Source organism: Streptomyces aidingensis (genome assembly GCF_900112355.1).
In the GTDB taxonomy this organism is placed as follows: Bacteria; Actinomycetota; Actinomycetes; order Streptomycetales; family Streptomycetaceae; genus Streptomyces; species Streptomyces aidingensis.
Map to the genome: position 1 here is coordinate 57,407 of NZ_FOLM01000018.1, position 46,964 is coordinate 104,370.

The 46,964-nt window shown below is 74.3% G+C and carries 30 protein-coding genes; 11 read left to right on the top strand and 19 right to left on the bottom strand.

Translation table 11 applies throughout. From position 1 onward, the window contains the following. Both BM242_RS24370 and BM242_RS24375 read right to left on the bottom strand, forming a co-directional pair. Nucleotides 1-4,868: non-ribosomal peptide synthetase (locus tag BM242_RS24370; protein ID WP_139238430.1), on the bottom strand; the 4,868-nt coding region annotated here is incomplete at its 3' end. Nucleotides 4,869-4,873: 5 nt separating this feature from the next. After that, on the bottom strand, nucleotides 4,874-11,497 hold the full coding sequence (locus BM242_RS24375) for a non-ribosomal peptide synthetase (RefSeq protein WP_093841083.1): 6,624 nt from the start codon (nucleotides 11,495-11,497) through the stop codon (nucleotides 4,874-4,876). 440 nt (nucleotides 11,498-11,937) lie between these two features. On the opposite strand from BM242_RS24375, the gene BM242_RS24380 reads away from it, so the two are divergent. Then, nucleotides 11,938-13,299, top strand: a complete 1,362-nt coding sequence (locus tag BM242_RS24380; protein ID WP_093841084.1) for a Zn-dependent hydrolase — start codon at nucleotides 11,938-11,940, stop codon at nucleotides 13,297-13,299. Here BM242_RS24380 and BM242_RS24385 read toward each other — a convergent pair. Next, complete coding sequence (locus tag BM242_RS24385) at nucleotides 13,266-15,362, bottom strand: AfsR/SARP family transcriptional regulator (RefSeq protein WP_093841085.1); 2,097 nt, start codon at nucleotides 15,360-15,362, stop codon at nucleotides 13,266-13,268. The genes BM242_RS24380 and BM242_RS24385 overlap by 34 nt on opposite strands. A 310-nt stretch (nucleotides 15,363-15,672) precedes the next feature. Here BM242_RS24385 and BM242_RS24390 point away from each other — a divergent pair, with 310 nt between their 5' ends. Further along, nucleotides 15,673-17,682 (top strand): AfsR/SARP family transcriptional regulator, encoded by a 2,010-nt coding sequence (locus tag BM242_RS24390; protein WP_093841086.1) that lies wholly within the window; start codon nucleotides 15,673-15,675, stop codon nucleotides 17,680-17,682. Nucleotides 17,683-17,740: 58 nt separating this feature from the next. Here the strand turns inward: BM242_RS24390 and BM242_RS24395 are convergent, their stop codons facing one another. The 4 genes from BM242_RS24395 to rpmG all read right to left on the bottom strand — a co-directional run bounded on the left by BM242_RS24395 (nucleotide 17,741) and on the right by rpmG (nucleotide 20,188). After that, the gene (locus BM242_RS24395; RefSeq protein ID WP_093841087.1) at nucleotides 17,741-18,577 is read right to left on the bottom strand and encodes a class I SAM-dependent methyltransferase; all 837 of its coding nucleotides are present in this window, start codon (nucleotides 18,575-18,577) and stop codon (nucleotides 17,741-17,743) included. 3 nt (nucleotides 18,578-18,580) lie between these two features. Beyond that, nucleotides 18,581-18,751: a 50S ribosomal protein L32 gene (gene rpmF / locus BM242_RS24400; protein ID WP_093841088.1), complete on the bottom strand. Its 171-nt coding sequence runs from the start codon at nucleotides 18,749-18,751 to the stop codon at nucleotides 18,581-18,583. A gap of 84 nt (nucleotides 18,752-18,835) precedes the next feature. Then, nucleotides 18,836-19,963 carry a GTP-binding protein gene (locus tag BM242_RS24405; protein ID WP_093841109.1) on the bottom strand — a complete coding sequence of 376 codons (1,128 nt, stop codon included), beginning with the start codon at nucleotides 19,961-19,963 and terminating at the stop codon, nucleotides 18,836-18,838. 60 nt (nucleotides 19,964-20,023) lie between these two features. Next, nucleotides 20,024-20,188 carry a 50S ribosomal protein L33 gene (gene rpmG / locus BM242_RS24410; RefSeq protein WP_093841089.1) on the bottom strand — a complete coding sequence of 55 codons (165 nt, stop codon included), beginning with the start codon at nucleotides 20,186-20,188 and terminating at the stop codon, nucleotides 20,024-20,026. 93 nt (nucleotides 20,189-20,281) lie between these two features. Between rpmG and rpmB the strand changes: the two genes are divergently transcribed. The 4 genes from rpmB to BM242_RS24430 all read left to right on the top strand — a co-directional run bounded on the left by rpmB (nucleotide 20,282) and on the right by BM242_RS24430 (nucleotide 23,238). Beyond that, nucleotides 20,282-20,518 carry a 50S ribosomal protein L28 gene (rpmB, locus tag BM242_RS24415; RefSeq protein WP_093841090.1) on the top strand — a complete coding sequence of 79 codons (237 nt, stop codon included), beginning with the start codon at nucleotides 20,282-20,284 and terminating at the stop codon, nucleotides 20,516-20,518. Next, nucleotides 20,518-20,823: a 30S ribosomal protein S14 gene (gene rpsN, locus BM242_RS24420; protein WP_093841091.1), complete on the top strand. Its 306-nt coding sequence runs from the start codon at nucleotides 20,518-20,520 to the stop codon at nucleotides 20,821-20,823. Before rpmB ends, rpsN begins: the two co-directional genes overlap by 1 nt. A gap of 189 nt (nucleotides 20,824-21,012) precedes the next feature. Next, nucleotides 21,013-21,384 (top strand): sensory rhodopsin transducer, encoded by a 372-nt coding sequence (locus BM242_RS24425; RefSeq protein WP_093841092.1) that lies wholly within the window; start codon nucleotides 21,013-21,015, stop codon nucleotides 21,382-21,384. Nucleotides 21,385-21,444: 60 nt separating this feature from the next. Continuing rightward, entirely contained in the window at nucleotides 21,445-23,238 is a 1,794-nt protein-coding gene (locus tag BM242_RS24430; RefSeq protein ID WP_093841093.1) for a glycoside hydrolase family 15 protein, read from the top strand. A 22-nt stretch (nucleotides 23,239-23,260) separates the two neighbouring features. Here BM242_RS24430 and BM242_RS28690 read toward each other — a convergent pair whose 3' ends face one another. Next, on the bottom strand, nucleotides 23,261-24,409 hold the full coding sequence (locus BM242_RS28690) for an RICIN domain-containing protein (RefSeq protein ID WP_139238431.1): 1,149 nt from the start codon (nucleotides 24,407-24,409) through the stop codon (nucleotides 23,261-23,263). Between the two features lie 940 nt (nucleotides 24,410-25,349). On the opposite strand from BM242_RS28690, the gene BM242_RS24440 reads away from it, so the two are divergent. After that, on the top strand, nucleotides 25,350-28,889 hold the full coding sequence (locus BM242_RS24440) for a ThuA domain-containing protein (protein WP_217652583.1): 3,540 nt from the start codon (nucleotides 25,350-25,352) through the stop codon (nucleotides 28,887-28,889). 79 nt (nucleotides 28,890-28,968) lie between these two features. On the opposite strand, the gene BM242_RS24445 is transcribed toward BM242_RS24440, so the two are convergent. The 4 genes from BM242_RS24445 to BM242_RS24460 form a co-directional block, all read right to left on the bottom strand. Further along, entirely contained in the window at nucleotides 28,969-29,814 is an 846-nt protein-coding gene (locus BM242_RS24445; RefSeq protein ID WP_093841094.1) for an enoyl-CoA hydratase-related protein, read from the bottom strand. Between the two features lie 37 nt (nucleotides 29,815-29,851). After that, on the bottom strand, nucleotides 29,852-31,165 hold the full coding sequence (locus BM242_RS24450; protein WP_093841095.1) for a ferric reductase-like transmembrane domain-containing protein: 1,314 nt from the start codon (nucleotides 31,163-31,165) through the stop codon (nucleotides 29,852-29,854). Then, on the bottom strand, nucleotides 31,162-32,787 hold the full coding sequence (locus BM242_RS24455) for an amino acid adenylation domain-containing protein (protein ID WP_093841096.1): 1,626 nt from the start codon (nucleotides 32,785-32,787) through the stop codon (nucleotides 31,162-31,164). Before BM242_RS24455 ends, BM242_RS24450 begins: the two co-directional genes overlap by 4 nt. A 311-nt stretch (nucleotides 32,788-33,098) precedes the next feature. Next, nucleotides 33,099-33,740 carry a GNAT family N-acetyltransferase gene (locus tag BM242_RS24460; protein ID WP_093841097.1) on the bottom strand — a complete coding sequence of 214 codons (642 nt, stop codon included), beginning with the start codon at nucleotides 33,738-33,740 and terminating at the stop codon, nucleotides 33,099-33,101. A gap of 452 nt (nucleotides 33,741-34,192) precedes the next feature. Between BM242_RS24460 and BM242_RS24465 the strand changes: the two genes are divergently transcribed. Continuing rightward, nucleotides 34,193-35,062, top strand: a complete 870-nt coding sequence (locus BM242_RS24465; RefSeq protein ID WP_093841098.1) for a thioesterase II family protein — start codon at nucleotides 34,193-34,195, stop codon at nucleotides 35,060-35,062. Between the two features lie 11 nt (nucleotides 35,063-35,073). On the opposite strand, the gene BM242_RS24470 is transcribed toward BM242_RS24465, so the two are convergent. The 4 genes from BM242_RS24470 to BM242_RS24485 all read right to left on the bottom strand — a co-directional run bounded on the left by BM242_RS24470 (nucleotide 35,074) and on the right by BM242_RS24485 (nucleotide 38,182). Beyond that, a complete protein-coding gene (locus tag BM242_RS24470; protein WP_093841099.1) occupies nucleotides 35,074-35,949 on the bottom strand; it encodes an NAD(P)-dependent oxidoreductase in 876 nt (291 codons plus the stop codon). After that, nucleotides 35,946-36,674, bottom strand: coding sequence for an SDR family NAD(P)-dependent oxidoreductase (locus BM242_RS24475; protein WP_093841100.1), 729 nt, complete (start codon nucleotides 36,672-36,674; stop codon nucleotides 35,946-35,948). The genes BM242_RS24470 and BM242_RS24475 overlap by 4 nt, the downstream gene beginning before the upstream one ends. A gap of 25 nt (nucleotides 36,675-36,699) precedes the next feature. Further along, complete coding sequence (locus BM242_RS24480; protein WP_093841101.1) at nucleotides 36,700-37,662, bottom strand: LysR family transcriptional regulator; 963 nt, start codon at nucleotides 37,660-37,662, stop codon at nucleotides 36,700-36,702. Nucleotides 37,663-37,753: 91 nt separating this feature from the next. After that, on the bottom strand, nucleotides 37,754-38,182 hold the full coding sequence (locus BM242_RS24485; RefSeq protein WP_093841102.1) for a helix-turn-helix transcriptional regulator: 429 nt from the start codon (nucleotides 38,180-38,182) through the stop codon (nucleotides 37,754-37,756). Nucleotides 38,183-38,408: 226 nt separating this feature from the next. On the opposite strand from BM242_RS24485, the gene BM242_RS24490 reads away from it, so the two are divergent. Further along, nucleotides 38,409-40,808, top strand: coding sequence for an ATP-binding cassette domain-containing protein (locus BM242_RS24490; protein ID WP_093841103.1), 2,400 nt, complete (start codon nucleotides 38,409-38,411; stop codon nucleotides 40,806-40,808). 239 nt (nucleotides 40,809-41,047) lie between these two features. Continuing rightward, the gene (locus BM242_RS24495; protein WP_093841104.1) at nucleotides 41,048-41,773 is read left to right on the top strand and encodes a lytic polysaccharide monooxygenase; all 726 of its coding nucleotides are present in this window, start codon (nucleotides 41,048-41,050) and stop codon (nucleotides 41,771-41,773) included. 86 nt (nucleotides 41,774-41,859) lie between these two features. On the opposite strand, the gene BM242_RS24500 is transcribed toward BM242_RS24495, so the two are convergent. After that, a complete protein-coding gene (locus BM242_RS24500; RefSeq protein ID WP_093841105.1) occupies nucleotides 41,860-42,996 on the bottom strand; it encodes an endo-1,4-beta-xylanase in 1,137 nt (378 codons plus the stop codon). Between the two features lie 248 nt (nucleotides 42,997-43,244). On the opposite strand from BM242_RS24500, the gene BM242_RS24505 reads away from it, so the two are divergent. Beyond that, nucleotides 43,245-45,890, top strand: coding sequence for a SpoIIE family protein phosphatase (locus BM242_RS24505; RefSeq protein ID WP_093841106.1), 2,646 nt, complete (start codon nucleotides 43,245-43,247; stop codon nucleotides 45,888-45,890). A gap of 36 nt (nucleotides 45,891-45,926) precedes the next feature. On the opposite strand, the gene BM242_RS24510 is transcribed toward BM242_RS24505, so the two are convergent. After that, nucleotides 45,927-46,550 carry a hypothetical protein gene (locus BM242_RS24510; protein ID WP_139238432.1) on the bottom strand — a complete coding sequence of 208 codons (624 nt, stop codon included), beginning with the start codon at nucleotides 46,548-46,550 and terminating at the stop codon, nucleotides 45,927-45,929. A gap of 108 nt (nucleotides 46,551-46,658) precedes the next feature. Further along, nucleotides 46,659-46,964: cellulose binding domain-containing protein (locus tag BM242_RS24515; protein WP_175541560.1), on the bottom strand; the 306-nt coding region annotated here is incomplete at its 5' end.

Consider the following 46,964-nt stretch of genomic DNA (forward strand, 5'->3'; position numbering starts at 1 on the left):
TCCAGCTCCGCAAAACTCAGCCGCCCCGCACCCGACTCCACCGCCACCGCATCCGGCCACCGCGCCGCCGCCCGCCGGAACAGCTCATGCACCGGCATCTCGCGGGCGGGCGACGAGGTGCCCTGCCACGAGTTCAGCTGCCGCCGCTCCGCGGTGCCGAGCAGGGAGACCGCCCGGTGGTGGGCGGTGCCGTCGCCGGCCATGGCGTGCAGGGCGCGCAGATGCCAGTCGCGCAGGCGGGTCACCTGGTCGGCGGTGAGCCCGTCGAGGGCGTAGTCGATCTCCAGCAGCAGCCCGCCACCCGCCCGGTGGCTGATGGTCACGTCCAGCGGGAAGTTGGTGCGGGCCACACCGGGGGTCTCGGGCCCGGCCGGTGGCGGGCCGAGGGTGCCCGACTCGGCGAGCCGCAGCACCCGGTGGAAGTTGTTGTAGGTGAAGTTGGTCTCGAACAGCGGTGCGCCACGGCCGTGGGCACGCTGGAGAGCGGAGAGGGGGTAGCGGCGGTGCGGCAGCAGATCGAGCTCGGCGCGGTGGACGGCGCGCGCGAGGTCCTGCCAGCTTCCTTCCGGCAGCCGCAGCCGCAGCGGCACGGTGTTGAGGAACAGGCCGCGGGCCTCCGCGCCGTCGGGTTCCTCCAGCCGCCCGTTGGCCGTGATGCCGATCAGCACGTCGGGCGAGCCGGTGAGCAGGCTGATGGCCTTGAGGTGGGCGGTCAGCACGGCGGCCTTGAGCGGGACCGCCGCGCCGCCGGCGAACTTCTCCAGCCGGTGCCGGAGTTCCGGGGGCAGCGGGGTGGTCAGTATCCCGTGGCCGGCCGCCTCATGCCGGAGATGGCGTTCGCCCGCCACGGTGTCCCCGGCGGGGGAGGCGTCCGGGGCCGGGGGCCATGGCCCGGGAAGGCGGGCGTCGGGGGCCCCGGCCAGCCGGTCCCGCCAGAACTCCCGGCTCTCCGGCGACTCCAGGGCGGCGCGCTCGGCGGCGATGTAGTCCCGGTAGTGGGAGCGGAGCGGTTCCGTCGCCGGGTCCTCGCCGGCCAGCAGCCGGTGGTAGAGGCCGGTGATCTCGGAGACGGTGGAGACCATGCTCCAGCCGTCGAGGATGGCGTGGTGCTCGGTGACGGTCCACTGGAAGGCGTCGTCGGAGAGCACATGCACGCCCATCCGGCACAGCGGCGCCACGCCCAGGTCGAAGCGGGCGGCCTGCTGGTCCGCAAGGTGGGCCCGCAGGGTGTCCTGCTGCTGCTCCGCGGAGAGCCCGCGCAGGTCGGCGACGGTGCACGGCAGCTCGGCGGTGCGGGCGACAAGCTGCATCGGCTCGCTGTACCGGGCCAGGTCGAAGGAGGTGCGCAGCACCGGGTGCCGGGCCACCACCCGGGCGACGGCCTCCCGGAAGCAGGCTTCGTCGAAACGGCCGGACAGGCGCAGTGACTCCACATTGTGGTACGGGTTGCGCGCCCGGTCCCGTTCCATCTCGTAGACCATGCCGATCTGGAGCTCCGCCATCGGGTAGGCGTCCTCCAGTCCGTCCGGCAGCAGCGGCCGGTCGGCCTCGGCAACCAGGGAGAACGGGCCGGTCCGGCCCTCCTCGGCGGCGGGCGCGCCGCCCGGTGTGCCCGGTGCCGCCGCCGAGGCGAGCCCGGCCAGGGTGGGCGCGCCCAGCAGGTCCTGGACGCCGAGGGACAGTCCGGCCTCCCGGGTCAGGCCGATCACCTGGATGGAGCGCATGGAGTCGCCGCCCAGGTCGAAGAAGTTGTCGTGCCGGCCCACCCGGTCCACGCCCAGTACCCGGCACCAGACGGAGGCCAGGAATTCCTCGGTCCGGCCCTGCGGCGGCACATATTCCTGCGCCAGTTCCGGGCGGATGTCGCCGGGTTCGGGCAGAGCGCGCCGGTCCACCTTGCCGTTCCTGGTCAGCGGCAGGGCGTCGTGGAAGACCCAGCGGCGCGGGACCATGTAGTCCGGGAGCCGGGTGCCGAGCCAGGTGCGCAGTTCGCCGGTGGCGGGTGCCTGGGGGCCGGGCACCAGGTGGGCGACCAGCTCGGGGCCGGAGCGCGGGTCCTGCCGGAAGACGACCACGGCCTCGCGCAGCCCGGGGTGGTCGTGCAGCACGGATTCGACCTCGCCGAGTTCCACCCGGTAGCCGCGGATCTTCACCATGTGGTCCATCCGGCCCAGGAATTCCACCCGGCCGTCCACCGACCACCGGCCCCGGTCGCCGGTGCGGTACAGCCGCTCCCCCGGACGGTGGGGATGGGGCAGGAAGCGCTCCGCGGTCAGCGCCGGCCGGCCCAGATAGCCGCGGGCCAGACACGGCCCGGAGACGCACAGCTCGCCCGGGGAGCCGACCGGCACCGGCAGACCGGCCTCGTCCAGCACCCACACCTCGGTGTTGGCCAGCGGCAGCCCCAGCGGCAGCGGCCCCTCCGGCAGCTCACCGTTCCGGAACACCCCGCACACCGAGAAGGTGGTGGTCTCGGTCGGCCCCCAGCAGTTGACCACCTCAAGGTCCGGGCAGCGCCGCAGTATCCGCGCCGTGTGCCCGGGCGAGACGGTCTCGCTGCCGGTCAGGACGCGGCGCAGGCCGTCGAAGGTCTGCGGTTCCTGGTCGACCAGCAGGGCGAACAGCGAGGCGGTGGCGTGCAGCACGGTGGTGCCCGACCCGGCCACCCAGGCGGCGACCTCGGCGGGGCCGTAGCGCACCGCGGGGGCCAGCACCAGCCGCGCGCCGCCCGTCAGCGGCGCCCACACCTCGAAGGTGGACACGTCGAAGGAGGCGGGGGCGATCTGGAGGACCGTGTCCCCGGGCAGCACCGTCATGCTGTCCCCGCCGTGCAGCAGCTCGGTGACATTGCGGTGCCGGGTCACCACGCCCTTGGGGCGGCCGGTGGAGCCCGAGGTGAAGATCACATAGCAGCCGTTGTCCGGGCCCGCGCCGCCCGGCAGATTCTCCGCGCCCGCGGGATCCCCGGCGTCCCCGGCGTCCCCGGCCCACAGGTTCTCCTCCAGGGCCAGCACCTGCCAGGGGCCGGCGGGGACGCCGCCGGCGGCGTCCGGGCCGGCGAGGACCAGGGCGGCCCCGGTCTGCCGGAGCATGTACTCCAGCCGGGAGGACGGAAAGCCCGGGTCGAGGGGGACATACATGCCGCCGGCCTTGAGCACCGCCAGCCAGGCCAGCACCATCTCCACCGAGCGCCCGGCGCAGACGCCGACGGGGGTGTCGGGGCCGACGCCGAGGCCGCGCAGCCGCCGGGCCAGCCGGTTGGCCCGGGCGTTCAGCTCCCCGTAGCTGAGCCGGACGCCCTCGGAGACCACCGCCTCCGCGTCCGGCGCGGCGGCCGCCCGCCGCTCCACCATCCGGTGCACCGGCAGCGACGGCACCTCGGCCGCGGTGTCGTTCCACTCCTCCAGCAGCCCCCGCTGCTGCGCGCCCAGCAGCTCCGCCCACCGGTGGCCCGCGTCCGGATCGGCGGTCATCGCCTCCAGCACCCGCAGGTAGTGGTCGCGGAGAACGGCGAGCTGGACGGCGGGGAAGGCCCGGGCGTCGTACTCCATCTCCAGGCACACGGCCCCGGTGCCGGGCTCCCGGCCGAAGGCCACGACCAGCGGGAAGTGGGTGCGGGAGACCTCCCCGGCGTCGTCGGCGGCGTCTTCGGCGGAGTCGCCGCCGGTGCCGCCGGCCTCGGCGAGCTGCCGGAAGTCGGTGTAGACGAAGTTGGTCTCGAACAGGGGGGAGCCACCGAGTTCCCGCTGGAGGGCGGCCATGGGGTAGCGGCGGTGCGGCAGCAGCGCGTTCTCGGCTCCGACGACCGCGTGGATCAGGTCCCGCCAGGTCCCGTCCGGCAGTTTCATGCGGAACGGCACGGTGTTGACGAACAGTCCGCAGACCTCGGCGCCGTCGGCCTCCTCCAGCCGGCCGTTGACGGTGAGTCCGGCCACCACGTCGCGCTCGCCGGTGACCAGGCTCATCACCTTCATGTGCGCGGCCAGCAGCACCGCCTTCACCGGCACCCGGCACTGCCGGGCCAGCTCCCGGATCCGGGACAGCAGCGGCCCCGGCAGGGGCGAGACCAGGGAGCCGTGGCCCTCGCTCCCGTCATGGCGGTGCCGCTCTCCCGGGGCCGGCGCCGCGGCGGCGGGCAGCACCGGCCGGTCGCCGGGCCAGCGGGGCAGCCGGCTGTCGGGGAGTTCGGCCAGCGTGCGGTGCCAGTACTCCCGGCTCTCGGGCGACTCCAGTGCCTCCCGCTCGGCGGCGATGAAGTCCCGGTAGGCGGAGACGGGCGGGGCGGGCACCGGGTCCTCGCCCGCCAGCAGCCGCCGGTACAGGCCGGTGATCTCGGAGACCAGTGAGGCCAGGCTCCAGCCGTCGAGGATGGCGTGGTGCTCGGTGACGGTCCACTGGAAGGCGTCGTCGGAGAGCACATGCACGCCCATCCGGCACAGCGGCGGCACGCTCAGGTCGAAGGCGGTCCGGCGTTCGGCGCGGAGATATCCGGCCAGCGTCTCCCGGGCCGCGCTCTCCGGCACGGCCCGCAGATCGGTGACGGCCACCGGGATCTCGGCGGTCTCGTACACCAGTTGCATCGGCTCGCTGAAGCCGGCCAGGGCGAAGGAGGTGCGCAGCACATCGTGCCGGGCCGCCGTACGGGCCACCGCCGTGCGGAAGCACCTCTCGTCGAAGGAGCCGGGGATCCGCAGGCTGTGCACATTGTGGTAGGGCAGCCGGCCGGGGTCCCGTTCCATCTCGTAGACCATGCCGACCTGGAGCTCCGACATCGGGTAGGCGTCCACCAGCCCGTCCGGCAGGAGGGGTCCGGGGCCGCTCTGCCCGCCGTCGCGGGGCACGGCGGTCTCTTCCGTTCGGCTCTGCACGTCCGTCACCGCCCGTCCGGGGTGGAGGTGCCGGTGTCGCCGCGGCCGGGGGCCGTACGGGCCGCGAGGAGTTCCCGGTCCCGTGCGGAGAGCAGCGAGAACGGCCGCTGCCCGGTGCGGGGCGGCGCCGGTGCCTCGCGGCCGGCGGCGGCCTCGGCCAGGGCCCGCAGTGTCGGGTGCTGGTGGAGGTCCTGGAGGGCCAGCCCGAGTCCGGCGGAACGCGCCTGGCCGACCACCTGGATGGAGCGGATGGAGTCGCCGCCCAGATCGAAGAAGTTGTCGTCCCGGCCGGCCCGGTCCACGCCCAGCACCCGGCACCAGATCCCGGACAGCAGTTCCTCGGTCCCGCCCTGCGGCGGCACATACTCCCGGCCGGCGTCCGGCCGGGCCTCCTCGGGTGCCGGCAGGGCGCGCCGGTCCACCTTGGCGCGGGGGGTCAGCGGCAGCGCGTCGAGGAACACGAACAGCCGGGGCACCATATAGGCGGGCAGCCGTTCCAGCAGCCAGGCGCGCAGCTCACCGACGGCGGGCGGGTCGCCCTCCGGCACCGCGTACGCCACCAGATCGACGCCGGCCGCGTTGTTCTCCCTGGTCACCACGGTGACTTCGCGCAGCCCCGGGTGCTCGCGCAGCACGGATTCGACCTCGCCGAGTTCCACCCGGTAGCCGCGGACCTTGACCATGTGGTCCATCCGGCCCAGGAATTCCACCCGGCCGTCCACCGACCACCGGCCCCGGTCGCCGGTGCGGTACAGCCGCTCCCCCGGCCGGTAGGGGTGGGGGACGAAGCGCTCCGCGGTCTGGCCCGGCCGGCCCAGATAGCCGCGGGCCAGACACGGCCCGGAGACGCACAGCTCGCCCGGCGTGCCGACCGGCACCGGCAGGCCCGCCCGGTCCAGCACCCACACCTCGGTGTTGGCCAGCGGCACCCCCAGCGGCAGCGGCCCCTCCGGCAGGGAGTCGCGGCGGTACACCCCGCACACCGAGAAGGTGGTGGTCTCGGTCGGTCCCCAGCAGTTGACCAGCTCAAGATCGGGACAGCGCCGCAGTATCCGCGCCGCGTGCCCCGGCGAGACGGTCTCGCTGCCGGTCAGGAACCGGCGCAGGCCGTCGAAGGTCTGCGGCTCGTGGTCGACCAGCAGGGCGAACAGCGAGGCGGTGGCGTGCAGCACGGTCGTGCCCGACTCGGCCACCCAGCCCGCGATCTCGCCGGGGCCGTAGCGCACCGCGGGAGCCAGCACCAGCCGCGCCCCGCCCACCAGCGGCGCCCACACCTCGAAGGTGGAGTTGTCGAAGGACAGCGGCGCCAGCTGGAGCAGGGTGTCCTCGGGGGTGAGGGTGAGGAACTCGCCGCCGTGCAGCAGCTCGGTGACATTGCGGTGCCGGGTCACCACGCCCTTGGGGCGGCCGGTGGAGCCCGAGGTGAAGATCACATAGCAGCCGTTGTCCGGGCCCGCGCCGCCCGGCAGATTCTCCGCGCCCGCGGGATCCCCGGCGTCCCCGGCGTCCCCGGCCCACAGGTTCCGGTCCACGGTCAGCACCCGCCAGGAGCCCGTGGGCAGCCGGCCGGCCGACCGCTCGTCGGTCAGCACCAGGCCGGCGCCGGCCTCCCGCAGCATGTACGCCATGCGCTCGGCGGGGAAGTCCGGCTCCAGCGGCACATAGACGCCCCCGGCCTTCAGGATGGCGAGCAGGGAGATCATCATGCCGGGCGAGCGCCCCATGCACAGCGCCACCGGCACATCGGGGCCGACGCCGAGACCGCGCAGCCGCCGGGCCAGCCGGTTGGCCCGGGCGTTCAGCTCCCCGTAGCTGAGCCGGACGCCCTCGGAGACCACCGCCTCCGCGTCCGGCGCGGCGGCGGCCCGCCGCTCCACCATCCGGTGCACCGGCAGCGACGGCACCTCGGCCGCGGTGTCGTTCCACTCCTCCAGCAGCCCGCGCTCCTCCGCGCCCAGCAGCTCCGCCCACCGGTGGCCCGCGTCCGGATCGGCGGTCATCGCCTCCATCACGCGCACGTAGTAGTCGCGGAACAGCAGCACCTGGTCGGGGTGGAGGACATCGGTGTGATAGTCCAGCCCGAACAGCAGCTGGTTGGAGTACGGGTTGCGGATCACGCCCACATTGAGCGGGAAGTTGGTGGGCTCGGCCCGGTCCGTGGTGAAGCTGTCGATCTTGTTGTCCGCGATGCGCATCAGGCCGGGCCCGAACGCCCGGTCCAGCACATGGAAGTGATTGTGGACGAAGTTCACCTCGAACAGCGGTTCGCCGCCGGTCTCCCGCTGCAGGGCGCCCAGCGGGTAGCGCCGGTGCGGCAGCAGTTCGCGTTCGGTGTCGAAGACCGCCCGGACCAGATCCCGCCAGGTGCCGTCCGGCAGTTCCATGCGGAACGGCACGGTGTTGAGGAACATGCCGCGCACGTCCGCGCCCGCCGCCTCCTCCAGCCGGCCGTTGGCGGTGAGCCCGACCAGCAGATCCGGCGACCCGGTGACCAGGCTCATCACCTTCATGTGCGCCGCCAGCAGCACCGCCTTCAGGGGCACGCCGCACTGCCGGGCCAGGTCGCGCAGCCCGTCGCACAGCTCCTCGGGCAGCAGGGTCTCCACCGATCCGTAGCCCTGGTCGGGGTGGTGCTCGCGCCACTCGTGCGGCCGGGTGCGCCCGGACAGCCGGGCGGGACGGCCGGCGGGACGGCGGGGCAGCCGGCAGTCCGGGCGGTCGGCGACCCGCTCCAGCCAGAACTTCCTGCTCTCCTCGGACCGCAGGTTCTCCCGCTCGGCGGCGATGAAGTCGCGGTAGGCGGAGACCGGCGGGGTGAGCACCGGGTCCTCGCCGGCCAGCAGCCGCTGGTAGACCTCGGCGATCTCGGAGATGGTGGAGTGCAGACTCCACCCGTCGAAGATGGCGTGATGTTCGGTGATGGTCCACTGGAAGGACTCGTCGGTCAGCCGGTGCAGGGCGAACCGCAGCAGCAGCGGCCGGGAGTGGTCGAACGGCCGCCGGCGCTCGGCGAGGACGTACTCGTCCAGGACCCGGTCCTGTTCCGCCTCGTCCAGATGGCGCAGATCGGCCACGGTGAAGGGCATCTCCGCGGTCTCGTACACCAGTTGCATCGGCTCGCTGAAACCGCTGAGGTCGAAGGCGGTCCGCAGGATGGGGTGCCGGGCCACCACCCGAGCGGTCGCCTCCCGGAACCGCGCCTCGTCGAAGGGGCCGACGATCCGCAGCCCGTCCAGATTGTGATAGGCCCGGCGTTCGGGATTGAGCTCCATCTCGTAGACCATGCCGACCTGGAGCTCCGCCATCGGATAGGCGTCCACCAGCCCTTCGGGCAGCAGCTCCCGGTCCTGCGGTGAGACCAGGGCGAACGGCTCGGGGCCGGCCGCCGCGGCCGGGGAGTCCGCCCGGTCACCGGGGGTCTGCGTCCGCACCAGGGCGGCCAGCCCGGCGACGGTCGGGCTGCGGAACAGGTCCTGGAGTTCGAAGGCGAGTCCGGCCTCCCGGGCCTGGCCGAGGACCTGGATGGAGCGGATGGAGTCGCCGCCCAGATCGAAGAAGTTGTCGTGCCGGCCCACCCGGTCCACGCCCAGCACCCGGCACCAGACGGCGGCCAGCGTCTCCTCCGCCGGGCCGGCCGGTGCCACATACTCCTGCGCCAGCTCCGGGCGGACGGCCTCCGGTTCCGGCAGCGCGCGGCGGTCCACCTTGCCCTGCGGGGTCAGCGGCAGCGAGCCGAGCACCACGAACTGGCGGGGCACCATGTAGTCCGGCAGCCGCCGGCGCAGCCAGGTGCGCAGCTCCTCGGGGGCGGGCGCCTCGCCGTCGGGGACCAGATAGCCGACCAGGCCGGCCTGGCCGTCGGCGCCGCCGCGGGCGGCCACGGCCGCCTCCAGCAGATCCGGGTGGCCGCCCAGCACGGTCTCGATCTCCCCGGTCTCGATGCGGTAGCCGCGGATCTTGACCTGGGAGTCGGCGCGGCCGGCGTACTCCAGCCCGCCGTCGGCGGTCCAGCGGCCGAGGTCGCCGCTGCGGTAGAGCCGCCCGCCGGGCCGTCCGGTGAGATGGTCGGGGACGAAGCGCTCGGCGGTCAGTGCGGGACGGCCGGTGTAGCCGCGGGTGAGTCCGGCGCCGCCGACATGGATCTCGCCGGTCACCCCGACCGGGCAGGGATCGCCGTGCTCGTCCAGCACATGCACGCTCAGATCGGGCAGCGGGCGGCCGATCCGGGTGAGTTCGCTGTCCAGGTCCTCCTCGGTCACCTCCCGGGAGGTGACATGCACGGTGGTCTCGGTGATCCCGTACATGTTGACCAGCAGCGGGGCGGCGCAGCCGTGCCGGGCCGTCCAGCGGCGCACCGAGGGCCGGTGCAGCGCCTCGCCGCCGAACACCACGGCCCGCAGGGACAGTTCGCCGCCCAGGCGCTCGTCGGCGGTCTCGAACTGGCGGAACGCGGACGGGGTCTGGCTGAGCATCGTGACCCGCTCCGCGCGCACCAGCCGGTGGAAGGCCTCCACGTCCCGGCTGACCGCGTAGTCCACCACGACCAGGCGTCCGCCGGTGGTCAGCGCGCCCCACATCTCCCAGACGGAGAAGTCGAAGGCGAAGCTGTGGAAGAGGGTCCACACATCGTCCGGGCCGAAGGACAGCCGCCGGCGGACGCCGTGGATGAGCCGGACCACATTGCGATGGGTGACCGTGGAGCCCTTCGGGCGGCCGGTGGAGCCGGAGGTGAAGATGACATAGCAGCCGTTGTCCGGCTGCACCCGGGGCAGCGGGCCGCTCTCCGCGGCGCTTCCTTCGGCGCGGTCCGGCTCCTCGGCCGCCAGTTCCTCGATGCCGGCCACCCGCCACGGGCCGCCGGGGACCGCCTCCGCGGTCGGCCGGTGGACCAGGACCAGCCGCGCGTCCACCTCCCGGAGCATGAACGCCATGCGCTCCGCGGGGAACGCCGTGTCCAGCGGCACATACACCCCGCCCGCCTTGAGGACGGCCAGGCAGGCCACGACGGTGTCCGCCGAACGTTCCATGCAGACCCCGACACAGCTCTCCGGGCCCACCCCGGCGGCGCGCAGCCGGCGGGCCAGGGCCGTGGCCCGCTCCTGGAGTGCGGCGTAGGTCAGCGTGGTGCCGGCGCAGGACACCGCCACCGCGTCCGGCCGCTCGGCGGCGGCCCGGGCCACGAGGTCGTGCACCGTCCCGGCGGGCAGCTCCGTCTCCTGGCCCGACCACTGCCGCAGTTGCTCCCGCTCGGCGGCGGAGGCCAGTCCGGTCCGGCTCAGCGGCAGGCCGGGGTCGGCGGCGACCTGGTGCAGCAGCGTCTCCCAGTGGCCGGCGAAGGCCCGGATCGTGGCGGCGTCGAACAGGTCGGTGGCGTACTCCACCTCCAGCCGCAGCCCGTCCCGTCCGCGGAAGACCGACCAGGTGAGGTCGAACTTGGCGGTGCCGGTGGGCACACTGGTCCGCTCCACCCGCAGGCCGCCGGGCAGGACCTGGGCGCTGTCGTCCTCGTGCAGGGCGAAGACCACCTGGACCACGGGGCTGTGGCTGAGGCTGCGCTCCGGATGCAGATGGTTCACGGCCATGTCGAACGGCACCCTGCTGCGGGAGAGCGCGTCCAGGACGGACGCCCGGGTGCGGGCGACCAGCGTCCGGAAGCTCGGGTCGCCCCCCAGAGCAGTGCGGATGACCAGCGTGTCGGAGAAGAAGCCGATCATGTCCTGGACGGCCGCGGCGGTCCGGCCGGCCGTCGGCGAGCCGATCACGATGTCGTCGCGGCCGGCGTGCCGGGCGGCCAGCGCCTGGAAGGCGGCGGCCAGGACGACATACAGGGTGACGCCTTCCTCGGCGGCGAACTTCTCCAGCTGCCGCAGCGGTATGCCGGTCAGGTCCAGGTGCAGGGTGCTGCCGCGGTGGCTGAGCTCGGCCGGGCGGGGGCGGTCGGCCCCCAGGTCCAGTACGGCCGGCGCCCCTTCGAGGGCGCGGCTCCACGCCTCCAGGGCCCGGGCGGCGGCGGGACCCGCCGTCTCCTCGCGCTCCCGGAGCGCGTAGTCGGCGTACTGGGGGGCGTCCGGCGGCGGCTCCGCGGGGGCGCCGCCGTCCCGGTAGGCCGCCAGCAGCCCGCGCTGGAAGATCTCCAGCGACCAGCCGTCGCAGGCGATGTGATGGAAGGTGAGCTGCAGCCAGTGGAGGTCCCCGGCCAGCTTGAGAAGCCGGGCGCGCAGCATCGGGCCGGCCGCCAGGTCGAAGGGCCGCCGGGCGTCCTCCTCGATCAGCCGCTCCGCCTGCTCCCGGGCCCGGTCCGCGCCCAGCCCGCTCAGGTCGGTGAGGGGGCAGGGCAGCTCCCGGCGGGGCGACACCCGTTGGCGGGGGCCGTCGGGGCCGTCCTCGAAGAAGGTGAACAACACCTCGTGCCGGCCGGCCACCTCGGCGACCGCAGCGGCCAGCCGCCCCGCGTCCAGCGGTCCGGTGAAGCGGAGGGTGACCGGCATGTTGTACACCGGCCGGCCGGCCAGCCAGCGGTCCAGGAACCACAGCCGCTGCTGGCCGCAGGAGAGCGGACCCCGCTCCGCCTCACGGGAACGCAGTACCGCGGACGCGGCTGCCCGCCCTTCCCTGTCGATGCTTCCCATGAGTACGCCCTTCCCTCCGATTCACAATGCCCGGATGAGTTTCGCCGCACTAATCGATGATCCTAGAAACGAACTTGAGAATTGACAGTACGGAGCTCGAATCGGGAAAGTCAACGGACCGCGGAGCGCTGAAGAAAAACAAAAGAAAAGCGATAGCGAAAAATAAGTCCGGCGGCCGTCCGGGCGGCGAAAAGCCGGGGGCGATAGGCGGGCGATAGATTCCGCGGCCTTATCACACCCCGCCCGGGCCGGCCCCGGGCACCGCTCGGGCCCCGCACGAGCACCGCGCGGCGCCCCGGCCGCGGCGCCGATAGCCCTCCCATCGCCGGGCGATAGCGGCCGGTTAGCGGGGCGGCGCACAGTCGTGCCGTCCGGGCGGACCCGGGGCACCCCTCCGCGGTGTTCCGTCGGCGGCCGGCCCGGCGGACGGGAGGAGGGCCATGCCCCAGCCGAAACTGCAGGCACCCGATGCGCTCCGCGGTGCCGCGGGGCGCCGCCCGGCGCTCCGGGTCGACGGCGCGCGCCTGCTCGGATGCCTGGCGGAACTGGGAAAGATCGGCGCCGACCCGGCGGGCGGGGTGACCCGCCTCGGGCTCGGCCCGCAGGAGCGGGCCGCCCGCGCCTTCCTGGCGGAGCTGTGCACCTCGGCGGGCCTGGCGGCCGAGACCGACGCCGCGGGGAATCTGCTGGTCCGCCGGCCCGGCGCGGCGTCAGGGGCCGCGCCGGTGCTGCTGGTCGGCTCCCATCTGGACACCGTGGTGCAGGGCGGCCGGCTGGACGGCGCCTACGGGGTGGCCGCCGCGGTGGAGGTGCTGCGGGTGCTCCACGAGCACACCGTCGAGCTCCCGGTCGAGATGGTCGCGGTCGCCTTCGCCAACGAGGAGGGCGCGCTGGTCCAGGCTCCGTTCTGGGGATCGCGCGCGCTGTGCGGCGCCCTGGAGGACGGCCTGGCCGCGGAGGACCGGGCCGGCCGGACGGCCGCCTCCTATCTGGCCGAGGCGGGCGGCTCGCCGGAGCGGCTGCCGGAGGCGGTCTGGCCGCCCGGCAGCGTCGCCGCCTATCTGGAACTGCATATCGAGCAGGGGCCCCGGCTGGAGAGCGAGGGCGTGCCGGTCGGGGTCGTGGAGGGGATCGTGGGCCGCACCATCCTCGACATCGACATCACCGGCCAGGCCCAGCACGCCGGGACCACCCCCATGCCGGCGCGCCGGGACGCCCTGGTCGCCGCCGCCGGCATCACCCTGGCCGTGCGGGAGCTGGCCGCCGGGCGGGCCCTGTGCACCACCGCCACCACGGGCTTTCTCCAGGTGTCGCCCAATGTGACCAACACCGTCCCGGGACATGTGCGGATGACGGCCGAGGTGCGGGACACCGATGCCGGCCGGCTCGCCGTGGGCGAGGCCGCGCTGCGCCGGGAGTGCGCCCGGGTGGCGGCGGACTCCGGCTGCTCCGTGGAGGTGCGGGTCTCCTCGCGGTCCCGCCCGGTGGCCACCGCCCCGGCGCTGCGGCAGGTGATCAGGGAGGCCGCCGGGGCCCTGGGCCTGGCGCAGCTCTCCCTGCCCAGCGGTGCGGGGCACGACGCCCAGATCATGGCCCGGATCGCGCCGGTCGGCATGATCTTCGTCCCCAGTGCCGGGGGCATCAGCCACGCGCCGGCCGAGGACACCGCTCCGGCCGATCTGGTGCACGGGGCGGATGTGCTGCTGCACTCCGTCCTGGGGGCCCAGGCGGTGCTGCCGGCGCCGGGGGAGCCGCGGCGCCGGCCGGCTCACCGGGGCGGGCAGAACACCGCGGGTTCCTGACGGGCCGGCAGTTCCAGCAGGGTCACGGTGCACATCGCCAGCCCCCAGGCGTGCTCGGGGAAACCGCCGGCGGTGGCCTGCCGCACCGCCGCCAGCACCCAGGAGCGCTCCTGCCGGTACCAGCCCGCCGGGTCCCCGATCAGCCGCTCCACCAGCGGGACCGGCAGCTCCCACCGGCTGGCCCCGTTGCCCGCCAGATGCAGATGGTGGCCGCCCAGGCGGCGGTGCGCCTCCGCCGACAGGAACAGCAGCGCGCCCAGCAGGCGTTCCAGCGCCTTGCGCCGGGACACCTCCGGCTCCTCCGCCGCCAGCAGGCCGCGGGCGAAGCCGCGGATCCAGCCCGGCAGCCAGTAGCGCGTCCCTGTGGGGTGCGGGCGGATGTCCAGCAGATGGGCCTCGGCCAGCTCGTCGAGCAGTGCCTCGGACTGCGCGACGCCCGTGTCCAGCAGCGGGGCGCCGGCCCAGGGGGCGAAGTCCGCCGCCTCGATCAGCGGCAGCAGCCGGAACAGGCGGCGCGCCTCGGCGCTCAGCCCGGCGTAGGTGTGCCGCGCCCCGGTGCGGTCCAGGAGCTCCTCGGTCCAGCGGGCGTCGCCGTGCAGCCGGGCCGCCAGATCCCCGGCCGTCCGGTGCGGGTGCGTGGACAGCCGGGCGGCGGCCAGCCTCAGGGCCAGCGGCAGATGTCCGCACGCCTCGCACAGCGCCAGCGCGGCCTGCCGGTCGGTGCCGATCCTGGCGCCTCCCGCGATGCGGGCCATCAGCTCCAGCGCGCTGCTCTCGGTGAGCGGCGCCAGGCCCACCCGCACCGCGGCCGGGAGTCCGGTGAGCGGCCGGCGGGAGGTGACGATCACCCGGCACCGGGAGCTGCCCGGCAGCAGCGGGAACACCTGGCTCTCGGAGACCGCGTCATCCAGGACGATCAGCACCCGGCGGTCCGCCAGACAGTCCCGGTAGGTCTCGGCCCGCTCCTCCAGGCCATCCGGAATGTCCTGGTCGGAGACGCCATACGCGCGTAGAAAACGGCCCAGGACCGCCTCCGGCCGGGCGGGCGCGCCGGGGCCGGAGAGCCGGGCGAAGAGCTGTCCGTCCGGGAACTCCGGGGCCAGCCGGTGGGCGGCGTGCACGGCCAGCGCGGTCTTGCCGACCCCGGCCCGGCCGCTGATCACCGCCGTGGGCACGGCGGTTCCGTCCTGCGGTTCCGGGGCGTCCAGCAGCCGGGCCAGGCTGCTCCGGCGTCCGGTGAAGTCCTCGATATCCGCCGGGAGGCGGCGCGGGCCCCGGCTGCGGACCAGGGCGGGCCGCAGCCCGGCGGGCCGGGACAGGGCGGGGTCGTGGGTGAGGACGCGCTGATGCAGATCCCGGAGCTCCTCGCCGGGCTCGATGCCGAGTTCCCCGGTGAACCGCTCCCGTGCCCTGCGGTACTCCTCCAGTGCCTCGGCCTGCCGGCCGGCCCGGTGCAGCGCCGTCATCAGCAGGGCGACCGGGCGCTCCCGCAGGGGGTGCGCGGCGACCAGGGCGGCCAGTTCGCCGGCCAGGTCCTGCGGGGCGCCGGAGCCGTGCTCCAGTTCCAGCGCCAGGCACTCCTCGTGGGCGGCCAGCCGCTTCTCGTCCAGCGCGGCGGCGGCCCGGCGCACCAGGCGGCTGCCGATGCCGGCGAGTGCGGGGCCGCTCCACAGGGCCAGCGCCGAGCGCAGCTCGCCGGCGGCGCGCAGGGGCGCGCCGTCCTTGACCGCGGCCCGGGCGGCGGCGAGGTGCGCCTCGAAGGAATGCAGGTCCAGTTCTCCCCCGGCGACCCGCAGCCGGTAGCCGGGGGCGCGGGTGTCGATGAACTTCCCGCGGTCCCCGGAGAGCCGGCGCCGCAGGGCGGAGATGCAGATGTGGATCTGGCTGCGGCTGGTGGCCGGCGGCTCCTCGTCCCACAGTCCGTCCACCAGACGGTCGGTCGGCACGATCCGGCCGGCCTCCAGCAGCAGCAGGGCGAGAACCGTCCGCTGCCGCGTTCCGCCGATCTCCACGGCTGCCTGGTCGTCCCGTACTTCGAGGGGTCCGAGAATGCGGTACTCCATGGTTCCCTCCGGAAGTTCGCCTTTCCCGGGGCAGGTCCGGTCTTCCGGAGACGCCGTCCGGGAAATCCGCGTCAGCAGTGATATCGGTGGGCCGGTGTCCGGCGGCTGCGCAACAATGCCCGGTTCGTCTGTGCCCGGGCGGCGCCGGTGATATCAGCACGATAACGCCGGGTACGTACAAGGACCGTACAAGTGGCATACAAGGGGCCGGTGGTCGACTGTTCCCGCGCCGCCGGAATCATCCGCGGCCCATGGCCTCGGGGCCGGGCCGGCGGCGGACCGGCACGACGATCCCCGGGAGCGGAGGCCGATGACACCGGTGCGGTTCGAACTGCTCGGCCCCCTGCGGGCGTTCCGCGCGGACCGGCCGGTCGGCCTGGGCCCGGCCAAGCAGCGGCTGCTGCTGGCCGCACTGCTGCTGCGCCGGAACGAGCTGGTCACCTCGGCCGAACTGGCCGGGGTGCTGTGGGGCGAGGACCCGCCCGCCTCGGCGGCGGCGAATCTGCGGACCTACGCGCACGGGCTGCGCCGGGCCCTGGGCGGCGGCGGTGCCTGGGACGGCATGCCGGTCACCCGCGGCGGCTATCTGCTGCGGGTGCCGCCCGGCGGGCTGGACCTGGACCTGTTCAGGGAGGCCGCCGCCCGGGCCCGGCAGGCCATGGCCGCGGGCGATCTCGCCCGGGCCCGGTCCGAGTGCGACCGGGCGCTGGGCCTGTGGCGGGGACGGCCGCTGGCCGGACTGCCCGCGCACCCGCCGCTGCCCGGGTGGGTCGCCAGGGTGGAGGAACTGCGCCTCGCCGCGGAGGAGCTGTACGGCGAGATCCTGCTCGCCACCGGGTCGCCGGCCACCGCCGTGCAGCGGATGCGGGTGCTGCTCGACCGGGCCCCGCTGCGCGAACGCGCCTGGGCCCATCTGATGCTCGGGCTGCACCGGACGGGCGACAGCGCCGGCGCCCTGGAGGAGTACCGGCGCGCCTGGCGGGTGTTTGTGACGGACACCGGGCTGGAACCGGGACCGCAGCTCGTGGCGCTGCGCGACGACATCCTGCACCGCCGTCCGCAGCCGGCCCCGAGGGGGGCGCCCGGCACGGCCGCGCCGCCCAGACAGCTTCCGCCCGCCGCCCGCGCCTTCACCGGACGCACGGCGGAACTCGCCCTGCTGCACTCCGTTCTCGGCCCGCCGGCGGACGGGGCGGAAGTGGTCACCATCCTGGCCGTGACCGGGATGGCCGGGGTCGGCAAGACCGCGCTGGCCCTGCACTGGGCACACCAGGTGTCGGCTCAGTTCCCCGACGGCCAGCTCTATCTGGATCTGCACGGATACGGCCCGGGCGGCCCGCTGCCGCCGTCCGCCGCCCTGGCCGCTCTCCTCGGCTCGCTGGGCGTGCGGCCGGCCGCGGTCCCGCCCGGCGCCGAGGAGCGCACCGCCCTGCTGCGCTCCGTGCTGACCTCCCGCAAGGCCCTGGTGGTCCTGGACAATGCCCGCGATGCGGACCAGGTGCGTCCGCTGCTGCCCGGCGCCGGCCGCAGCACGGTGCTGGTGACCAGCAGGGACCGGCTGAGCGGGCTGGTCACCAGGGAGGGCGCCCGGCCGCTGCCGCTGGAGGTCCCCGCCGGGGAGGAGGCCCGGGCACTGCTGCTCGGCCGGCTCGGCGCGGACCGGCCCGCCCCGCCCCCGGAGGCCGTCACGGAGATCATCGCGGCGACCGGACGGCTGCCGCTGGCCCTGTCCGTCGTGGCCGCCCGGATGGCGACCCGCCCCGCCCTGCGGCCGGCCGCGCTCGCCGAGGAACTGCGCGCCGAGGACACCCGGCTCGACGCCCTGGCCGAGGGCGATGTGCGGGGCGTGTTCTCCTGGTCGTACCGGGCGCTGACCCCGGGGGCGGCGCGGCTGTTCCGGCTGCTCGGGCTGCATCCCGGTCCGGAGGTGAGTGTCCCGGCGGCCGGGGCCCTGGCCGGCTCCGGACCCGGCGCGGCCGGGCCCTGGCTGCGGGAGCTGAGCCGGCTGCATCTGCTGGACGAGCGCGCGCCGGGCCGGTACACGGTCCACGGGCTGCTGCGCTGCTACGCGCGGGAACTGCTGCACGCCCACGAACCCGGCCATGCCCGGCAGGCCGCCCGGGAACGGCTCTACGACCACTATCTGCGCCACGCCCGGGCCGCCGCGCTGCTGCTGGAGCCCGGGCCGCCGTCCCCCGCCTCCGATCGCGCCGGCGCCCTGGCCTGGTTCCAGGCCGAGTACCCGGTGCTGCTGCGGGTGGTGCGGCAGGCGCCCGATCCGTCCCCGGGCCCGCTGCCCGGCCGCCCGGCCGGGCGCTGAGCACCGGCCGGCCGGACGGCGCGGTCGCGGTCCGGTCCGTCCGCCCCGCCGCGCGGGGTCAGGGCAGCCGCAGCAGGGTGAGGCGGTACTCCTCGACCTGGGGCAGGCGCTGGGCGGCGAGACCGGCCAGGGTCTCCCGGCACCAGCCCGGAAGGCCGTCCACCAGGGCGGCGGGCAGCGAGGTCAGGGTGTGGACGGCCAGCAGCCGGGCGCCGGGCAGCCAGTCGGTGAGCACGGCCGGGTCGGCACAGGCCCAGCGCATCCGGGCCTGGACCTTGCCCAGCGCGTCATGGGAGTCCTGGGTTTCCACGATGGCCGGTCCGGCGGTGTCCAGGGCGAGCCAGGCGCCCGGCAGCCGGGCGGCGGTCATGGCCAGGGTGGTGCGGGCCTCGTCCTCGGGGAGGAAGGGCAGTACGGCTTCGGCGCTCAGCAGCAGGGGCGCGTCCGGGGCGGGGCGGGCGGCGGCCACGGCCCGGGCCCACGCCGGGCCGGTGACCGAGCCGGCGTGGGCGGTGCGGCGGGGCGAGGCCGGGAAGTGCGCGGCGCGCAGCTCCATCACCTCGGGCAGGTCGAGTTCGAACCAGGCGGCCCGGCCGTTGTCCACCCGCTCGTAGCGGGTGTTGAGGCCGGTGCCGATCTCCACGACCGTGCCGTCGGGGTGGTCGGCCAGGAACTCCCGGGTCCAGTGGTCGAACAGGGCCGTCCGCAGCACGGCGCCGAGCAGGCTGGGCACGCCGTCGAAGCGGGCGAAGTCGTAGTCGATGGCCGTGACGAGTTCCGCGGCGCGGGCGTCGCCCAGCACGGGTTCCGCGCGGGCGTGGTCCACCGCGCGGCCGTAGAGGGGTATCAGCAGGGTCTCCTGGACGGTGCCCGGCCGGATGCCCGGTGCGGTCATGACTCAGTCCTCCGGCTTCAGCAGGCCGCGCCGGTAGGCGCGGACCAGGGGGCGGGGCACCCGGTGGGTGCGGCCTTCGATGGTGACGGGCACCAGCTGCGGCGCGGTGGCCTTCCACCGGGCCCGGCGGTGGCGGGTGTTGCTGCGGGACATTCTGCGCTTGGGCACGGCCATGGGCTGCTCCTCAGGAGGAAATGACGGTTCGTCAGTTCATCGGGGTCGTCGGGGTTGCCGGGGTTGCCGGGGTTGCCGGGGTCGTCAGGTGACGGGGTCGAGCCAGGTGTCGAAGACGGAAGGCAGTTTCTTCCAGGACTCCGGGCCGGCGGCGTGTTCCCCGTCGGTCAGCAGGCAGGAGTCCAGCAGCGTGGTGAGGGCGTCGCGGTCCAGGCCGGGGCCGGTGAAGACCAGGTGCTGGCCGCGGTCGCCGCGCACCGGGTCCCAGTCCAGGGCGGCGGCGACGCGGCGCTCGGCCGGAACCAGCTCCCAGGCGGCGTCCGGGAGCGCGGCCAGCCAGGGGCCGGCGCTCTCCACGCACAGCGCGCCTCCGGCGGCGTCCCAGGACAGCAGCGCGTCCGGGCGGTCGGCCAGCCAGAACCGGCCGCGGCTGCGGACCGCCGCGCAGGCGATGTCCTCCAAAGCCCGGTAGAGCCGCCCGGGATGGAAGGGCCGGCCGGCCCGCCACACCAGGGTGGCCACGCCCGCCTCCTCGGCCGGCTGCGGCAGCCGGGCGCAGGCGGGATGCTGCGCGGCGGCGGCTGCCGCCGGGTCGAAGCCCGCGAAGGCCAGACAGGTCAGCGCGGGCGAGTCGGCCGCGACCTGACGGGCGGTCGGATGGAGCTGCCGCAGCAGCGCCAGATCCTCCGCCCCGGCGGGCTCCTCGCCGTCGGCCACCGCCAGCACCGGCGGGTATTCCAGCTGGCGGGCGAAGGTGTCGGCCACCACCCGGTGATCGCCGGGCGCCACCGCCAGGCCGGCCGCCGCCAGGTCGTCGCCATTGGCCAGGCAGGGCAGCACCAGTGCCGGATCGACGGCGGTGATCACATTGGCCGGCCGGACGGTGTCCGTGCCGCACTCGCCGGCGATCAGTTCGGCGATGCCGCGGGGCTCCACCGCGTCCCACAGCTCGACCACCACCAGGCCGTGCCGTCCGGTCGCGGCCAGGCCGGCCAGGACCCCGGGCAGGTCCTTGCGCATCAGGCAGCAGCCGCAGGTCTCCTCCTCCGTCCGCGGCAGCGGGGCGGCGTCCAGCTCGCCCACCGCGTCCGTCAGGACCCGGCGGACCGGGCCGCCGTCCCCGGAGGCCGACAGATCGTGGTGCACGGCCACCGAGCCGGGCACCGTGCGCAGCAGCTGCCCCACGGCCCGCGCGCGGGCCCCGGCATGCATGCCGGCGACCAGCACCACCGGCAGCGGCCTGTTCCGTTCGCTGTTCCCGGGCCGCACCGGTCAGCGCTCCTCGCGGAAGTCGACATGGCGCCGCACGACCGGGTCGTACTTGCGCAGCACCATGCGGTCCGGATCGTTGCGGCGGTTCTTGCGGGTCACATAGGTGTAGCCGGTGCCCGCGGTGGAGCGGAGCCGGATGACCGGGCGGAGTTCGTTGCGTGCCATGCGAGGTAGCATACGACAACGATTTTCATTAGCGATAGCTGGGCGCGTGTCCGCCCGGACCCGCCCCGCCCGTCCCCCGGAGGTGCTGCCACCTTGTCCGCCCGCTGCCAACTGACCGGCACCCAGCCCGGCTTCGGCAACCGCATCTCGCACTCCCACCGCCGCACCCCGCGCCGGTTCAACCCCAACATCCAGCGCAAGCGCTACTGGCTGCCCAGCGAGAACCGCTGGATCCGCCTCACCCTCAGCGCCCGCGGCATCAAGACCGTCGATGTCATCGGCATCGAGGCCGCCGTCGCCCGCATCCGCGCCCGGGGGGAGAAGATCTGATGGCCAGGAAGAGCAAGATCGCCAAGAACGAGCAGCGGCGGGAGACCATCGCCCGCTACGCCGCCCGCCGCGCCGAACTCAAGGAGATCATCCGCCGCCCCGCCGGCACCGAGGAGCAGCGGGCGGCCGCCCAGCGCGAGCTGCGCCGCCAGCCGCGCGACGCCAGCCCCGTCCGGCTGCGCAACCGCGACAGCACCGACGGCCGCCCCCGCGGCCACCTGCGCAAGTTCGGCCTCTCCCGGGTGAGCTTCCGGCAGCAGGCCCACGCCGGGCATCTGCCCGGCATCACCAAGTCCTCCTGGTAGCCGCGGGTGCGGCCGGCCGGCCCCGGACAACACAGCCCCGGGCCGGCCGTCGGCCGGTGAGACCGGCCCGGCCTCGCCCGGACGCCGGGCCACGGCGCAGGCGTCCGGACCGTCCGCCCGGCGGCCTTCGGCGTGCGCGAGCCGTCCCGGTGCGCTATCACCGAAAGGTGGCGGTAAGGAGACAGGCGTATGCAGCATCTCGGGAAACACATCTGGGTCATCCCCGAAGGGTTCATTCCCGGCTCCAGCACCGGGCCGCAGGAGATGGTGAGCCACGAGACCGCGTGCATCCTCAACACCGGGGACGCGGACGCCCATGTGGAGATCACCTTCTTCTTCCCGGACCGCGATCCCGCCGGGCCGTACCGCGTCACCGTGCCCGCCCGGCGCACCCTGCACCAGCGGTTCAACCAGTTCACCGGTGACGACGGGGTACCCGTCGGCTCGGACTATGCGTCGGTGCTGGTGAGCGATGTCCCGGTGGTCGTCCAGCACACCCGCCTCGACAGCCGTCAGGCGGCGAACGCCCTGCTGTCCACCCTCGCCTACGGCACCGGCTGACCGGTCCCCGGCGGGCGGCACCCGCGGTTTGCGGCCCCGCGGCCGGGATACTCCGGCGGCGTGGAGAAGATCACCGAGACGGCGGCGCCCGGCGCCCGCTGCCCGCCGTGGGTCCTGCGGAACTACGCCGTGCTGGCCGACGGCGAGCGCGGGGCGCTGGTGGACCCCGAAGGCCGCATCGTCTGGCTGTGCGCGCCCCGCTGGCACAGCGACGCGGTCTTCTCGGCACTGATCGGCGGCCCCGGACACTTCGCCGTGGAACCCGCCGGCCGCCGGCACGTCTGGGGCGGCGCCTACCAGGAGGGCACCCTCATCTGGGTGAACCGCTGGGTCGGCGGGGATTTCGTGATCGAGTGCCGCGACGCCCTGGCCATGCCCGCCTCCCCGGGCCGTCTCGTGCTGCTGCGCCGCATCCGGGCGGTGCGGGGGGAGGCACGGCTGCGGCTGACGCTGGACCCGCGCCCCGGCTTCGGCGCCCGGCGCATGGCCGGCCCCCGCCTGGCCGGGCCCGTGTGGACCGCGGCGGACGGCACCGGGCTGCGGCTGCGGCTGCACGGTGCCCCCGACGCCGCCTGGGATCCGCGGACGGGGCTGCGCGGCGAGTTCCGGCTGACGGCCGGCGAACGGCACGACCTCGTGCTGGAACTCACCGCCGGCGCCGGTTCCGGTCCCGGCGGTCCGGCCCAGGACGGCCCCGAGGAGCTGTGGCGGGCCACCGAGCGGGAGTGGCGGCGCGCCGTGCCGGACTGTTCCGCGCTCGCCGCACCGCGCGACGCCCGGCACGCCTACGCGGTCCTGCACGGGCTGACCAGCGCCGCGGGCGGGATGGTGGCCGCCGCCACCACCTCCCTGCCGGAACGGGCGGGCAGCGGACGCAACTACGACTACCGGTTCGCCTGGCTGCGGGACCAGTGCTATGCGGGCCTGGCCGTCGCCGCGCACGGGCCGCACCCGCTGCTCGACTCCGCCGTCCGGTTCACGGCCGAGCGCATCCTCGCCGACGGCGACGCGGTACGCCCCGCCTACACCGTCGACGGACAGCCGATGCCGGGGGAGCGCACACTTGCGCTGCCCGGCTATCCGGGCGGCAGCGACCGGATCGGCAACCGGGCGGCCACCCAGTTCCAGCTCGACACCTTCGGCGAGGCGCTCCAGTTGTTCGCCGCCGCCGCCCGCCACGGCCGGCTCACCGCGGATGCCGAGCGGGCGGTGCGGGTCGCCGTCGACGCCGTGGAACGCCGCTGGCCGGAGCCGGAGGCCGGGCTGTGGGAGCTGGAGGAGCGGTGGTGGACCCATTCACGGCTGAGCGTGGTCTGCGGACTGCGCCGGATCGCGGACGTCCTGCCCGGCGGGTACGGCCGGCGCTGCGCCGCGATCGCCGGCGCGGTCCTGGCGGAGACCCGGCGGCGCTGCCTGCACCCGGACGGGTACTGGCGCCGGGCCGCCGACGACGACGGGCCGGAGGCGGCGCTGCTGGTGCCGCCGGCCCGCGGCTGCACGGCCGCCGGCGGCTCCGCGGCCGTGCTCACCCGCGACCGGATCGCGGACCGGCTGGCCCAGGACGGCTATCTGTACCGCTTCGCTCATCGCGGAGTCCCGCTCGGGGAGGCCGAGGGCGCCTTTCTGCTGTGCGGCTTCCAGATGGCGCTGGCCACCCACCGCCTCGGGGACCGCGCCGGCGCCTGCCGCTGGTTCGAGCGCACCCGGGCGGCCTGCGGGCCGCCCGGGCTGTTCGCCGAGGAGTACGACGTGCACCAGCGCCAGCTCCGCGGCAATCTGCCCCAGGCCTTCGTCCATGCCCTGCTGCTGGAGTGCGCGGTCCGTCTCAACGACGTCTCGGCACTGCCGCTGTGAGCGGGCCCGCGGCGGCGGGCGGTCAGCGGCGTTCCCACTTCTGGGCGGGGTTGCCCGAGCAGATGGCGATCTGGAGATAGTTGCCGTTGGTGGTGTCGGCGTTGGCGATGTCCAGGCACTTGTCGGCGGCGTAGTTGACGACGTCCCAGGCCTGGGAGTAGCGCCATTGGAAGCGGTTGTCGGTGGTGTTGCAGGACCACATGATCACCGCGGTGCCGTCGTCGGTCCCGCCGCCGGCCATGGTGAGGCAGCGCCCACCGCTGCGCAGGGTGCCGTCCGCGGCGAAGGTCCAGCGCTGGGCGGAGCTGCCGTTGCAGTCGGTGATCATCACCCCGGCGCCATTGCTGCCGCTGCGCGGCTGGGCGCACTTCCCCATGGCGATGAGCTGGACATCCGTCACGGGAGTGAAGGTCTCCCGCGGCGTCTCCCCCGCCGACCCGCCCGACGATCCCCCCGAGGAACCGCCCGACGAGGACGACGAGGAACCGCCCGACGAGGACGACGACGATGACGAGGAGGAAGAAGAGGAGGAAGAAGAGGAAGACGACGAGCCACCGGAGGTGGACGATCCGCCGGACGAGGAGGACGAGGACGTTCCCCCGCCGGAGGAGGAACCGGAGGTGTCCGCGGCCGTCCCGCCGGCGGCGGAGGTTCCTCCCCCGCCCGAGGCCGCGGCCCCGCCCCCGGAGCCGGTACCGGTGGTTCCGTCCGGCTCCCCGGACCGGCCGGCCTCCTGCTCCGTTTCCCGCTCCCCCCGGTCCTCGTCCTGCTCCGTCTTCCCCCGGTCCTCCCCGGCCTCTTCCTCCTGCCGGTCGTCCCCGGCCGGCGCACTCTCGTCCGCCTCGGTCTCCTCCCCGGTCTCCTCGGCCGTGGGCGCCGGGGACGTCGGCTGCCCGGCCGCCGCCGGGGCGGCATCGGCCCCGCGGGAGAAGTCGGGCAGGCTGCCGGCCACGGTGACGGCGAGGGCCGCGCACCCCGCGACCGCCACGGCGGAGCCCAGAATGCTCCAGACCCGGCGGCCGGGCAGCAGGCCACGGCGGGGCCGGGCCGGCCGGCGGGCGAAGGTCTCGGCGAAACCGGGCTGCGCGGGGCCGTTACCGGGGTCGGCGGGCTTGCGGGGACGCTGGCTGGCCACCGGGGGCTGTCCTCTCGTGGTGGGGATCGACTTCACATGCGGATGCTCGCGCCGGTGCCGCGCCGGGCGGCGCGGGGACGCGGCTCGTCCGCGCGGCAGCACCTCGCCGGGCGGCGGCTCCGCGGCAGCCGCTGGTCGGCGGCGGGACGGGGTGAACGCATGCGGAGTCGGCTCCGTCCTGGGCGGCAGACGCGTGCTGGGGCCCAGCCTCGGATCTCGCCGTTGCCATCAGGTAACCGCACGGTGCACAACGGTAGTTGTCCCTGGTGCAACCATGTACCCCGCCCCGGCGCCACACCGCCCTTCCGGGCCGCCTCCCCCGCCGTCCGCTCGCCGGGATGCTGGAGATCGGGTCCCGATCCGCCGCCGGGCCGGCCCGCCGCACTCCGTTCTTTTGCTGCTGCCCAGCGCATAGCTGATGCCGTGTCAACTCAACGCGGTCACCTTGTCGTTGACATGCGCGGGGTTTTGACCACGCTCACCGCACTTTGCATTGACGGTCGGCAAAAGTCCCCCTAGGTTGTCCGGCATGACGAACACCGGGCACGTGCCGTTCTCTCGAAACCCCCACGGACGGCGGCCGGAACGGGGGGCGGGACCGGGGACCGGTCTTCGCTCCTGAGAGGCGCCCTGCGGAAGCGCCGAGCCCGCGCCGGCGCCCCCGCAGGCCGGAGCCGCCGCCGCCCGGGGAGCAGGAGGGCTGGTCGTCCGTCCGCGGACGCGTCGGTCCGGGGCGATCACGAGTGCCACCCAGCCCCGGCGCCCCCGGGCGGCGGTGACCACCGTACTGCCCCCCGGCGGCCGTCCCCCTCTCGACAGCGGCGCAGCGGCCCCGCGTCATTGACGCGTACGCGTCAATATCGCCACAATGGGCTGACAGTCCTTCAGGACCCGGCCGTGGCACGCCGGTTCCCCGGGGGAAGAGACCGCTCGTCGCGGACGGCGCACGCACGGGCCCCCGGGAAGGACTTCCGACGTGCAGTTGTCCAGACGCCTGCGGCTGTCCGCCGCGCTCACCGCGGTCGCGACCGCCTTCACCGTCGCGGTCACCGCGCCACCGGCCCAGGCACACGACGAGTTCGACGTCCTGGTCTTCTCCAGGACGGCCGGCTTCCGCCACGACTCCATCGACGAGGGCATCGCCGCCATCCGGCAGCTCGGCGCCGAGAACCACTTCAGCGTCACCGCCACCGAGGACCCCGCCCAGTTCACCGACGCCAATCTCGCCCAGTACGAGGCGGTGGTGTGGCTCTCCACCACCGGCGACGTCCTCGACTCCGCACAGCAGGCCGCCTTCGAGCGCTACATCCGGGCCGGCGGGGGCTACGCCGGCATCCATGCCGCCTCCGACACCGAGTACGACTGGCCCTGGTACGGCGGACTGGTCGGCGCCTACTTCGACTCCCACCCGCACAACCAGCAGGCCACCCTCACCGTCGAGGACCCGGATCATCCCTCCACCGCCCATCTGCCGGACTCCTGGAGCCGGTTCGACGAGTGGTACAACTACCGGGACAATCCGCGCGGCGACGTGCACGTCCTGGCCTCCCTCGACGAGTCCAGCTACACCGGCGGCACCATGGACGGCGACCACCCGATCGCCTGGTGCCATGCCTACGACGGCGGCCGGTCGTGGTACACCGGAGGCGGTCACACCGCCGAGTCCTACAGCGAGCCGGAGTTCCGGCAGCATCTCCTCGGCGGCATCCTCAGCGTGGCCGGGGCGGCCCCGGCCCCCGAGTGCGGCGGCACCGCCGGCCCGCCCGAGGATCCCGTCTTCCAGCAGGTCGCCCTGGCGAAAACCGGTGCCGAGGTCGGCGAGCCGATGAGCCTGACGGTGCTGCCCGACGGCGGTGTGCTGCACACCTCCCGCGACGGCACCGTGCGCCACACCGACTTCGCCGGCAACACCCGGGTGGCCGGCCGGCTGGACGTCTACAGCCACGACGAGGAGGGCTTGCAGGGCATCGCCGCGGACCCCGGATTCGCCGCCAACCGCTGGGTCTACCTCTTCTACGCCCCGCGGCTGTCCACACCCGACGGCGGCGCGCCGGCCACCGGCACGCCCGCGGAGATGGCCCCCTTCGACGGCGTCAACCGCCTCTCCCGCTTCACTCTCAACGCCGATCACACCCTGGACCCGGACAGCGAGGTGACGCTGCTGGACGTGCCGACCAACCGCGGCATGTGCTGCCATGTGGGCGGCGACATCGACTTCGACGCCGCCGGAAACCTCTACCTCACCACCGGTGACGACAGCAATCCGTTCGAGTCCGACGGCTACAGCCCGCTGGACGAACGCAGCGACAGCAATCCCGGCTACGACGCCCAGCGCACCTCGGCCAACAGCAACGACCTGCGCGGCAAGATCCTGCGCATCACGCCGCAGCCCGACGGCACCTACACCATCCCCGAGGGCAACATGTTCGCCCCGGGCACCCCGGACACCCGCCCCGAGATCTATGCCATGGGCTTCCGGAACCCCTTCCGGATGAGCGTGGACGACGAGACGGGCATCGTCTACCTCGGCGACTACGGACCGGACGCGGGCACGGCCGACAGTGAGCGCGGCCCCGCCGGCAGCGTCTCCTTCGAACGCGTCACCGGGCCGGGCTTCTACGGCTGGCCCTACTGCGACAACTTCAACAACCCCTACCACGAGTGGGTCTTCCCGGGCGGCCCCTCCGAGGGCGCCTACGACTGCGCGGGCGGACCGGTCAACGACTCCCCCAACAACACCGGAATCACCGAGCTGCCCCCCTCGCAGGCCGCCTGGATCCCCTACGCGCCGGGGATGGAGCCGCCCGAGTTCGGGCAGGGAAGCTGGTCCCCGATGGGCGGCCCGGTGTACCGCTACGACCCGGACTCCCCCTCGACGATCAAATTCCCGCCGCAGTTCGACGGGCAGTACTTCGCCGGGGAGTTCGGACGCCGCTGGATCAGGAACATCGAGCTGGACGCCGCCGGCGGCGTCGCGGCGATCAACGACTTCCCGTGGACCGGCACCCAGGTCATGGACATGGAGTTCGGCGACAACGGCGCGCTCTATGTCCTGGACTACGGCACCGGCTGGTTCAACGGCGACGAGAACGCGGGCCTGTACCGGATCGAGCATGTCAGCGGGGACGACGGGCGCGCACCGGTCGCCGCCGTCTCCGCCGACCGGACGTCCGGCACCGCGCCGCTGACCGTGGCGTTCTCCTCCGAGGGCAGCAGCGATCCGGACGGCGACCCGCTCGGCTACTCATGGGACTTCGGGGACGGCAGCCCGCCTTCCGCCGAGCCGCACCCGACGCACACCTACACCGAGAACGGCCAGTACACCGCCACCCTCACCGTCTCCGACGGCGTGCACCGGGGGACCGCCAGCCTGCCGGTCACCGTGGGCAACACCGCGCCCACGGTCGAACTGCGGCTGCCGCTGGACGGCCGGGTCTTCCACTGGGGAGACGCGGTGCCGTTCGAGGTCGAGGTCGTTGATCCGGAGGACGGCGCCATCGACTGCTCCCGGGTCCGGGTCAGCTATGTGCTCGGGCACGACGCGCACGGCCACGCCCTGGGCCACACCACGGGATGCAGCGGCGTCCTGGAGGCCAATACGGACGGCGAGCACGGCGGCGCGGCCAATGTCTTCGGCGTCATCGACGCCGAGTACACCGACAACGGCGTGGCCGGCCAGGGCAGCCTGACCGGCCGCGACCAGAGCGTGCTCCAGCCCGCCACCCGGCAGGCCGAGCACTACTCGTCGGCACAGGGGGTGACGGCCGTGGACAGCGCCACGGCGCACGGCGCCCGTGCCGTCGGCGACATCGGGGACGGCAACTGGATCGCCTTCGAGCCCTACAACCTCACCGGCATCCGGTCGTTCAGCGCCCGGGTGGGCGCCGCGGCGGCCGGCGGACGCGTCGAGTTCCGGGCCGGGTCCGCCACCGGCCCGCTGCTCGGCGAGGCCGCCGTGCCCGCCACCGGCGGGACCGACACCTACACGGAGATCGCCGCGCCGCTGGAGCCCTACACCACCAGCCGGCCGCTGTACCTGGTCTTCCGGGGCAGCGGGGGCGACCTCTTCCGCCTCGACGAGTTCACCCTGAGCACCGAGGAGGTGCCGGACCCCGGCCCCGGGGCGAATCTGGCCGAGGGCCGTCCGGTGACGGTCTCCAGCGTCGAGGGCGACGACCCGGGCCTGGCCGGCGCGCTGGCCGTGGACGGCGACCCCGGCACCCGCTGGTCCAGCGGGTTCTCCGACCCGCAGTGGATCGCCGTCGATCTGGGCGCCTCCCATGACATCGACCGGGTAGCCCTGCACTGGGAGACGGCCTATGGCTCGGACTACCGGATCCAGGTCTCCGAGGACGGCACCACCTGGACCACCGTCACCACGGTCACCGGCGGGGACGGCGGCACCGACGACCACACCGGCCTGGACGCCACCGGCCGCCACCTGCGCATCAACGGCACCGCCCGCGGCACCGCCTGGGGCTACTCGCTCTGGGAGCTGACCGCCTGGGGCGGCTGACCCCGGCACCCGGCACGCGCGGGCGGGCCGCACCGGCGCCGGTGGCGCGCCGGTGCGGCCCGGCTCCCGGTCCGCCGGGTCAGCGGCCGGTGAACTCGGGCGGGCGCTTGTCCAGAAAGGCCCGCATCCCCTCCTTCTGGTCCTCGGTGGCGAACAGGGCGTGAAAGAGGCGGCGTTCGTAGCGGACGCCCTCGGCGAGGCCGGACTCCAGCGCCTGGCCGACCGCCTCCCGGGCCGCCATGACCGCCTGTCTGCCGTGCCCGGCGATGGTGCGGGCGAGCTCGGTGGCCTCCGCCATCAGCCGGCCGGCCGGGACCACCCGGGAGACCAGGCCGGAGCGTTCGGCCTCGGCCGCGTCCATGGTGCGGCCGGTCAGGATCAGGTCCATGGCCTTGGCCTTGCCGACCAGCCGGGTGAGGCGCTGGGTGCCGCCGATGCCCGGGATCACGCCCAGGCGGATCTCCGGCTGTCCGAAGACGGCGGTGTCGGCGGCGATGACGGTGTCGCACATCATCGCCAGTTCGCAGCCGCCGCCCAGGGCGTAGCCGGCGACCGCGGCGACCTTCGGGGTGCGCAGGGCGGCGAAAACCTCCCAGTCGGCGAAGTAGTCCTCGGCGAACATCTCCGGGGCGGTCCGGTCGGCCATCTCCCGGATGTCCGCGCCGGCGGCGAAGGCCCGGTCCGAGCCGGTGATCAGAAAGCATCCGGTGTCCGGGTCGCGGTCCAGCGGACGCAGCACGTCGAGCAGTTCGGCCAGCAGCGCGGCGGAGAGGGCGTTGTGCACCTCCGGGCGGTGCAGCCGGACGACGACGATCCTGTCCTGCTGCTCGACCCGGAGACGGGCCGGCGGCGCCGCGGCCCGGTCCCGGTCCGGTGCGGTGGCGGGTGCGGGGGTCCCGGGTGTCCCCGGTGTCCTTGGTGTCATGGCGGGGCTTCTCCCTGTCGTTGTGGTCTGACGGCGGTCAGGAGTCCCAGATGGCTCCGTAGGCGGGGATGCCGCGGCGTTCCAGGCCGTGCACCACCTGCCAGGTGGTCTTCTTGTTGGAGATGCAGATGACGGCCTCGGCCCCGAAGTCCCGGTACGCCCGGTAGGCCAGGGACACCAGGTCGGGCTTGCCGCGCTCGGTGGTGTCCCAGATCAGCGCGTCCGGCTGGACGGCGGTGATCTCGTCCACCAGGTCCGGCCCGTAGGTCAGGTGCGGGGTCCGGGTGGCCCAGACCAGCCGGGCGGGCACCCGGCGGGCCAGCAGATGCGGCAGGCAGGGCCCGATCCCGCTGCCGGTGGCCACATAGACGACCCGGGCGAAGAGGGTCTCGATATTGGCGACGCCCGCGGTGGTGATGCCCTTGACCCAGACATGCCCCGGCCGCTCGTCGATGAAGGACCCGGTCCAGTCCCCGGCCCGGGAGATGGTGAGGCGGAAGCCGGTCCGGCCGGGGGCGGGGACATTGGCGAAGGAGTGCCATTCCAGCAGCGGGCGCCGGCTGATCGCGGTCGAGGAACCGGCGAACGGGGTGACGCCGTAGTCGAAGCGGGCCAGCGCCACATGCGGGGAGGGCCGGTCCACCGTCACCGGCACCCGGCGCAGACGCAGCCACGGCAGCGCCACACTGACGCTCACCAGGGCCAGCAGCCAGATCTCCGGTGCCGCGGCCGGCGACCCCCCGCGGTCGCCGATGACCAGTACCGTCTGCACCCAGAACAGCAGCAGTACGCTCCAGCCGCCGAACCGGTGCACCCGCTCGAACAGGTCGTGGCGGCGGGCACGGAGCCCGGGCAGGGCGGTCACCACCATGACGGTCAGCAGCACCGCCAGGGCGGCGGAGACCGCGAGTACGTCCCCGGGCGCACCGCCGGTGACCAGCAGCGGCAGCAGGGCGAGAAACCAGGCGGTGCCGGCCGTGGCCCCGCCGACGTGCAGGCCGCCGAAGTGGTAGACCTTGCCCAGCGCCTGGCGCAGCCGCAGCGGCCAGTGCACGGGGGCGCGGGTGGCCAGCCGGAACAGCGCATTGATGACGTACTGCTGGCGGATCAGGACGGCCAGGGTCAGATTGCCCAGGGCGGCGTGGGCGGCGGTTCCGGCCGCGATGCCGTCGCCGTCGGCCAGGCCGTACCACAGGGCGGCCAGGTTGGCCGCCCAGACCAGGGCGACCAGCCGGTTGTGGTGCATCAGCCGGGGGTGCTTGAGGATCCGGCGCGGCAAGGCCACGGGGGGCGGCAGTCCGGCCGCAGCGCCGTCCCCGGTGTGCCGTCGGGCGTGGGCGGGAGCGGTCACGGCGCACCGCCCGCCCGGGCCATGGCCAGCGCGCGCAGCGCCGCCTTGTCGATCTTCCCCCGGCTGGTCTGCGGCAGTGCCTCCAGGGCGTGGACCGCGGCGGGCACGCAGTAGTAGGGCAGGGCGGCGGCCACGGCGGCGCGCGCCGCCTCCCCGGACAGTGTCGCGGGGGTCACGAAGGAGACCAGGTGCCGGTCGTCGAGTTTGACGGTGGCGGCCCGGACGCAGCCGTCCAGGGACTCCAGCACCGCGGAGACCGAGTCCAGCTCCACCCGGAAGCCGCGGATCTTGACCTGGTCGTCGGTCCGGCCGAGATGTTCCAGTTCGCCGTCCGGGGTCCAGCGTCCCAGGTCCCGGGTGCGGAACATGGTGTGCCCGGGGCCGAGGAAGGGGTCGGGCGCGTAGCGCTCGGCCGTGAGTTCCGGGTTGCCGAGGTAGCCCGCCGAGACCCCGGCGCCGCCGGCCCACATCTCCCCGGTTTCCCCGATGGGCAGCGGACGGCGGTGTTCGTCCAGCACATAGACGGTGTTGTTGGGGGTCGGCCGGCCGATGGTGAGGCGCGCCGCCGCGGGCGTGTGGAGCTGCATGGTGTTGACGATGGTGGTCTCGGTGGGGCCGCAGCCGTTGTGGAAGACCGCCCTGCGGGCCCACCGGTCGGCCAGTGCGCGCGGGCACGGCTCGCCGGCCACGGCCACCGTGCGCACCCGGTCGCAGGTGTCCGGGTCGATGGTGCTGAGCACGGTGGGCGTGGCGATCACGATGTCGGCGCCGCGCACCGCGGCGGCGATGTCGCGGCCCCGGACGACCAGGGTGGCGCCGTGGCAGAGCGCCCCGAGGATCTCCCAGGAGGCCATGTCGAAGGCGATGCTGAGAATCTGGGCGACCCGGTCGCCGGGCCGGATGCCGAGGCTGCCGGGCCGGGTGAGGAGGAGGTTGCAGACGTTGGCGTGGGTGACGGTGACCCCGTTGGGCGTTCCGGTGGTGCCGGAGGTGAACAGGACGTAGCAGCCGTCCTCCGGCGCCGGCTCCGCCGGGCCGGTGCCGCGGGGCCGGCCCGGGGTGCCGCCGCCGCTGCCGGGCGGCAGCTCGTCGACGGCCAGCACGGTGACGCCGTCGGCCGCGGGCACCCGGTGGGCGTGCGCGGAGTGGGTCAGGACCACCCGGGCCCGGGTGACGCGCAGGATGTGCCGGAGCTGCGCGGCCGGGGCGATCCCGGTGTCCTGCGGCACATAGGCCGCGCCGGCCTTGAGGATGGCCAGCAGCCCGACCAGCATCGGGATCGAGCGCCGGGTGAACAGGGCCACCCGGTCCCCGGGCCGTACGCCGAGCCGGGCCAGCCGGGCGGCCAGGTGGCCGGCCCGCCGGTCCAGTTCTCCGTAGGTGATGGTCTCGCCGAGGTGCTCGGCCGCCACGGCCCGCGGACGGGCCGCCGCATGGCGCTCGATGGCGTGGTGGACACGGGTGTGCGGCACGGCCCGGCGCGGTCCGGAGCCGAACGTCTGGAACAGGTGCCGGTCATGGCTGCCGAGGCGGTCGAGCAGCGGGCTTCTCCAGGCGGTGCCGGCGGCTGCGTCCCGTAACGCGCCGGCGCGGCCGGCGGTGTCCTGGGGCACAAGAGGCATGGCGGTGAATTCCCTTCCGGTGAGAGCTGATATCCATGGCGCGGAATGCATTGCGCGCCCTCACCAAGAAGGTCCTCGCCCGGCGGCCGGAAGTCCAACTTTTCGGGGCCGGCGTCAGACTTCCGTCAGAATTCGAACCATCCGGTAATGAATCCCGGCAGGCCGGAACCAGACCGCCTCATGCCACGTTCATTGCAGGTCAGAGGCGTGTGCACAGGAATCCCGGGGGAACCGGCACCATCTGGGACCACGGGACTCTCATTGATTTCCCGGATATTACAGAGAATGAGCGGAATACACTCGTATTTCTTTCAATTACCACTGAGCGGATGGCTGTACATGCTCAGGTTCCGCCCGTCGGTGGTGCCGACGTTCCCGGTGAACCGCCAGCCCAGGCGGCGGTAGAACCGGCCGGCGCCCCCGGCGCCGGCGGCGGTGACCAGATCGGCCCGGTCGCAGCCGGCCTCGGCCGCCTCGCGGAGGAACCGCTCCACCAGGGCCGTGCCCAGCCCCTGGGAGCGGGCGGTGCCGCTGACCACGAGGTAGGCCAGCACGGCGACCCGCCGGCCCGGTTGCGGGCGGGCCGCCGCCCGGGACTCGCCGGCCGCGGGCCGGTGCCGGGTGAGGAACTCGCCCGCGTACCGGACGGCCCGGGTGCGGGTGAAGTGCACGGCCAGGGCCGGCCGCACCAGCAGTGCCGCCGTGCCGCGCAGGGCCAGTGCGCGGCCGTGCCGCTGCACCAGGTGCCGCCGGTGGCCGGCCGGATCGGTCAGCCCGATGAGAAAGCCGGCCCGCTCGCCGTCGCGCTCGGCGACCAGACAGCGGGCATAGGGGCTGTCCAGATGCCTGACCGTGTACGCGGCCAGGAAACGGGGGCCCAGGCGGGCGAAGAAGCCCTCGCCGAAGTGGGCCAGGTGCTCGGTGACGACATACGGCACGTCCTCCTCCGCCATGGGCCGCAGACGGAAGCCAGGCGGCGGTTGCGGTTCCCGGGCCCGTATCCGCGGGACACGGGCGCGCCGGGACGGGCTCGATGGCGCCTCAGCGCGTCGACCGAAGTCCACCCGACCAAGCTACTCCAATACCGGCAAATCAGCCCATTCAGCGGTATTCCGCCGGTGCCGAGAGGGCGCCCGGAAGGGCCGTTTCGCCTGGTCGGCGGGGTGCGGCGGCAGCTCGGGCGCGCCCGGGCCCCCGGCCTTGGGTCCGGGCCCCGGCTCGGCCGCCGGTGGACCGGCGGCGGATTTCCGCCGGTGTACCGGCGACCGCGCGGGGGCGCCCGTCCTACCCTGTGCAGCGGGCGCGTCACCGGTCCCGCCGCGGACGCGCCCGAGGCGACCGCACATCCGACACGGCCCGGGCGCCGACCGCAGCCGGGGCCGTCCGAACGGAGGAGAAAGCGCCCATGAGCCCGGACGGCAGCCGGCCCGGCGACCTGTGGATACGCGATTACGGGCCATGGCGCGGCGGCGGCGGTACACGCCTGCTCTGCTTTCCGCACGCCGGCGGCTCGGCCACCTTCTACCGCCCGCTTGCCACGCTGCTCGGCGGCGACGACGATCCCGAGGTGCTGGGCGTGCAGTACCCGGGCCGTCAGGACCGGTATGCCGAGCCGCCGCTGACCGGCATCGGGGAGCTGGCGGACCACATCCTGCCGGAGCTGAAACCGCTGACCGACCGGCCGCTGGTGCTGTTCGGCCACAGCATGGGCGCGGTCCTCGCCTATGAGACCGCCCGCCGGATGGAGCGGGACACCGGCGTCCCGCCGCTGGGGGTGATCGCCTCCGGCCGCCGCGCCCCCTCGGTGCCGGTGACGGAGAACCTCCACCGGCGCGGCGACCGGGCGCTGATCGAGGAGGTGCGCACGCTCAGCGGCACCGCCGACGGGGTGCTGGACGACCCGGAGATGCGCGAGCTGATCCTGCCGTCGCTGCGCGCCGACTACCGGGCCGTCGAGACCTACCGGCACCTGCCGGGCCGCGAGCTCTCCTGCCCGCTGCTGGTGCTGGCGGGTTCCGAGGACCCGCGGGCGCCGCTGGACCAGGTCCGGCTCTGGGACCGGCACACCACCGGGTCCTTCGCCCTGCGGGTGCTGCCCGGCGGACACTTCTACCTGAGCACCCAGTGGGCGGCCGTGGCCGAGGCGGTCCGCTCCGGCATCGCGGCCTTCCGCGGCCGGGCGGGCGCGGCGCCGGACGGCAGCGGCGCCGGCCCGCGTCCGGACCCGGCCGCCCCCCGCGGGCCCGGGGGCCGTGGACCGGCCCCCGGGCGGTGATCAGCAGCGGGTCACCAGTAGGCCGCCGCGATGGCGGTCAGGTCGGCGTCGCCGTGTCCGGCGGCGCCGGCCCGCTGGTATCCGGCGAGTGCGGCGCGGGCCATCGGCGTCTCGGTGGCCAGGTCCTCGGCGAGCGCGGTCAGATACCTCAGGTCCTTGTCGACCAGCCGGACCGGGAAGTTCGGCGCGAAGTCCTCCGCGGTCATGACCCCGGCGGCGCGTGCGGCGGCCGGGCTGGTCACCGGCAGGTCGGCGAGGAAACGGACCGATTCGGCCGGGTCGAGGCCGGCCCGGCGGGCGAGCGCGAGGAGTTCCGCCAGCACGGCGACCTGGGTGGCCAGCGACGCGTTGACGATCAGCTTCAGGGTGGCGGCGGTGCCGTGGTCCCCGACGTGGTGGACGCGTGCCGCACTGCACTCCAGCACGGCGCGGGCGTCCGCGAGGACCTCCGGACGGCCCCCGGCCAGATGGACCAGCGCCCGCGCCTCGGCCTGCGGCCGGGAGCCGATCATCGGCGCCTCCAGGAAGCGCAGGCCGTCCAGGGCAGCCGCGGCGGCCAGATTCCGGACCCACCGCGGGGAGAGCGTGCTGGCCTCGACGGCCAGGGTGCCCCGGTGGGCACCGGCCAGCACACCCGTGTCCCGGTCCAGCCACACCGCCGCGGACGCCTCGTCGTCGCTGACCGCGACGAGCACCACCTCCGCGCGGGACGCCGCCTCCGCGGGCGAGCCGGCCGCGGAGGCGCCCGCGGCCACCAGGTCCCGCACCGGCTCCGGTGACCGGTTCGCCACCACCACCGGATAACCGCCGGCGCACAGATTCGCCGCCAGGCGGGCGCCCATCGCACCCAGCCCGATCACGGCGACGGTCGGCAGGGGAACGTTCACCGGTCCTCCCCGGAGAAGGCCCGCTCGAACCCCTTGGGGTCGCTCCGCCAGAGCGTGGACATCCGCGCGGAGGTGGGGTCGGGGAAGATCTCGGTGTGCCCGGCGGCGACGCCCGCCACGATCGCCTCCGCCACGATCTCCGGCCTGGTCTTCGGCCCGTCGAATCCGGCGAGCATGTCGGTGTCGATGCCGCCGGGGTACACGCCGTGCACGCCGATGCCGCGGGCGCGCAGCCCCGGGCGGATGGCCTGGGTGAAGGAGTGCAGCGCGGCCTTGGAGGCGGCATAGCCGGCCATGGGCGGCGTGCCGGCCAGGGCGAGCAGCGACAGCACATTGACCACGGCCCCGCCCCCGGCCTTCTCGATGACCGGGACGAAGGCGCGGATGACGTCGACGGTGCCGGTGTAGTTGGTGGCCATCTCCAGCATCAGTTCCTCGCGCCCGGCGGTGAACGGGTCGGCGAAGCGGGCCGTGCTCGCGTTGTTCACCAGCAGGGTGACATCGGTGGCCAGCGCGGCGGCGGCGGCGATGTCCGCGGCCGAGGTCAGGTCCAGCCGGACCGGGACCACCCGTTCGTCGTGCCCGGCCAGGGAGGCGGTGTCCCGGGCCGCCGCGTACACCCGGCGCGCGCCCTGCTCCAGCAGGGCGTCGACCAGGGCGCTGCCCAGGCCGCGGTTGGCGCCGGTCACCAGCGCAACAGCGTTCGTCGTGGTTCTGGTTTCCATGGGGAAACGCTAGAAAGCCCCGCGGTTATCCGTCCAATACGAATTCCTGCTCCTGTGATTTGCCGGTTCGATCACCGGCACAGTCCAGGATGACCTCGCGCAGCAGCGCCGCCCCCGGGTGGTCGCTGCCCGCCGGGCGGGCCGGGCCGGTGACCAGCCGCGGCGCCGGCCCGGCCAGCGGCCGGAACACCACCCCGGAGCGGGTGAGATGGCGGGCCACCGACCGCGCCGCGAAGGCCACCCCCAGCCCCGCGGCCACCAGGGCCAGAATGGTCTGCAGCCCGGTGGCCTCGTGGGCGACGCGGGGTGCGAACCCGGCGGCCACGCAGGCGTCGGTGTAGCGGTCGTAGGTGTGCGGCTCCAGATCCCGCGGGAACAGCACGAAGTCCTCCCCCGACAGGTCGGCGAGCGCGAGCGGGTCCCGGTCCGCCAGCCGGTGGCCGGCCGGCAGCGCGATGCCGACCGGATCCTCCAGCACCGGCGTGGCCTCCAGCCCGCTGCGCGGATCGACCGGCAGATGCAGCAGCCCCAGATCGAGCCGGCCGAGCTGGAGCAGCCGCACCTGATCGGCGCTCTTGCGCTCCTCGACCCGCACCTGGAGCGCCGGATGGCGCACCCGCGCCTCGCGCAGCACCGCGGGCAGCAGGCTGTACAGCGCCGTGCCCACGAACCCGACCCGGACCGTGGCCAGTTCCCCGCGCGCCACCCGGCCGCCGTCGTCCACCACCCGGTGTGCCTCGCCCAGCAGCCGGCGGGCGCCGGACAGCAGCACCTCGCCGGCGGGCGTCAGCCGCACCCCGCGGCGATTGCGCGCCAGCACCTGGTAGCCCAGGGCGTCCTCCAGCGCCTTGACCCGGTAGCTCAGGCCCGGCTGGCTGAGATGCAGCCGGGCCGCCGCCCGGCCGAAGTGCAGCTCCTCGGCGACGACCGCGAACAGCCGCAGATCCCCGAGGTCGACCGCAGGTCCCCCGTTGTCGCGTCCCGGCACCTGGGCCCTCCCGTTGCGCGTGTCCGGCTCTCCCCCACAACGTAACCGGCCGCGGCGCGGCCGGCGGACGGGCGGCGTCCGGCCGGGCCGACTACTGCTCGACGGTGCGGGCGGCCGGCCGGTTTCTCACCGGGCGGGTGTGGATCTTGGCCACACAGGCCGGGACGGCGGCCCCGTCCTCGTGCTCCCGGGCGCGGTAGCTGCTCGGGCTCTCGCCGACAAGCTCGGTGAAGCGCGAGCTGAACGACCCCAGCGAGGTGCAGCCGACCGCGACGCAGACCTCGGTCACCGTCAGATCGCCGCGCCGCAGCAGTGCCTTGGCCCGCTCGATGCGGCGGGTCATCAGATAGCTGTACGGCGTCTCGCCGAAGGCGGCGCGGAAACTGCGGGAGAAATGGCCCGCCGACATCAGGGCTTCCCGGGCCAGCGCCGCGACATCCAGCGGCTCGGCGTACTCGCGGTCCATCCGGTCGCGCGCCCGGCGCAGCCGGACCAGGTCGCCGAGATCCTGCCGTCCCACCCGGTCAGTCTCGCACGGCGCCCCGAGGCGGGGCGACCGGACGGCCGGATTTCCGGTCGGATATCCGATCAGATATGGAGAAGCGCCGGTCACAGGCGCGCGCATAGGGTGACCGCTACGGCCGCACAGGACCGCAGAAGACCGCAGAAGACCGCAATCGCAGCCGCGGCGACCGGCGCACCGGCCGGTCCCGGCGGATTCCCGCGACGGATGGAGACAACGCACCATGGCCACCAGCACGGACCCGCAGCCCTCCGCGGCGCACGCCGCCGACAGCCATGACCTGATCCGGGTGCACGGCGCGCGCGAGAACAATCTCAAGGACGTCAGCGTCGGGATTCCCAAGCGCCGGCTGACGGTGTTCACCGGTGTCTCCGGCTCGGGCAAGAGCTCCCTGGTGTTCGACACCGTCGCGGCGGAGTCGCAGCGGCTGATCAACGAGACCTACAGCGCCTTTGTGCAGGGCTTCATGCCGGCGCTGGCCCGCCCCGAGGTCGATGTCCTGGACGGGCTGACCACCGCGATCATCGTCGACCAGCAGCGCATCGGGGCCGACCCCCGCTCCACCGTCGGGACCGTCACCGACGCCAACGCGATGCTGCGCATCCTGTTCAGCCGGCTCGGGCAGCCGCACATCGGTCCGCCCAGCGCCTACGCCTTCAACGTCCCCTCGGTACGGGCCAGCGGCGCGATCACCGTCGAGCGCGGCGCCAAGAAGGCGGAGAAGGCGACCTTCACCCGCACCGGCGGCATGTGTCCGCGCTGCGAGGGCCGGGGCACGGTGTCCGACATCGACCTCAGCCGGCTCTACGACGACTCCAAGTCGATCTCCGAGGGGGCGTTCACCATTCCCGGCTGGAAGTCGGACAGCTTCTGGACCGTGCGGCTCTACGCCGAGTCGGGTTTTCTCGACCCGGACAAGCCGATCCGCCGGTTCACCAAGCAGGAGATGCAGGACTTTCTGTACCGGGAGCCGACCAAGGTGAAGGTCGAGGGCGTGAACCTCACCTACGAAGGGCTGATTCCCAAGATCCGCAAATCGTTCCTGTCCAAGGACCGGGAGGCGATGCAGCCGCACATCCGGGCGTTTGTGGACCGGGCGGTCACCTTCACCGCCTGTCCCGAATGCGAGGGCACCCGGCTCAGCGAGGGCGCCCGGAGGTCGAAGATCAACGGGATCAGCATCGCCGACGCCTGCGCCATGCAGATCAGCGATCTGGCCGGATGGGTCCGCGGCCTGGCCGAGCCCTCGGTCGCGCCGCTGCTCACCGCGCTGCGGGGGACCCTCGACTCGTTCGGGGAGATCGGGCTGGGCTATCTGTCGCTCGACCGGCCCTCGGGCACCCTGTCGGGCGGCGAGGCCCAGCGCGTGAAGATGATCCGGCACCTCGGCTCCTCGCTGACCGACGTCACCTATGTCTTCGACGAGCCGACCATCGGCCTGCACCCGCATGACATCCAGCGGATGAACGACCTGCTGCTGCGGCTGCGGGACAAGGGCAACACGGTGCTGGTGGTGGAGCACAAGCCGGAGACCATCCTGATCGCCGACCATGTGGTGGACCTCGGTCCGGGGGCCGGCACGGCGGGCGGCACGGTCTGCTTCGAGGGCACCGTGGACGGGCTGCGGAGCAGCGGCACCGTCACCGGCCGCCATCTCGACGACCGGGCGGCCCTCAAGACCTCGGTGCGCAAGCCGGTCGGCACGCTGGCGGTCCGCGGCGCGAGCGCCAACAACCTGCGCGATGTCGATGTCGACATCCCGCTCGGCGTGCTGGTCGTGGTGACCGGCGTCGCCGGCTCCGGCAAGAGCTCCCTGGTGCACGGAGCGCTGCCCGGGCAGCCGGGGGCGGCCGACGCGGGCGTGGTGTCCATCGACCAGAGCGCGATCCGCGGCTCCCGGCGGAGCAACCCGGCCACCTACACCGGGCTGCTCGACCCGGTCCGCAAGGCGTTCGCCAAGGCCAACGGGGTGAAGCCGGCGCTGTTCAGCGCCAACTCCGAGGGCGCCTGCCCGAACTGCAACGGCGCCGGCGTCATCTACACCGACCTGGCGATGATGGCCGGCGTGGCCAGCACCTGCGAGGAGTGCGAGGGCAAACGGTTCCAGGCATCGGTGCTGGAGTACCGTCTCGGCGGCCGGGACATCAGCGAGGTGCTGGCCATGCCGGTGACCGAGGCCGAGGAGTTCTTCGGCTCCGGCGAGGCGCGCACCCCGGCCGCGCACCGGATTCTCGGCCGGCTCGCCGATGTCGGGCTCGGCTACCTCAGCCTGGGCCAGCCGCTGACCACGCTCTCCGGCGGTGAGCGGCAGCGGCTGAAGCTGGCCACCCAGATGGCCGAGAAGGGCCGGGTCTACGTGCTGGACGAGCCGACCACCGGCCTCCATCTGGCCGATGTGGAGCAGCTGCTGGGCCTGCTCGACCGGCTCGTGGACTCCGGCAAGTCGGTGATCGTGATCGAGCACCACCAGGCGGTCATGGCGCACGCCGACTGGATCATCGATCTGGGGCCGGGCGCGGGCCACGACGGCGGCCGGATCGTCTTCGAGGGCACGCCCGCCGACCTGGTCGCCGCCCGTTCCACCCTCACCGGCGAGCACCTCGCCGCCTATGTCGGTGCCTGAGGCGGGGCGGCGGTTCACCGTTCCGCGCGCTCCGGCCTCTTGACCGGGCCACGCAAACAGGTCTAGACCTAACGGGGAAGGTATAGACCTGCGGGGTCCGGTCGCGCGTTCCGCCGATGCCACGGCACGGCCGGCCGTGTCACCCGCCGGCCGGCCTTGCTCCACATGCTCCACCTCACCCCCCACAACGGGGCCGTCGGTCCCCGGGGACCGACGGCCCCGGCAGAGAAGGAGTCGGCATGAAACTCGGCACCAGACTGGCCGCCCTCACCGGCGCGGTCGTCGCTCCCCTCCTGGTCGTGGCGCTGCCCGCCCCCACCGCCGGCGCACACGGCTATGTCTCCTCACCGCCCAGCCGGCAGGCGCAGTGCGCCGCGGGCGTGGTGGACTGCGGGCAGATCCAGTGGGAGCCCCAGAGCGTCGAAGGGCCCAAGGGGCTGCGCTCGTGCAGCGGCGGCAACGCGCAGTTCGCCGAGCTCGACGACGACGGCAAGGGCTGGCAGGTCACGCCGGTGGGCAGCACCACCACCTTCACCTGGCACCTGACCGCCCGCCACGCCACCAGCAACTGGCAGTACTTCGCCGGCGGGCGGCTGGTCGCGCAGTTCGACGACGGCGGCGCACGGCCCGGTGCGACCGTCACCCACCGGGTCGACTTCGGCGGCCTGACGGGACAGCAGAAGGTGCTCGCCGTCTGGAACATCGCGGACACCGGCAACGCCTTCTACGCCTGCACCGATGTGCGCATCGGCGGCGGAGACAGCGGCGGCGGAGACAGCGGCGGCGGGGACGGCACCGCCTGCCTGCCCGCGGGCTGGGACGCGGGGACCGTGTACACCGGCGGTGACACCGTCACCTGGGGCGGCCACAACTGGCGGGCCAAGTGGTGGACCAGGGGCGAGGAGCCCGGCACCACCGGCCAGTGGGGCGTCTGGGAGGACCTCGGCGCCTGCGCGGACGGCTGACGACGCCCCCGCCCGCCCGTGCCATGGGCCCCGGCCGCCGGGCCGGGGCCCACGCCGCGCCGCACGGGCGGGCCAAGGGGGAGGTCTCAGCCCTTGCGGGCGTCCTTGAGCGCGTCCTGGAGCGCGAAGAAGGCCGGCTTGCGGGTGAAGTCGTCGGTCATGATGGTGGCCGAGCCCTGCCCCTCGAAGAACACCGGCACCCAGGAGTACTTGTCGGTGAAGCCCCAGACGGTGAAGGAGTTGCAGCTCTCCACCGCCAGGCAGGCGTTCAGCATCCGCACGTAGTAGTCGGCCTGCTGCTGGAGCTGCTCCTCGGTGGGCTCACCGCTCTCCGGCAGGTCCATCCGCACATCGACCTCGGTGATCGCGGTCTCCAGACCGAGCTCGTCGAACCGGCGCAGGTTCTGCTCCAGATCGCCCGGGAAGCCGTAGCGGGTGGACAGATGGCCCTGGGTGCTGAACCCGTGCACCGGCACACCGTCGGCGAGCAGCTCCTGGACCAGCGCGTAGTAGGCGTTGCTCTTGGCGTTGATGCCCTCCACGTTGTAGTCGTTGAAGAAGAGCCGGGCCTCCGGGTCGGCCTCGTGGGCCCAGCGGAAGGCGTCGGCGACGATGCCCGGCCCGAGTTCGCGGATCCAGATGTTCTGCTCGGTGCGCAGATTGCCCTGGTCGTCGAAGATCTCGTTGGCCACGTCCCACTGCTGGATCCGGCCGGCGTAGTGGCCGACCACGGTCTGAATGTGGTCGCGCAGGATGGCGCGCAGCTCCTCGGCGGTGAAGTCGCCCTCCTCCAGCCACGCGGGGTTCTGGTTGTGCCACAGCAGCGTGTGCCCGCGCACCACCTGGCCGTGGCGCTCGGCGAAGTCCACGATGGCGTCCGCCTCCTCGAAGCGGTAGCGGTCCCGCTCGGGGTGGATGAAGTCCCACTTCATCTGGTTCTCCGGGGAGACCGAGCTGAACTGGCGCCCGAGGATCTTCCGGTACTTCCTGTCGTGGGTGAAGGGGTCCGGATAGTCCTGCTCGAGGTGGTGGCCGCCGCCGGCCGCGGCGGTGCCCACGAAGAAGCCCTCGGGGGCGGCATGGCGCAGCCGGTCGAACTTGGCGTTGGAGTGCGGGGCGGCCCGGTGGTCGGGGCCCGGGTCGGCGGTCGCCGGGATGGCCGCCAGCGGCAGGGCCAGGGCGGCGGCGGCGAGCGCGAAGGTGGCAACGCGGACGGATCTCATGGGAAGCCCTTCTGGCAAAACTGTCCCGAAAATTTTCGGAAGATTCCCGAAAGTCAGGCCACGGACGTTAAGGGTCCCGCGGCCGGGGCGTCAACGGGTGTGCAGCGGGCAAGTGGAGGATTCTCCTCCGGAGCTGCCCCGCGGCCGGCCCGCACCGGCCGGCCCGCACCGGCCGGCCCGCACCGGCGGGGTCCGCACCGGCGGCGGAGCGCGGTTGCGGGACACGCCGGGTGCGGGACACTCGTGGCATGCACCACCTCGATCCGCCGGGGTCACCGCGGCAGAGGTTCCCCCCGCGGCCGGAGAGCGTCGCCTCGGCCCGGCGGTTCGTGGACGCGGTCCTGGCGGCCGGCGCCGGGACCGCCCCGGAGACGGCGGACACCGCCCGGCTGCTGGTCAGCGAACTGGTGACCAACGCGGTGCTGCATGCCCGCACGGGGATCGAGGTGTCGGTCCTGGCACACGGCGGCGGAGTGCGGATCGGCGTCGGCGACCACCGGCCCGGCCGGGTGCTGCTGCCGCTTGAGTGCCCCGCCTACTCCGGAACCGGGCAGGGCCTCACCCTGGTCGCCCGGCTGGCGTCCCGCCACGGCGTCGACACCGGCGAGGACGCCAAAACGGTCTGGTTCGAGCTGGCGCCGCCCGGACCGCGGCCGGCACCGGGCGGCTGGCGCACCGCCGTACCGCCGCCCGGCTCCCCCCGGACGGTGCTGCTGGTCGATGTGCCCGGCGCGCTCTGCACGGAGGACCGGCAGCACCGCGGCGCCCTGCTGCGCGAACTCGCGCTGGCCGCGTCCGCCGGGGACACCCTCGGTGTGCCGCCCGGGGAACTGGCCGTCGCCCAGGACACGAACAGCGCCCTCAACGGCTGGGTGGCGGCCGCACAGGGCGAACGGTCCGCCGACGCGGACATGCGCTCGCTGCCCCTGGCGGTGCCCGCGGACGCCGCATCGTCCCTGGTCGTCCTGCGCCGGGTGCTCGACCTGGCCGAGGACGCGGCCCGCGGCGAACGCCTGCTCACCCTGCCGGCCCTGCCGCGCGGCCGGGCCTTCCAGCGGTGGCTGCTCGACGAGATCGTCGCCCAGCTCGCCGGCGGAAATCCCACCGCCTGGACCGTGGCCCCGCGCGAGCCGGGCGCCGGTCCCGCGGAACTGGTGCCCTGGGACACCCGCCAGGTGCGGGCCAGCAGGGTCCCCACCATCGCCGCCGACGAGGCCAACCGCATCATCGCGGTGAACGGGCCCGCCGCCGACCTGCTCGGCTGGCAGGCCGACGAACTCACCGGGCGGCGGCTCACCACGCTCATCCCCGAGCATCTGAGAAAACGCCACATCGCGGCGTACAGCTCGCTGTTGCTCACCGGCCGGGCGCGCATCCTGGGCCGCCCGGTGCCGCTTCCGGCACTGCACCGGGACGGCAGGCTGGTCCCGGTCCGGCTGACCATCCAGACCCAGGAGACCACCGACGGCCGCACCGTGTTCGTCGCCCAGCTCGCACCGAGGGCGGCGGCGGTGGCCGGGGCGCCCCGGGCACCGGGCGGCAGCCGGCAGCCCGCCGCGCCCGCACCCGCCGCCGCGGGGGCCGGGCCGGGGACGGGGACCGGGCCGGGCACCGGGCTGCCGGCGCTGGAGCGGCTGTCCCTGCTGGCCGACACCGGAAACGCGCTGGGCAACACCCCGGACCTGGACGAGGGCCTGCAACAGGTGGGGCGCATTCTGACCCGGCACCTCGCCGACTGGTGCGCGGTGGACCTGATCGGCGAACACGCCCGGGTGGAGCGGGTCTGCGTCGTGCACCGCCGCCCCGGCGGGCCGCCTCCCGGGGCACCCGAGACCACGGAGGGGCCGGTCCCCCCGGTCACCGAGGACGCCCGCGGCCCGCTGGCCCGGGTGCTGCGCGGCGCGGGCCCGCTGCTGCTCACCGGCCTTCCCCCGCTGCCGGACGGACGGCCGCCGAGCCCGCTGGACGCCGACTACCGGGAGCTGTTCCGGCACCTGGGCGCCGGCAGCGCCGTCGTCGCCCCGCTGCGGGCCCGCCGCGAGGTCCTCGGGGCCCTGACGCTGGCCCGCACCGGCGGCGGGCCGCCGTTCACCGACGACGACGTGTCGCTGGTGGACGACCTGGTCCGCAGCCTGGCCCTGGGGGTGGACAACGCCCGTCTGTACCAGGAGACCAGAAACATCGCCGAGCGGCTGCAGCGCTCCCTGCTGCCCGCGCTGCCGCGGGTCGGTCATCTGGAGCTGGCCGCCCGCTACGCCGCCTCCTCCGCCACCGCGCAGGTCGGCGGCGACTGGTACGACAGTTTTCCGCTGCCCGGCGGGGACACCGCGGTGGTCATCGGGGACGTCAGCGGGCACAACCTCGATGCGGCGATCGCCATGAGCCAGCTCCGCAGCATGCTGCGCGGCATCGCGGTCGACCGCCGCAGGCCCCCCGGGGCGGTACTGCGCTCCCTGGACCTGGCGAACCACAGCCTGTCCGAAGAGGCGATCGCCACCTGCGTCTACGGCCGGGTGACCGGACCGCCGGAGGGCCCCTGGCGGCTGGAGCACTCCTCGGCCGGGCATCTGCCGCCACTGCTGACCACCAAGGACGGCGCCACCCGCTACCTCGACGAGGGCGCCGGCCTGCTGCTCGGCATGGACCCCGCAATGCCGCGCCCCTCGGCCGGCACCGGCCTCCCCGCCCGCTCCACGGTGCTGCTGTACACCGACGGCCTGATCGAACGCCGGGACGAGCCCCTGGACGGGGCGCTGGCGCGGCTGCGCCGGCACACCGCGGCGCTGGCCCGCGAGCCGCTCGACGTGTTCTGCGACGAACTCCTCATCGGGCTGGGCGCGGACAGCACCGACGACATCGCGGTACTCGCCGTCCGCCCCGCACCACCGTCCTGACCGGCTGGTCCGGCGCGGCGGTTCAGGGGCGGCGGTTCAGGGGAGCGAGAGGCGGTCCACGACCATGGTCTCCAGCTCCTCCAGGGAGAGCCGGGCGCCCAGCGAGGTGAACACCAGCGACCGGTAGCCGGGATCCGCCGGGGAGGAGAGGGTGATCACGGCGAACGGCTCGTCGAAGTCCTCGCAGGAGTTGGTGCACTCGGTATAGGTCTGGGTGAAGAGCAGCGCCGTGCCGAGCGGGGTGGTGACCTCGCGGCCGGCTGCGGCCGTCTCGCCGGGGATGTCCTCGGCTGACCGGTAGACCGGGTGGCGTCCGTTCAGCGGGTGGTCGTGGACGTCCTCGTCGACGGCGCAGGCGTCGTTCGCCGCGTAGACCGTCAGTCCCGGCGCATCGTCGCCGGTGTCGTCCCAGGCCAGGGGCCGGCAGCCGGCTCCGCCGTCGCCGAGCAGCCCGTGGGCGAGCCGGTCGTCGTCGCGGTCCAGCCGGGTGCCCTGGGGCAGGGCGAGCACGAAGTCGGGCACCAGTCCCTCGCCGTCGGCCGCCACCGGTGCGGTGGCCGGTCGTTCCTCACCGCTTTCGCCGCTGTCGCAGGCGGTCAGCAGCCCGGCGCACACCAGCGCCGTCAGGAGGCTGCCCCGCGCCCCGCTCATCCGTCTCATGTCCGGCTCCCTTCCCCGGCCAGGGACGTCCGGCGGTCGCGGGCGGTTCCCGCCGGAGCCGGCCGCCGGGCACGGGCCCGGGCGGCCGGCCGGTACGGGGGGGGTGGGTCAGGTGGTGGTGCAGGTGGTGCCGTTGAGGGTGAAGGTGGTGGGGGCGGGGTTGGTGGTGCCTCTGGTGCCGATGAAGCCGAGGGTGACCGAGCCGCCGGCGGGGATGGTGCGGGTCCAGTCCGCGGGGGTGACGCTGACCGTGTTCCCGTTCTGGGCGGGGGTGCCGCCCCACATGTTGGTGACCCTCTGCCCGGCGGGGAAGGCGAAGTCCAGGGTCCAGCCGGTCAGGGCGGTGGCGGCGGTGTTGCGGATGACGATCTCGCCCTGGAAGCCGCTGCCCCAGTCGCCCGCCACCCGGTAGTC

Coding starts and splice junctions, on each gene's coding strand:
- BM242_RS24375 (WP_093841083.1), bottom strand. CDS start 11,497: ATGGGAAGCATCGACAGGGAAGGGCGGGCAGCCGCGTCCGCGGTACTG.
- BM242_RS24380 (WP_093841084.1), top strand. CDS start 11,938: ATGCCCCAGCCGAAACTGCAGGCACCCGATGCGCTCCGCGGTGCCGCG.
- BM242_RS24385 (WP_093841085.1), bottom strand. CDS start 15,362: ATGGAGTACCGCATTCTCGGACCCCTCGAAGTACGGGACGACCAGGCA.
- BM242_RS24390 (WP_093841086.1), top strand. CDS start 15,673: ATGACACCGGTGCGGTTCGAACTGCTCGGCCCCCTGCGGGCGTTCCGC.
- BM242_RS24395 (WP_093841087.1), bottom strand. CDS start 18,577: ATGACCGCACCGGGCATCCGGCCGGGCACCGTCCAGGAGACCCTGCTG.
- rpmF (WP_093841088.1), bottom strand. CDS start 18,751: ATGGCCGTGCCCAAGCGCAGAATGTCCCGCAGCAACACCCGCCACCGC.
- BM242_RS24405 (WP_093841109.1), bottom strand. CDS start 19,963: ATGCATGCCGGGGCCCGCGCGCGGGCCGTGGGGCAGCTGCTGCGCACG.
- rpmG (WP_093841089.1), bottom strand. CDS start 20,188: ATGGCACGCAACGAACTCCGCCCGGTCATCCGGCTCCGCTCCACCGCG.
- rpsN (WP_093841091.1), top strand. CDS start 20,518: ATGGCCAGGAAGAGCAAGATCGCCAAGAACGAGCAGCGGCGGGAGACC.
- BM242_RS24425 (WP_093841092.1), top strand. CDS start 21,013: ATGCAGCATCTCGGGAAACACATCTGGGTCATCCCCGAAGGGTTCATT.
- BM242_RS24445 (WP_093841094.1), bottom strand. CDS start 29,814: ATGACACCAAGGACACCGGGGACACCCGGGACCCCCGCACCCGCCACC.
- BM242_RS24455 (WP_093841096.1), bottom strand. CDS start 32,787: ATGCCTCTTGTGCCCCAGGACACCGCCGGCCGCGCCGGCGCGTTACGG.
- BM242_RS24460 (WP_093841097.1), bottom strand. CDS start 33,740: ATGGCGGAGGAGGACGTGCCGTATGTCGTCACCGAGCACCTGGCCCAC.
- BM242_RS24465 (WP_093841098.1), top strand. CDS start 34,193: ATGAGCCCGGACGGCAGCCGGCCCGGCGACCTGTGGATACGCGATTAC.
- BM242_RS24475 (WP_093841100.1), bottom strand. CDS start 36,674: ATGGAAACCAGAACCACGACGAACGCTGTTGCGCTGGTGACCGGCGCC.
- BM242_RS24490 (WP_093841103.1), top strand. CDS start 38,409: ATGGCCACCAGCACGGACCCGCAGCCCTCCGCGGCGCACGCCGCCGAC.
- BM242_RS24495 (WP_093841104.1), top strand. CDS start 41,048: ATGAAACTCGGCACCAGACTGGCCGCCCTCACCGGCGCGGTCGTCGCT.
- BM242_RS24500 (WP_093841105.1), bottom strand. CDS start 42,996: ATGAGATCCGTCCGCGTTGCCACCTTCGCGCTCGCCGCCGCCGCCCTG.
- BM242_RS24505 (WP_093841106.1), top strand. CDS start 43,245: ATGCACCACCTCGATCCGCCGGGGTCACCGCGGCAGAGGTTCCCCCCG.
- BM242_RS24510 (WP_139238432.1), bottom strand. CDS start 46,550: ATGAGACGGATGAGCGGGGCGCGGGGCAGCCTCCTGACGGCGCTGGTG.